Here is a 57,671-nt window from a genome sequence, read left to right on the forward strand (position 1 = left end):
CCGCCGGTTTCGACTGCACGACCTGCTGCCGCGGCTGACGCGCGCGATGGTGCTCTGCAAGCCTTGCCCGGAGCCGATGCTGCGCTTGGCGAGTAATTTTCTTCACTGAGGTTCGACGCTAATCAGGTTACCCCAATCGTGCGCCGTGATCTCAGGCCGCCTCAGGCCGAAGCCGCGCTGGATGATCGCCGTGAAGTGCTATGCATCGCCTGCGCCGGTTCCGGCAAGTCGCAGACGTTGGCATATCGTGCAGCAAGATTGATCGCCGCCGGCGCCGACCCGGAATCGATCGTCGTATTCACTTTCACGGAGAAGGCCGCGGAAAACATCAAAAATAGAACGGCTCAGGTACTGGTGGCGACCGGGCAGAGCGAAAACCTTCTAGGAAAGATGTTTATCGGAACTATTCACGGTTTTTGCCAGAACGTGCTTGGTGATGCCGACGCGCGTTATCGACAATACGACGTACTGGACGGTAATCGGTTCAAACTATATCTGATCTCCAGATACCCGCGGCTCGACATCGGACCTTTGAGGAGGAGGAATAAAGACCGTTACTTCGATACGCTGAAATCCGTGCAAATCGCTTGGAACATTCTGCGCGACGAGGGTGTGTCTATCGGAGATGTGGAGAACACGGACCCGGAGTTGGCCGCTTGTCTGCGGGCTATAGAAACGGAACTGGAGAAGGATCAATTCATTGACTTCTCGTCAATGATCAGGCTTGTCGTCGACAAAGCGGGGAACACCCCCAGAGTGACCGATCGGTTAAGTCGGATACGCCACCTCCTCGTGGACGAGTATCAAGACGTATCTGGATCTCAAGAAGAACTGGTCGCTGCGATCCACCGGCTTGGAAGTTCGATTTTCGTTGTCGGAGACGACGATCAATCGATATACGGTTGGCGGGGTGCTTTGGTTCGTAACATCCTCGAATTCGAACGACGTTATCCCGATGCGGGCAGGCACACGTTGGACGAGAACTTCAGGAGCACGCGCGCGATCGTGCAAGCGTCGGACGGCTTCGCCAGAGCGGAGCTAGGAGCCACTAGGCTGGATAAGGCCCCGACGCATGTTCACGATCTTCGGCCGCGACAGTTCGGTGCGTTCTTCTTCGATCAGCGAGATGACGAGGCCGAGTGGGTGGCCGAGCGAATACAAACGCTGCTCGGGACGACGTTTGTCGAGCGCGACGGTACCGAGCGTGGGCTCACGCCTGCGGACTTCGCCGTTCTCATGCGCTCGACCAAGACCGCGGAACAATCCGGGTTGCCGCGCCACGTCGCGTTCTCCAGCGCCTTGGCCGCACGTGGGATCAAATATACTTTGAGTGCCGGCGGCAACGCCTTTGAGCGGCCTATTCCGGCCGGGTTACGAGAACTGTTTCGGTTGTTTGAGAACGCAAACCCGGGACGCGTTGAGGTTCAAGAACTGCTGAAAACGCAGCTTGCCGCCAGCTTTCCCAACGCTCGCGAAGATCGCTTATTAGAGGTGATGGCGAAGTGGGGGCGCGATATTCACCGCCCGCAGGATGCGGTTCGGGTGCGCCTCTATCCGCAGCAGTTGCTGTTGGATGTCCTTGAGGCCTTGAATCTTGCCGAAACCGCCTTGTCTCCGGACGACATGCGGGACATCGGTTTGTTCAGTCGAATTATGCAAGACGTGGAAAGCGTATTTCTGAGCGTGGACAGCACCGACCGCTTCCGTTCCATCGTCAGATTCCTCGACAACGTTGCGGAGGACGGTTACGACACATCTACAGAAGACGTCGTGGCGAGACCGGACGCCGTCACTATCAGCACGGTGCATCAAGTTAAGGGGTTGGAGTTTCCCGTCGTTTTCGTTGTAGACGTGGTTCCCGGGCGGTTCCCGGGGAGGCGTTCCGGTTATGACGGATGGATACCCGTAGAGTTGATTCAGAACTCCGTTGCGAGCGGTGCCTACACAGGTACGCCGGAAGCCGAGGCGAGGCTCTTTTACACAGCCATGACCCGAGCCGAACGCTATCTGTATGTGTCCGGTTGTGCCTCACTGCCAGGCGGAAAGCGGAAAAACAAGCAATCTGTATTCGCTGCAAGGCTTGATCATGAGGAGATGGTTAAGGATGTTGCGGTGCTTCCCGAGGCGCTGACGCGTTCACCGCTTCGTGCCCGAGTAGACGATAATTTGCTGCCGACGTCATTCAGCGACGTAAAGTACTACTTGCATTGCCCCGCGGACTACCGTTTCAGGAAGGGTTACGGTTTCAGCCCGCCGGTACCGGAATTGTTTGGTTACGGGCGTGTGGTCCACGTTGCGATAGAAAAGCTCCATGAACTTTATCCGGAAAGGGCGCCGGAGCCTCTGCGGGCGGCCGAGGTCGCTGCGGAAAATTTCCATCTCAAGCATGTTGCGCCCAGTCGAGAGCCTGATGTTCGACCGGGTGCCTACGAGAACGCCAAACGACGAGCGCAGGAAATCGCGGCGGAATACGTCGAGAATTACGGCGATGACTTTTCGCATCGGCGTCGAGTTGAAGCCCGCTTCGAACTCACGGCGCAAGGATGCCTAATAACCGGCGCGATCGATCTGCTGGTGCGCTATTCCAAGAGCGGCGAGATCCTCGAGACACAGGTCATCGACTTCAAGACTATGGAAGGAGGTCAAGACGCCCTCAACAATAAGGACCTTGAATGGACTGAACTGGCGCTTCAGGTGCAGTTGTATGCGAAAGCGGCGAGAGACGTTCTCGGTGAGAATGCGGCTACTGGGTCCATTCATTTGTTGAAGGACAACCGGCGGGTGGATATCCCGATCGACGGTGCGGCGGTGGCTAATGCGATTTCGAACGTCGAATGGGCCGTTGCGGGAATACTGGCCGACGATTTTCCGATGCGGCCCGAAAAAAAGAAATGCGAGATCTGCGATTTCAAGCAGGTTTGCGCGCGGCAGCGGCAAGATTTCCGAGTGGGAATGATGCCTCCGCCGATGATTTCGACCCCGGCAGGAGATCTGCCCGTAGCGGCACTGCGTTGAGTTTGAAGTAGGAGGTTTCCGCGATGGACACCGTGTCACCGGAAACCCGAAGTAGGATCATGGCGGCGGTACGCACACGACATACCGCTCCTGAGCGAATTGTCAGATCTCTGATCCACGGATTGGGGTTACGCTTCGTGCTCCATGATCGACGCTTAGTCGGTACTCCGGATATTGTGTTGCCTAGACATCGCGCCGTGATTTTCGTTCACGGATGCTTCTGGCACGGACATGAATGCTCGAGAGGGAAGCTGCCGAACACACGTCGAGAATTCTGGTCGGAAAAGATAGAAGCGAATCGGCGGCGTGATCGCCATGCAGTAAGGCGTTTGCGCCGGGAGGGTTGGCGGGTAATGATGGTTTGGGAATGTGAAACGAAAGAGCCGACCCGGTTAATGCGGCGCCTGAAAAAGTTCTTTGCATAGTCTCGGCCAGCCAAAATAAATCTTAGAGTTACGTCCCGGCGCGCCGCCGTCGGGCTCGCGAGCTACGTCCCCCTGTTTCGCTGTGCAGATCGATCTTCCGCACAGGTCAGGAATCGGACTGAGCGATGTTCCTTTATTTCTACTTTTAGTTGCATTTGGCGAAATAACGGAACATGCTTGGCACTATGTTTCCAGCGACCCAAACCCAGCGTGTCCTCGATCTGGCCAGCCGGCAGGGCCTGCTGCGCGCCAGCGATCTGGACGCCATCCGGGTGCCGCGGGTCGTCCTGACTCGGCTGGTAGCGACGGGCCGGCTGGACAGGGTCGGTCGGGGCCTCTATCGCCTGCCGGACCAGGGCTCGGAGCACGAAAGCCTCGCAGCGGTGGCGACCAAGGTTCCGCAAGCCGTGTTCTGCCTGCTCACCGCGCTGCAGTTCCACGAACTCACCACCCAGCTTCCCCGGCAGGTCTGGATCGCCATGCCCCGCGGCAGCCACGCGCCGCGCATCGACTATCCGCCGGTCAAGATGGTGCAGTTCACGGGTGACGCCTACACGGCGGGGATCGAGACCGTCCAGCGCGACGGCGTACTGCTGCGGGTGTACGGCGTCGCCAAGACCGTGGCCGACTGCTTCAAGCATCGCAACAAGATCGGGCTCGACGTGGCGCTGGAAGCGCTGAAGGAGGTTCGGGCCAGCCACAAGGTCACGATGGACGAGATTTGGCGCTACGCGAGGATTTGCCGCGTGGCCAACGTGATGCGTCCCTACCTGGAGGCCATCGCATGAGGCTAGGTCATTCGACGAACATGGCCGCTTCCGTTCGTGCGCGCCTGCTCAACGTGGCGAAGGCGCAGAGCTCCGATTTCCAGCAGGTATTGGTGCGTTTTGCGCTGGAACGCATCCTCTATCGACTGACTCAGTCGTCGCATGCGGATCGCTTTCTGCTCAAGGGCGCATTGTTGTTCACGCTCTGGTATGACATGCCGCACCGAGCTACGCGCGACGTCGACCTGCTGGGCTTTGGCGCGAGCGACCTCGATTCGGTCGCGCAGGTGTTCCGCGAGGTCGCCGCCATCGCGGGGGACGACGGCATCGTGTTCGATCCCGCTTCGGTCACGGTCGAGTCGATCCGCAAGGAGGCCGGCTACGGTGGTGTTCGCGTCGTTGTCGTGGCCGAACTGGCCCGGGCGCGGTGCAAGACGCAGATCGACGTCGGCTTCGGCGACGCCGTGGTCCCTGGGCCCGTGGATTCGGTCTATCCCGTGTTGCTGGAGGATTTGCCAGCGCCGCGACTGCGAGCCTATCCCACCTACACCGTCGTTGCGGAAAAACTCCACGCCATCGCGCTGCTGGGCATGGCGAACAGCCGCCTCAAGGATTATTTCGACCTGTCGGTGTTGCTGGAGCGCGAGATCCTCGATGCCGACCTGCTTGCCGAGGCGATCCAGGCTACGTTCGAGCGCCGGGGCATGGTCGTGCCGGCGGAGCTACCGGTCGGGCTCACGGACGAATTCGCGCAAGATCCGTCGCGGCAGGCGCTATGGCTGGCGTTCCTGAAGAAGAACGGGTTGGCGCTCGAACCCCTGGGCGACGTCGTAGGTCGCTTGCGGTCAGCCCTGATGCTCGTAATGGACCGCATTGCTCGATGACCTGGGCGGTATCGTTGACTCGAGGGGATGTGCTTGTGGTATGCCGGTTTTATCGTGAGTTGCGGCGTCCATCAAGGGCAGAGCCGGCGAGGGGCTCGTAATAAAGTCTTGCGTCCCGGCGTTCCGCCGCCGGGCTCGCGAGCTGCGCCCCGCGCTCCGTACCGGGTCGCGGCCATCCGGCGCTGATCCCTCACGCCTCCGGCCCTTCGGGCCTGCGCGCTTCGCTTGCACGTGGAAGTGGAGGTGGGTGGTCTGCTGGCCTTTTCACCGTATCACGGCGTTCTCGCCGTCAAGGGCTGCGCGTGTTCCACGCTGGCGGCCTCTGGTCGTCTGCGACCCCTGACGGCTTGCGCTGCGCCGTGACGCCTCCGGTGCCGGGCCATCCCGCCCGAGCTATCGGAGCACGTCATGAACGAGAAATCCCACGTTTCGCTGGAGCAGCATGTCTGCCTGGTCTGTGGCGCAACTTTCGACACCGGCGCGATCCTGCTCGATCGACGCTTGCGCGCGAGCATGGAGCGTCATACGACGACGGGCTGGAGCCTGTGCGCCGAACATCGGAAGCTGTTCGACGACGGTTACGTTGCACTGGTCGAGTGCGATCCACAGCGCAGCGGGTCGCCGGCGGGCGGCGAACGCCTCAAGCCGGAGCAGGCATACCGAACCGGCCGCGTGGCGCATGTGAAGCGCGAAGTGTTCGCCAGGTTGTTCGACGTCGCGATCGCGATCACGCAGGCGTGCGTGTTCGTGGAGCCCGGTGTGATCGAACGGCTGCAGGCGAGGGCGGGGCGGCCGCTAGGCTAATCGCTCAACGGCAACGAGATGCGTCGTTCTGTTGGCGGCAGGGCGGCGCACCTGCTTCTTGCACGTGTCGAAGTAGGAAGACGCCTCCGCCCAGATCGTGTGTGCTGGTGCCTTCTGCGGGCCTGTCGTATCGTCGTTGAAGCGACCTGATGCATACAGGCAAATCTCACAACACGTCGGACACCCCATGCCATACGAGGATGACGAGAAGAACGAGGAAGACGAGTTCGACCTGACGGGGGTATTGAAAGGCCGGATGCTCGATCTTTCGTTCGACTACGTCTTGATCGTGGAGTGGCTTTTCGAGCGGGATGAGCGGACCGGAAGTGCGCTCCGTGATTGGCTGCAGGGCAAGGTGCCTGCGGGCAAGGTCGAATACGCCCAGTGTCGTTCCCGCGCCGAACTGGAGGTGCGGCTGGATCGTGCGCGAAACGAAGTATCCGTACGTGGTGTTCCCATCGTGCACATCGAGGCCCACGGGGAGAAGCCACATGCGGGGCAAGCGCCCGCTGGCTTCGTGGGGCCGGATGGCAACGGTGGCTCTGAATTCTTGGGGTGGGAACGACTCGGGGATGTGCTTCGCCCGCTGAACATCGCCGCGCGTTTCAACCTGCTTGTGGTGGGGGCGGCCTGCTATGGCGAGGGACTGATGTTGGGTGTGCGGGGCGGTGAGCCGATGCCGTTTGTCGCTGTGGTGGGATACACCGACACGGTGTCGTCCTTGTCGTTGCGACATTCGTTGGTGGAGCTCTATCGCGCCTTGCTATTGAATAAGGCCGAACTCGGCGCAGCGGTGGACGATGCGGATCGGCAACGACACTTTCCGGAAGATGCCCTTCTGCGCCCAACGTCGATGACTGTGCTGCTCGCCGAAAGCTTCGTCCAGGGCATAGCAATCAGTATCCGGAAACTGCGCAGACAACTCTCAGCCAAGGCGGGGCATGTTGACGGTTCGCAAGACTTGGATCCGACCCTGCCGCTCGAAGCTAGGCAAATGCTGCGCGCAGAATTGGAGCACGCCTGGTCGATGATGTGGATACAGAAGGAGATCCCGGAGAACGCACGTCGGTTCGCGATCGATGCCGATCGCCTGTTTGAGATGGCGATCGAATACGCTGATGCGTTGTAGCACGCTTGACTGGAGCGGGTACGTGGCTCCGCTTTTAGCGGTTTCGGCCGACCACAGCAATCTCGGTAGAGTGGCGTGGTGATAGCCAATCACTTTCCTGCCACGATGGGCTTCAGCGCCATGTAAACCGTGGCTCACCCTGTAGCGTCGCTTCTGCACCACAGAGGTTCATTGCCTGCGCCAGGAGATGCCAGAACTCCTCGTAGTCCTGGTTGTGCATCTCATCGTCCGCCACACAGAAGAAGGGGACTGGACGATTTGCGTCGCGGTGGGTGTTGGCCACGACGATCTCACGGATGTGCATCAGTCTGAAGCGAAGGAAATCCGAGTAGAGTAGCTTGGTCGTCACGTCCATGATTTCCGGGGACAGATAGCTGGCATAGATCTGAAGCGTCGTCGTGATTTCGTCCACTCCTTCCCTTGCTGCTCGCTCCAGCATGCTGAACCATCGGATTTCCTCGAACGAACCGTCCCCGTAGGGTGATGCCGAATTCAAGTCGAGCGATGCGAGAATCTTGCGGCGATTGGGGTCGAGCAGATCCAGAGGTGACTCCGGGGCATCACATTGCCGACACCAGATGGAGTCATTGGCAATCGGATGGATTGTGTGCTGAAACTCCCTCAGCAACTGACGAATGCCGATGGCAGCTATGCGTTCCTTGGTCTTCTTCCGGGTGGCCTGTTCGCGCTTGTTGCGCGAGGTCACCAGCATCGACGTGATCAAGGCGAGGAAGCCGATCGCCAGCACGACCCAGCCAAATGGCGTGATCTTCGAGAAGCCTGAGGCATCTGGAGACCACTTGGGTGAACCAATGATTGCGGCAACTGCGGCCAGAAATGCCACGATCGGCGGCACGTAATCGAGAATTTGGAAGCGGTAGTTTTTTCGCATGGAGTTGCCGGGCCGGCGCGATGTTCGGTTTCGTAGAGGGGTAAGAATGAACAGTCTTAGTCTCCGGGGTGAAGCGGGCTCCCCTTGGGAATCCACGGTTCCCAGAGAACGTGCCGCCAATCATGTTGGAAGGTGGCCTTGAGCGACGCCATGCCCTGAGCGGTCAACAGCAGGTTGTACTTGCAGAGAATCTCGTCAAGGGTCCGCAGGGCGGCGTCGATCTCGTTGAACCTGGGCAGCCGACGGATCCTGCCTGGCGAATTCCGGTGCGCGATGCGCTTGTTCACGAAACGACGGACACGTTCGCTGCTGTCCTCGATACGGCGCAGATCGGTGCGAATGGCTTGCTGCGGCAGGAATGCGCGTCCTGGTCCCACGACATTGTCGAAGGTGGAATGCCCGTATTCGGCGCCGGGCGCGGGGACGTACATGCGTACGTGGGCGGCGCGTTCGATGATGCCTGGATTTTCCAGGATTTCGTAAAGCATCCGCCAGAGCGAATGCGAACCGTTTGATTGATCCGTAAAACTACGGATGCCGATCGATACGGTCGCCACGTAGTTCGAGCACATCCAGTCGAAGAAGTCGCCCGGCAGAAGTACCTTCGGGTTCTGCTTCGCGACTTCCTGCAGATCCCAGAATATCTCCTGGCTTGCGAGCAGGCTCGTCAGATCGCGACGCATGCCGGGCAACCAGCGTTTCCATCGCAGACGCAGCTTGGGATGGAGTGTGGGGTTCTTTTGAAGCGTGCCAGGTCTTCTGCGGTGAGGTGCGTTCTTTTTCGGCATGGTCGGTGGCGTTGATAAGCGGCCTTGTTGTTCTGACCACCGTAGCACGTCGTTCTCGCCATCAACGCAGGCACGCTGTCGTGCAACCCTGCCGCTGACTTGCTCGCTTGTTGAGGTGTCCGCAGAGCGTCAGATTGTCCGTGCTCCCCGACACTGGAGTTGCGCTGATGTGGGCGAGGTTGGCTGCGCGGTCGGCCGGCGCAAGGGCAAGCCCTCGTCCACTGACGTTTCCGCCTTCCAGCGTCGGCGTGGCCGACGCTTCCCGGTGCTGCCGGCCTTTTCCCGCTTCGCCACCCGGTACCCACGGCGCAATCCCGCGTCGGGGAGAAGGCACATGGGTATCACACGCGACGTGCTCGGGCACTACACGATCGATGGGCCACAGACGGAGGGCGATATTCTCGAAGCCGCCGAAGACATCCTGCGGCGTCGACTGGAACGGCTGGGTAGTCTCGGCAATCCTAGGGATAGCGCGGACTTCCTGCGCATGAGGCTCGGCGCACTCGTTCACGAGGAGTTCCACATGGTCTGGCTCGACAATCGCCACCGCATCCTGGCGGTGGAGAAGCTCTTTCGCGGCACGATCGATGGATCCTCGGTGCATCCGCGCGAGGTGATTCGATCGGCGCTGCAGCACAACGCGGCCGCGTGCATCATGGCTCACAACCATCCGAGTGGCGTGGCCGAACCCAGTGCAGCCGATCGCGCCATCACGAAGGAGTTGAGCGAAGGACTCCAGCACATCGGCGTGCGCGTGCTGGATCATATAGTGGTGTCGGCGGGCGACTGCGTATCGATGGCAACCAGGGGCCTCTTGTGAGGCCCTCATGCCGATAGGTTACCTAGCCGCTTTTCTGGGCGACTTCTTCACGGCCCGTTTCTTGGCGGTCTTCTTTGCCGAGGCATTCTTTGAGACGGCCTGGGTGATCAGCAGCGAATCTGCCGTTACGCCGGATTTCTTCAAGGCTTGCTGGAACCATGCCGGCTTCTTGCCGTGACCAGTCCAAGTTTGGGCGGGATCGGCAGGGTTACGGTACTTGGGTACGCCCGCGCCGGCGCGCTTGCCGCGTTTGCCGGCACGTCCCGCATAAACGTCGGAGAGCTGCAATCCGGAGGCTTTGAGCAGTGCATCGATTTTCGCCTTGACGCGCTGGATGTGCTCCGCACGTGCGGATGCCATTTTCGATTGCGCCTGGGCGATCAGGGCCTGCAGTTCGTTCGGCGAGAGTCCATCGAGTTTGACAGTCATGGAAGATCCTCTGGTGAATGGCATCATGAAAATGAGCAACGAGAAGGGGGGCTTGCGCGTTTCCGTACGGACCGGGAGCTGGCCACTCCATGGTGTAGGTCACCTGACTACCTTTACCGGGATTTCCAGTCGAAGGGCCTTCGATGACGCCTTGGCGTGCTCCATTCTATGCCATCGTCATCCCCTGCATGGCTCGCCGCGTTAAACCGGCTCGACACAACGCGGGCATGGCGTTGCAACCAGTCGGGCCACCAAGCGATCGACCACATTCGCTTCCGGGAATGTAATCCGCATACCGCCTGGATGTGCTCCGATTTCAATAACCGAATGGTTCAGTGCCACATGCATACTGCGAGCGGTGGCGACATGCGGGCAGTTCTGGTACTTCAAGCGACCGTGCAAGGTGATGTGTGAAATTCGGTGGAAAGGTACGGAGCCATCGAATGGCAGAACGAGGGTGTCATCGCGCTTCTCGTGTATCTCAAGCTTGAGCAACTGCTCTGCGGTGACATCGATGGATTCGGCGTTGATAGGGACTTGTGCTCCATCGCGCGTGGCAACGACAAAGTTCGTATCACCGCTTGCTTGGGATAAGACAATTTTGCGCAGTGATATCAGCCCCTGGTCGATTTCAAGGAAGACATGGGCAAAGCCGTCTCCAAGTATTTCCCGAAGCTGCTGTTGCTTTTCAGGGATATAAAGCGAGATCGGATGAATGACTTCGAAGTAGCCGCCCGACGAGGCTGCCGCCATGACGGAATCGGTGCTCAGGTAGTCCTGCGACAACAGGGAAACGGCGTTCAGGGCGTTGAGCAATGCGGCATCCATGTGCTCCCGCGCCGACGACGCTGACGGTTCTGGCAGCACGCACCCTGGACGAAGGAGGAGTCCTTCAATCAGGCCCACGGCACCGGCTCCGATCGCGATGACTTTTCCATACGAAGGCACATCGCACTGAGCAATCTGGCCGTGATAATAATGGCTGACTTCGTCATCAAGCTCCGCACTCAGCACAATGAAACTGACTTCCAGTTGATCCCGCCGCACCCGGTCAGCCACTTCCGCGTGTAGCGAGGCGTTGTAGCGGGTAGCGCCGCCATACGTCTTTGCCCATATGTGCTCCATCACCAGCCGCGCGTGATCGACGCGACCGGAGTAGAGAAAGTGCATTCGGTTGCCGAGATCCCATACCTTTCGCGCCGTGCCGGCGGGCAGGAAACCCGGTACGCCAGGTCGTTGTTCTCGCTCCGTAAGAGGTGTGGTGGGTTTTGCAGAGATAGGATCGTTGCTGCTGATCAGCGAGTCAGCAACGATGATCGGTAAGGTTTCCGCGAATAACACTGCCACGACGGTCATAGGATCGTGCTCGCAAGAATGGTGTTCATAACCGGATTCACCTGGCCAATGCCGATCCCGAACAAGTGGTACGGAGAGCGCGAAGTAAGTTCGGCCACAGACGGGTAACAACGAATATACCGCGGAGCACGGACGTCAAGGCGCTGCGCACGCTGCAACGGCTGCGGCAGGGTTTCTCGGAGGGTGAAAACACGGACGCCGACGAAGTGCCGAAGACCGCGAGCCTGTCCGATCGGCTGGCGCAGCGGTTGAGCGCACATCGCACTGCCGCGCTGCAAATCGAAATCGCCCGGCACCCACACGTCGCACTGGCCGCGCTGGTGCATGGCGTGGTGCAGACCGTCTTGCAGCCCGACGCCTGCGGCGACGGTCTGCCGTTCGGCGTGCGCCTGACCGTGCAAGATCGGCTGGAAAGCATGGCCCCGGACTGGCCCGAATCGCCTGCTGCCGTGGCGTTGCGCACGTTGCAGGAGGTCGCGGGCGAAGCGTTGCCGCAGGACGGCGCCGAACTGTTCGCCGTGCTGTTGGCGACCTCGCAAGACGATCTGGTGCGGCTGCTGGCGGTGTGCGTCGCAGCCACGGTGGACGTGGTGACGCCGCGTGCCACGGCGCGTCAGCCGGGCACTGAACTGGCGCAGGCCGTGGGGCTGGACATGGCGGCATGGTGGAAGCCGACGGCGGAGGGCTATTTCCAACACGTGCCGAAGGCCGCGATTCTGGAAGCCGTCAGCCAGTACGCCCCGGAGCAGGTCACTCGTCTGTCGAAGCTCAAGAAGGCCGGCATTGCCAGCGAGGCCGAGCGGCTGGTCGAGGGCACCGGCTGGATGCCTGCCGTGTTCCAGACGGAACATCACATGGAGCCGGAAGGCGTACCGGGTGTGGCCAGTGACACCGATGCGCCGGAAGTAGTGGCCGATGAGGCACTGGCGCACGCGCTGGCCGCGTGACGATGCGGCATGGCCCGGCGTGGTTTGCGCGGGGCTTTCCTCGAACCGGGCGCGGCAGACCTGCCGCGCCCGGTTTCAACATCCACTGCAAAATCACCTCGTCGCCACCTTCGACCAAGCGGTGACGAGGTGGATGCGTAACGGTCTTGCGCGCAGCACGATCAATTCGCCAAGCTTCTTTGTCAGAAGTTACAGCGAATTGGGCTGTGTGATAGTCGCCATTAACGCTTCCGGGTAGGCAACTTCTTGCTTGACGCGGGTCCACTCGGCTTTGAGCACTTGCTCCGTGAGCGTGGCTGATCGGTCAATGAGGGTCATCATTCTTCCAATCAGTGCCTTCGCATTCGCCTCCGTGCGCGCTCCTTGCGTTTCATTCAGGACAGCCCGGATGTTATCCAAGCAGGCGCGAAGTTCAATGTGCAATGGTTCCTTGGGATTCAGCCTGAATTTGAGGCGAATGTGCCGCTCATGATGTTCGCGGTCGCGTGCCCCGTTCTCTGCGGTAAACGCATCCGCAGCTTCCTGCTCGATCCGGTTGACAACGGCCGGATCGCCGTTGGCCTCCTGGCTGACCTTCAAGGCTGTCCTGTCGCGAAGCGCATCCCATTTCCACACGATTTCCTGTGACAACGCGAGATGGAATGCCATGTCCGTGCGTAATTCATCGATCCACCTTTGGCGCTTGTCAGCAACAAATGATGCGGTAGATCGATGAGATACGAGGCGTTGCATATCCAGCGTGTCTTGGGACTGCCTGGCGGATTGTTGCCGGCTACGCCATGCAATGTAGAGTTGAATCCCTATACCTGCAGCGGAAATTCCGGCCTGTACAACAAAAGGAGTTTCGATTGCCATGTGATCGCTCTTGCTACGGTCTTGAATGACATTGAGAGTGATTTGGTGGGCGCGATGAGTTGACGACCACCGATATCGTATAGCCGATATTTGGGGGACACGCTTGGGAGGTGACGATCCCATGCGTTGGGCGTATCGGCGCCATGCGCCGCCGGGCTTTCGGGCTATGCCCCGTGCCGCTTGTGGCGTCACGGCCAGTCGGCTTCAATCCCTCACGCCTCCGCGCTGGTGGCGCTGCGCGCTGCGCTTGCCAGGATCGCGCGCCCTGCCGCGAAGCCAGGGCACAGGCACTACGCCCGAACTTGCTGCGGCAGGTTGTGCCAAAGCGCGCCGTCCTCGACGCTGACGGTTCGCCGCCTGTATGTCATGAAGGACGGCTCACCGACACGCCGCCCGGCCTCGCCTATGGAGCTCCCACGCCACGCCTCAAGCACGTCACCGCAGGGTTGCGGCAAGGGGTGTTTTCACCTTGTCGTTGGTGGTAGGCCTTGCCCGCGTCATGGCACAAACCGGTGCAGCCGCCTTGCGGGGACGCCGAGTCGGCCCTGTCTCCATTCGGGACAGGCGGCCTGTACGTCCTTGGTTTGTTGTGAATCCTGGCGAGGGCGCGGCTGCGCCTTGGGCTTCATGGCCGCAACCTTCCAGTGCAAACAATTTCCCCGCCGCTGCGCGGCTTCCTCGCGCAGCAAATTCTTTGCGCTTCCAGGTTCTCCACTGCGTTGCGACCGCAAGCGGTGCGGCCCGCCCATCCCCCGCCGGCCGGATCACAACAAGGACGCACTGGCGCGACCTTGTTCAACCCGAAAGGAGAAAACACCATGGCTAACATCGGCACCTTCATCGCAGAGAAAGACGGCTTCACCGGCACGCTCCGCACCCTGACGCTCAACGTCAAGGTCAAGCTGGTTCCCAACCACAAGGGCGACAGCGAGAACGCCCCCGACTTCCGTCTTCAGGCAGCCGGCCACGACATCGGTGCGGCGTGGAAGAAGACCAGCGAGGCCAAGCGGGATTACCTGTCCGTGACCCTCGACGATCCTTCGTTCGCGGCGACGGTCTATGCCCGCCTGATCGAGGGCGAGGACGGCTCGCACGACCTGATCTGGTCACGCAGCAAGCCGCAGGCGGCCTGACGGTCGCCCACGGCGCCCCGTCCCTTGCGGCGGGGCGCCGTGCTGCTGGCGCAGCACGTCACGCACGCGCCTACGGCGCGTCGCGTTCCTTCAACACTGCCTCAAGCTCCTGGCGTACCTGCGCCAGAAGCTGCTCGGCCTTGCGCGTGCTGGTGCCGGCGTAGGCCAGCGTCAGCAGCGTGAGCGGATGCACTTCCATGACCTCGCACAGCTCGGTCATCTTGTGCATGGTCGGGCTTTTCTGGTTGCGCTCCAGCGAACTCATATAGGTACGGCTGGACACGTCAGAGAACGCTTCCTGGCTCAGGCCACGCGCTTTTCTGATCGTCCGTATTGCCGTCGCCAGTGAGTGCTTCGCCGCCACCTAGGGTTCCTTCCGGGAAACCAAGATGACAGCCGATTGATCCCTATAGGGCTACAATCTATAGTGTTCATTTAGTAAGTCGATTTTCCGTATCCGTGCTTTTGTCCTGATCCGCTTGGACGGATCGCCACTGATCCCGGGAGCCGCTTTCGTGGCTTTACTGACTTCCACAAAGTCGCCTCTGCATGTATGCGCTTCGACGGATGTGTGGGGATGCGTAACGGCGCTTTGGCAGCGAGACACGGAACCGATTTGGCGGATGCCCGTATCTGCGCCAAAGCGCATGCGCGCCTCGGCGGTTGTGTGCGATTTCGCAGCGGTGCAGACAGTCACCAAGCCGATACTCCAGTGGAGCGCCCCGTGCAGGGGTGGTGCCTATGAACCCCCTCATCACCGATGACGAACGTGCGCAACTGCTGGTCAACGGCCAGGCCCGCGCTGTTACGCAAGACTTTGATCCGCCGCCCGTCGTCAAGCTGTTCACGCCGGACGCGCACGCGACCTGGTTGTTGGCCGCGCTCGATCCCGCCGATGGCGATATGGCCTGGGGCCTGTGCGATGTCGGTATCGGCATGCCCGAGCTGGGCACGGTGAGGCTGTCGGACTTGGTGTCCATCGTCGGGCCGTTGAATCAGCCGGTCCTGCGCGATCGCTATTTCCAGGCCACGCATTGCCTGTCGGAATACACGCGTTTGGCGAAACGCAACGGTTCGATCCTGGACTGATCGGAGACGGTGTGGCCCCGCCAGCCATCGCCAAACCGGGCGCATTGTGTCCATGTCGGTCTTGCTTGAGACCGGCCCGGCATCAATCGGGATTACCACACCATCAAGGTGTGCGTCAGACCGGAAAAGTCGTTATCGCATGCTCGATTTTATGCACGCTGGCCGATACCGCGAGCGAAACACGGTGCCCGCGACCGTTGCACCGGAACAGGCCACACCATAAGCCGGAGCCTATCGGCTCGATCTTCTCAATGCTTCGCCGATCGGCTTGATGCTTTGACGATCGCACTTCGGTTCGTGGCCGCTCCCGGTTGCCCTGTATGTGACAGGAGCTCGCGCCATGACCGATTCACCTGAAGCCTGGCATGCCAGTGCCGCCTACCTTTACGTGCTGCACCTGGACGGCCCGGCTCTCGCTTGGGAATATCTGCGTCGCAACCCGGACTACTGCAGCGACTGGTGGCGCCATCGCCATCGGGTCGGTGCTGGGGCAGGTGCCGTAGTTGAGCGCTGGGGTCTATACCCGCCGGAAAACCCCGGCCTGGATGCGCGCGACGCACATCCGGCCTGGTCTTCCGAGCCCAACGGCGCGGCGCAGCTCCACCCCGACCTGGCACCAGCGGACGACGCAGTGCCCTTCGACTTGTGGGACATCATCGGCCACAAGCACTTGTTCCATGACGGTCGATACCTGTCACTGATCGCCTGGCTACCGGGGTGCTGGCGGCGCTTTGTACTTGCCCCGACCCTGGAACAGGGCATGCCTTATGTTCATGGGCTCCACGACGGCGATCCACCGCTGCGCATGGAAAGCACGGCTTCGTCGTGGGCCCGCAGCTGGACGCGGCCAAGCCGCGCTGCTCTCCTTGAGCCGCTCACGTTGCAAACGCTGGATGGCACGCTGGCCGGTGCGACCTTGCGCGAGGTAGCCGAGGTGCTGGTTGGGCCGGCCGTCGTCGCGGCCGACTGGCACGCGGACAGCGCGCTGCGCGCCCGCGTGCGTCGGCTCGCGCAGCGCGGCGCGGTGCTGATGCATGGCGGCTACCGCGGCCTGCTCCAGCAGGCGCCGGGCGTACAGGGACGTTTGCACGGCCCTGCCAAACGTCCCTGAGCAAGCCCCCGATCTTTCCCGAGACTGCCTCCATCCGGCTGCGTTGTCGTGGCCGATGCCCTCAACCGATGGAGGCCCATCCCATGCGACCCGCTCCTGTGCGGCCCTATGCCGTCCGCGCCGCTACCCCGCCATCCGCCGCAGCGCCTCCAACTGCTCGCTACTTGACCAACGACGAGGCCGCCGACTATCTGCGGCTATCGCCGCGTACGCTGGAAAAGCAGCGCGTGCTTGGCGGCGGCCCGCGCTTTCGGAAGTTCGGCCGGCGCGTCATGTACGCCGCTGCCGACCTCGATGCCTGGGCCGATGCCCGCAGCTTCGAGGCCACGTCCGACCCCGAGTACGCCGAGCGCCACTCGGTCGACAGCCGTGCGCGCTGACCATCAGCGCACGGGTGGCCATCGCCATGCCCCGGCCGGCACGCGAACAGCTGGCGTTGTTCCGTGCGTTGCCGGGCGACATGGCGCCGCGCGACAGCCAGGACTTGATGGCGTTCCCGTTTTTTTCGTTAGCGAAGTCGCATCGCACAGCGCCGATCGACTTTCGCGCCGGTGGCGTGACCGTGCGCGTGGAAGGAACGGCCGAGTACGGCATCGCCACGATCTGGGATGCCGACATCCTGATCTGGGCCGCGAGCCAGATCGTGGAAGCCCGCGACGCCGGCATCCCGACCTCGCGGCTGATGCAGGCCACGCCTTACGAGATCCTGCGCTTCATCGGCCGCGGCACGTCGCTGCGCGATTACCAGCGCCTGAAGGCCGCACTGGATCGCTTGCAATCGACGACCGTGGCCACCTCGATCCGCGAGATGACCGGGCGACGCCTGCATCGCTTCTCGTGGATCAACGAGTGGAAGGAGCGCGCGAACGCCGAGGGTGTGCCGCTCGGCCTCGAACTGGTCCTTCCCGATTGGTTCTACGCCGGCGTGCTCGACGCCGCCCTGGTGCTGACCATCGACCCGGCGTACTTCCGGCTCACCGGTGGCATCGAACGCTGGCTGTATCGCCTCGTGCGCAAACACGGTGGACGCCAGGCCGGCGGCTGGCAGTTCGACTTCGCGTACCTGTATCGCAAGTCCGGCAGCATGGCCCGGTTCTACGACTTCGCCGCCGACCTGCGTGCACTGGTGGCGAAACAATCATTGCCCGGCTACGTGCTCGGCATCGGATGGGCGCCCGATCGCAAAACAGAGCGGCTGACGTTCCGGCCCGTGCCGCGCGCGGCACGGGGATAACCCGGGGACAAGCGGTGCATGGCCTCGTGCTATCAGGCAACCGAAGTATCGTGCTATCCGGCAACACATCCTCGTGCTATCAGGCAACAAAATCGGCCGCGAACTCAGTCACCGTGCGTACTTGCGCGGCCTCTAACTTACCTAACCCAAAAACATTAACGGGTAGTAGAGCCACGCTGTTGCAGTGGACAAGGGCAAAAACGCAAAAGCAACGGCGGCGCTCAAAACACCAATCACCACATTATCCAGGTCGATCAACAGACCGTTCTCCGTCGCGGAGTATCGTCTCGTGATCGTCGCCCTGCTCAACCAGAAAGGCGGCGTGGGCAAGACCACGCTAGCCACGCACATCGCCGGTGAACTGGCGCTACGTAGCCAGCAGGTCATCCTGCTCGATGCCGATCCACAGGGATCGGCATTGGACTGGACGCAGCGTCGAAGCCAGCAGGGACTCCCGCGGCTCTTCAGTGCCGTCGGACTCGCGCGCGAAACGCTGCACCAGGAAGCGCCCGAACTGGCGCGCCGCAGCGATCACGTCGTCATCGACGGGCCGCCGCGCATCGCCGCACTGGCGCGTTCGGCGCTGCTCGCCGCCGACCGTGTGCTGGTGCCGGTGCAGCCCAGTCCCTACGACCTGTGGGCAAGTGCCGAGATGGTGGCGCTGGTCCGCGACGCACAAGTATTCCGGCCACAGCTCGCTGCCGCCTTCGTCATCAACCGGCGTGTCAGCACTACCGTCATCGGCCGCGAGGCGCGCAGCGCGCTCGCCGAACAACCGCTGCCATCGCTGCAATCGGAAATCCGTCAGCGCATCGTCTTCGCCGACAGTGTGGCGGTCGGCCAACTTGCGCGCGAGCTGGCGCCCGACAGCGCTGCCGCACGCGAGATCACCGCGCTCACCGACGAGCTGCTGCGGTGGTCGTCATGAGCCATGCACGCCGCAAGCGCATTGCCATCGGCGCACGTCCGCCGACGAACCCGCACGCCGAGGCGTGGATTCGCCAGGGCGACGCCGATGCTCTCCAGAAAGGCGATCTCTACACCGCGCGTCTGACGCTCGATATCACCCCTGGGCTGCGCGCGCGCATCAAGGTATCGGCCTTCACGCAAGGCCTGACCGTTGCCGAACTGCTGCGCGCTCTGCTGGAGCGCGAGTTCCCGGAGCACACATCATGAACACCCACGTCACGGCGGCGACGCAGCCACCCGCACCGTCGTTCGTTGCGCTCGCCAGCCAGAGCAGTAGCACATCATTGACGCGCGTTTCGCTCGCCTACTTGGCACACCGGATCAACCTTTACCTGCGCTTCGGCGAGCCGGCGTATCACGTGCAACACGACCGCTGGCGGCGCGTCGCGGCGTTCTGGCCGGCGTCGATCTTCGGCCGTATCCGCTGGGAGGCCAACGACGATGGCGCGACACGCTGGCAACTCATGGTCATGCAAGCATGTACCTCGCTGGATGCGGCGCAGCGCATTCCCGGTGTACAACCCGGCGCGCGCCTGCTGTTGCATGCCGAAGGCGAACGGCAGGTGCGGGCGGTGCTGTCGTGTATCGACGCCATCGAAGCGCTGGGTATCGCACCGGCCGACGTATTGCCCACGTATTGGCGATCGCTGGGCAACCGACTCGCCCTGCGCGGGCCGCTGCCGGTTTACACCGCCGGGCAGCATGCCGCGTGGCGGGTCGGAAAGGTGCTGTCATGACGGCCATTTCCACCATCAACCCCGCGTCGCGTCCTCGCTCGTGCTTGCGCGCTCGTCTCGCACTGGCGGCGCTGTCCACCTGCGGCTTCGCTTCACTGGCCTGGGCGTCATTTGTGTCGCCGCTGCCACGCTTGATCTACAACCCATCCGACAGTGTGGCGGTTGGCTGGTATCGCGTCGATTCGCTCGCACGCCATGCCGGCTCGTTGCCGCCTGCGATGCGCGTCGGCCGCATCGTGCTGGTTCCGTTGCCGGCCCGCGCCGCCGCGCTTGCCGCGCGGCGCGGTTACCTGCCATGGCACATCCCGCTGCTCAAGCCGGTCGCTGCCATGGCACCGCAGCAGGTGTGCATTACCGAGGGCGTCGTGCGCATCGACGGCGTGCCGGCGGCCACTGTGCTGCATGCCGACGGGATGGGCCGGCCGCTGCGTGCATGGGCGCATTGTCGGCGTCTTCGTCCTGGCGAACTGTTCCTGCTCAGCACAACGAATCCAGCGTCGTTCGACAGCCGGTATTTTGGACCCGTCAGTGCATCCGCCGTGCTCGGCGTCGCATATCCGGTGTGGCTGGAGACACGTCGATGACGATCGCCGATTCGCTGCGCGTCATCGTGTCATCCGGCGTGTCGTTCCGGTGTGCCGCGCCGTGTCGTCGCGCATGCCGTGTGGGTGCTTTCGCGCCGCACGTCGCGCGACATCCGGCGCGATCATTCCCCGTGCAGACGACTTGCCCCGGGCGCGCCATGCCCGTGCCATGGCGGGCGCTCGCTGGCGGTCCCGCTGTGCGTCGCGCAGCCCCACCGGGCCGCCGAGGCTTGGAGTGGAAGCGAGAGGCAAAGACGGAGGGCAAGATAAAAGGTCGCGGCACTCCGTGGCGCGAAAAGCGAGTCTGCACGTGGGGGTGGCGCGGCACGCGCCTGGGAGGGCAGCGTGCCGCGAAGGTGCGCACTGCCGTGTCGGTACTGGCGAAATCGCGTGCTTCGTCCGCCGGATTGCGAGGGCCTTGGATGGAGCCGCCGCATGAGCAGCCGTGACGACGACCGTTTCCGCGTCCGGCCTGGTGCGCCGAAACAACGCGGCGACGCCTTCATCAATCAGGTGCTTCGGCAGACCAACAAGGCCGGCGCGAAGGTTGGTAACAAGATAGGAAAGGCCGGTCGGCAACCCGGTGCCAGGCTCGGGCGTGGCCATGTGGCGGCGCGATTCGCCGGGCGATCACTGGCCGCCAACGCCCGGCGCGTGGCGATCAAGGCGCGACTGGTCAATCTGGCAAAGGCCAGCCCACGCTCGATCACCACGCATCTGCGTTACATCGAGCGCGAAGGCGTCGATCGCCTGGGCGGAGCAGGGCGTGCCTACGGGCCGACAACCGACGCAGCCGACCTCGATGCCTTCAAGGAACGCAGTGCCGGTGATCGGCATCAGTTCCGCTTCATCGTCTCGCCGGAGGGCGCCGAGCAGCTCGACGACCTGCGCACCTACACGCGGCACCTGATGGCGCGTATGGAAGGCGACTTGGGAACCCGTCTGGAATGGGTGGCAGTCGATCACTGGAACACGGACAACCCCCACACCCACATCGTTCTGCGCGGCAAGGACGACACCGGCAAGGACCTCATCATCTCCCGCGACTACATCGCCGAGGGAATGCGTGGACGGGCATCGGAACTGGCGACCGAATGGTTGGGGCCGCGCACCGAGCGGGAGATCCAGCGCACGATGCAGCGCGAGGTCGATCAAGAACGGTGGACGGGATTGGATCGCACCCTGCAGCGCGAAACCGGTGACGACGGCCTGGTGCGCATCGAACGTTTTTCCGAGCCCCGGCTGCAGCGCCAACGACAAGTGCTGATCGGGCGCCTGCAACGCTTGCAGCGTATGGGTCTGGCGGTCGAGTCGCAGCCCGGCAAGTGGGTCGTGCATGCCGAGGCCGAAGCCACCTTGCGGGCGATGGGTGAGCGCGGTGACATCATCCGTACCATGCAGAGCGCCATGAACAGCCGGCAGCGTGAGCTGGCGGTGTTCCAGCCAGGCAAGGATAGTCAAGCTATCGTTGGTCGCGTCGTCGGCAAGGGGCTGGCCGGTGAACTGCACGACAAGGGCTATCTGATCGTTGATGGCACGAATGGCAAGGCGCACTACGTGGCGCTGCCGCCGCGCGCGGACCTGGAGCACTATCCGACCGGTGCCGTGGTGGAAGTGAAAGGCTCGGCCGACGTGCGCGCCGCCGACCGTAACGTCGCCGCGCTGGTCGTGGATGGCGTGTACCGCACCGATCATCACTTGGCCGTGGCACAGGGGCAGGCCACACCCGACCGCGATCCGCGTGAAGTGGTGGCTGCGCATGTACGCCGGCTCGAAGCCTTGCGTCGCGCCGGCATCGTGGATCGCGTGGCCGAGGGCGTCTGGCGCGTACCCGACGACCTGATCGAACGTGGTCGCCAGTATGACGCACCGCGCCTCGGTAGCGGAGTGGCAGTGGCGCTGAAATCGCACCTGCCGATCGAACGGCAAACCCGTGTGATTGGCGCCACCTGGCTCGACCAACAATTGCTCGGTGGCGACAAGGGGATGGGCGACCTGGGCTTTGGTGGCGAGGTCAAGTACGCGCTGAGCAAGCGCGCCGACTTCCTGATCGAACAGGGACTGGCGCAGCGGCGCGGACAGCGCGTGGTTCTAGCGCGTAACCTGCTGGCGACACTGCGCGAGCGTGACATCGGGGCCGCGGCACGAAAAATTGCGGAAGAAACCGGGCTGATATATCGCCCCATGGAGAACGCCAAACCCATCAGCGGCGTCTACCGTCGTGACGTGCTGCTAGCCAGCGGGCGGTACGCCATGTTGGACGGCGGTGCCGGATTCAGCCTCGTGCCGTGGAAACCGGTGATCGAGCAAAAGCGGGGGCGACGTGTAACTGCTGTCGTGTGCGGTCAGGGCATTTCTTGGGAATTTGCGCGGCAACGCGGCCCGTCCATCGGTTGAAGCCACCGAACCATGATGCCTGTCTGGCGGGAATTCCCGGTGGCCGGCAGCCTGGCGGCACTTCGAACGCTACCATATAACTACCGCGGACGGCCTGCCGACTCGCGTCAAATCCGGTCCGGTACTTAGTGATATGGGCCTTTTCACATACCGAGGCGGGTATTGAGTACCCAAAACGGCCCTTGCACCACACTATGAGAGTGAAAGAGGCGCCTTTCGTGCGGCGCCCACCACGGATACATTGGGAGCCGATCGTTGCTAGCGTTCATTGCAAGGCAAGCCGTAAGGTATGACCGCCAGACCATGCGGTCGACCGGATGGTGTATGCCATGGTGAAACCCCAGCAGTCTTCGGTGGAAGCGCGCGAGTTTGCCGCTGCGGCCATGCGCAACTACAACGGCGACCTGCATCGGTTCCTGTGTCGACGGGTGCGACACGTGCAGGATATGGACGATGTGATGCAGGAGGTGTATCTGCGTCTGCTTCGCGTGAAAACCATTGAGTTGGTGCGAAACCCGCTGGCGTATATTTACGGTATTGCGTCGCATGTCGTCAGCGAATTCAACCTTGGCAAGCATCGCGGGCGGGTAGTGTTCGATTCGCCGACTGTCGATGCCATGGTGGACAACCCGATACAGACGCATTTGGTTGAAGGAGGGGGACATTTCGAGCGCCAGGTGAGCGAGGCGCTTGCACAGTTGCCGCCCAACCGACTGGCGATATTGTTGCTGGAGCGACGCGACGGCCTGTCACATGAGGAAATCGCTACGAAGCTCGGACTGAGCGTACACACGGTGAAGAAGTACAGCATGGAGTCGCTGGCCCATGTCCGAGCCAGCTTGGAGCGTTGATGAAGGACGACTTGCGTGGACAATCGTAGATCGCAGACATGAGCAGTTATCGCACCTCACAGCAGGAACGAACCGAACGTGCCTCGCGAGAGGCAGCGGACTGGTTGCATGTCATGCAGGGTCATGCTGGTGCCGTCGAGCACGAGGCATTCGCTGCCTGGATCGCATCGTCGCCGTTGCATGTACGCGAGCTGTTGCTAGCCAGCATGCTCGATCGCGAGCTGTCCAAGCCCAGCCTACTCGATAGATTTGATGTCGACGCTATCGTCGCCGAGGCAACGGTGCGTGACAACGTAGTATCACTGCGTGAGCGCACGTTACGTGCGCGAGGCCTTGATCGCAACGCGGCACAGTCCCGAAATGTTGCCCGCTGGATATGTGCCGCCGGGGTGGCAGCCGTCGTGCTGCTGAGCGCGGTGAGCTGGATCGGCGTACGCCAGTATGTGAATTCCGGCGTGGATTACGCGACGGTGGTAGGTGAGCCGCGCTCGATCAGTCTCGCCGACGGAACGATAGTTGCACTGGCACCGGACTCGCGCATCACTGTGACATTCTCACCCGGAGCACGGGATGTCATCCTGCGTAAAGGTGAGGCCCGGTTCGACGTGACTCATAATGCCGCGCGGCCGTTCCGTGTGTATGCGGGTGCGAACCTGATCCAGGATGTCGGGACGCTATTCACAGTGAATCGACTACCTTCAGGGACTCTCGTGTCGGTGACCGAAGGTAGCGTACAGATCACAGCCAATCATCTTGCGGCATTGCAAAGCGGGGTGGGTGAATGGGTGGCATCGTGGCTGCCCGGCGAGGCCACTGCCATCAGGCGTCCCGGCGTAAAGGTCGTGCCGCTGGGTCATGCTGTGGATCTGACCGCCGGTGAGACGGTCCATATCTCGCGCAACGGCAAGGCGCTCACGCAAGGTACTATTGACGAAGATCGCCAGGCACCGGAAAACGCGCGGCGCTTGACCTTCCACGACGATACGCTCGCCGACATCGCTACAGAGTTCAACCGCTACAACACTCGCCAAATCTTTGTCGATGGCGACGCGACGCGGCTGCAACGCTACAGCGGTGTATTCGACGCGAACGATGCCAGCTCGTTTTTGCAGTTCCTCGACTGCTGTTCGACCCTCGCAGTCATCCACGACGGCGATCGCATCCTGATCCAGGCACGCGCCAGCGGTCCATCAGCACGCAAGCAGTAACGTGGCCGAATAATGAATCCCCTCGAGGCTTACGTCAGCGTCGACGCTGACGTATTGCAGCGGCTGCACGCACGATACCCCTTTTCGCTTTAGCGGGCGACGTGCAGAAAAATTAATTATTTCGTAGAAGTACCCTTTTTAGCTTCGACATTACACATGTAGTGACAGGGCAATCGGGCGTTGGCCTCGATGAGGCATTGCATTCATCTTTAGCCGTGCGGATGTCTTCGTGCGGGTCGTTCTTTTGTTCATCAAAAATATTGAGGAACTTCATGAAGTAGCGTCACCGGTTGAATGCAGTTTCGTAGTGAAAACACCTCCGGCGCGATAGTCAATGAAAAACATTGTGTTCCGCCAGACTCACAACCCCAGGCGTCAACGCCTCGATTCCAGGTATCGAAGTCCATGAAGAAAGACAAGCACAATATCTTGGCAGCCGTCGGAACGGTGATGACTGCATGGCTGATGGTCGGACTGAGCACCATCAACAATTTTACCGAGGCAGCGCCGATAACCCCTGCGGAACCGTACTCCGCAAGCAAGGGGAGCCATACGGACACTCCACAGGCGAAAGCCGAACGTATGGCGTTGGAGGCGGCCTCCGTTGCTCCGTTGAAGGGTATCGATTCCACAAAACGCGAATGGTGGGTGTTGATGGATCGGAAGCAGCTCGATTTTGTGAAGGGCGCGCGACGGTATCTGCAGAAGTATGGCCCCAGCCCCGAATCCTACGAACTCATCGTGGCGTCGGGTTTTGAGCCTCCGTATTTCATTAAAGGCTTCAAGCCCGCATTCGATAAAGAGCCCACCGAGACGAACCTCATCGTTGATAAAGTGGCGCGAGCGGCGTTCGTCGACGAGCAGATGAAGCTCAATGCGATGGTAGTGGAATCGCCGGATGCCACGAAGGACGAGCGTGGTGGCGCCTTCGAATGGATGCTGGATGAAGCCAGTAGCAAGGCCGAGGCGGAATCGAAGCCGGTCGACCTTGCCCCTTTCCACTCCATCGTGGAAAGGCTGGTCGCGAAGTATCCGGATTCTCGGGCGCTAGGAGTGGCGACCCAGTACCTTCAAGCCCTGCAAGATCAAAGCGCCGCGTACGAGAAGAAGGCGAACGAGTTCGAAGTAGAGCTGGAATCCACGCCGCTCGCCGCGCCCATGAAAGAAGCGGCGGAAAAACTGCAGGACCAGCGAAACGCTGCAGCCAATGCCGCTAAAGTACGCGCGGCCAGTATCGGCTCGATCAAGTTCAAGGCTCTTGATGGGCGCGCGGTCGATCTTACCAAGATGCGCGGAAAAGTGGTCCTCATCGATTTCTGGGCGACTTGGTGTGGCCCTTGTGTTGCCGAACTACCGAACGTCAAGAGAGTGCTCGCAGCCTACCAGGACAAGGGATTCGTGGTGGTCGGTATCGCTATGGATCGTGAGCAGGACCGGCAGAAGCTGGTGAACTTCGTGAAGAAGTGGCATCTGTCCTGGCCACAGTACTTCGACGGAAAGGGCTTGAATACCAAATTCGCCAAGCAATTCGGAATCCACGCGATTCCCGAAACGTTCCTGCTGGACAAGAAGGGTCGTGTCGTCGCGGCTGACATCCGGGGCGAGAAGCTGGAATTGGAAGTGAAACATTGGCTGGGGTTGTGAGGTCCTTTTGACAAGTGGATCGAGGTCTTGCAGTGCCGAAAGCATCATGGGAAATACGAATTGATCTTCATCAGAGGGGGCTGGTATTTAATGAATGCAGTCAGCAGGTGCGCAGCCAAAACGCTCTCAGCCCGATCGGCCATGAAAGCGTCGTGCACTACCGAGCCTCAATACCAGTCATCAAAGTTCATGACTAAAAGTAAGACGGGGTTCTTGACGTCTATTAGTAAGATGACGGTCTTGCTGCTGATGGTTGGCCTGAGCATTTCAAACCGCGATGCCGGGGCCGTCACGACGGCCCCGGCAAAACCTCATGTCGGCGCCACCGAGAGTCGATACCGGATTGACAGCCAGATCAGCGGTCTGAAAGACGGCATTGAGGTGAAGTTGTTTCTGACAGATGGGTCGCCCGAGAAGAACGGCAAAAGAGAACCTGCGGCAACCACGATATCGGCGCATGGCACATTCAGCCTGAAAGGGCGTGTCGATCAACCCGTGATGGGCTCTCTTTGGATTGGCCCTGACAACTACATTCCCATGATCATCGAGCCTGCCAGATACACAATCAAAGGCAGCGGAGATCACATCATTGCTGTAGGTGGCCGATATAACGACGTGGTGTATGGCTACACCCGGCTGCCAAAATACATCGTGGCAGCGAGGCGCGCTGAAGAGCGCGAGAAACTCGCGAACACCGGTTTGGACGAATCGAACGAGGCGGCAGTCAAGGCATCCAACAAGGCTATCGATGAGGCATGGGTTCCGGTGCGAAAGATCAAGAACGGCTATCAACGCCAGCTTCTCGAGGGTAACGCCGCGGTCTTGGTGAAACTGTTCACGCTTGCAGACAACGACGATCCAAGCTACAGCATGACCCAACGCATGGCTATGCTGGACACCTATGCAGAGAAGGTTGGTCCACGCCCGCAGATCGCACGCATGCGCAGAGAGCTGGCGTTGTCTCAGAAATTGGCGCTGGCGCGGCGGGCGCTCGCGATCGGCAAACCTTACAAGGACATCGTGGCCCGGGATGCGGAAGGCAACCTGCGCCAATTGTCCGATGTCCTGGCGCACAACAAACTGGTGTTGGTCAACTTCTGGGCGTCCTGGTGTGGGCCTTGTCGCGCCGAATTCCCGCGTCTTGCCAAGCTTTATAGACAATTCCACGGTCGAGGCTTCGAGATCTACGCGGTGTCCCTTGACGAGGATCGTGCACAATGGTTAAAAGCTCTTAAGGATGAGAAGACGAAAATCGGCGTCTCATGGGTCAATCTGCGTGATGACCAGGGTGTCGCTGGCATGTCGGCAAGTACCTACGGCATTCGCGGCTTACCGGGCAATATCCTGATCGCCGGTGGCGGCGTCATTGTCGGCCACGATCTCTACGATTGGGACATCGATCACGCTGTGCGCGCGCAGATGAAGAAGATCGTGATAGTTCGCAAGGGCACCTGATCATTTACGACGACACACACGCTTCGACATTGCGGTGGAGTTCGATGGCTGCAACGCATGAAAGATCGTGGTCGATGGTTGTCGGCGCGGCTGCAACGCCACAGCGGCGCATTTGACGCGAACAACATCCGCCGGGCTCCGCCACTCGTGGATTGCCTCCCTGCGTTGACAGTCACCCTCGATAGCGACTGCATCCTGATCCATATGGACGTGTGATGCGGCAATGCGCATTGCGCATGCAGCGCTTTCCCAGCATAGACGGAACTCAGCTGAGCGGCCACCGCCGTGCATGGTCACGGGCGAAGGGACTGCCCTCGGGTGGATTGCTTCGCGACGAAATTTATCAGCGGGAAAAATAATTTCAGTGGCCAGTACTCTTTTGGTCTCGGTAACCCACAGATAAAAAGGGGGCGCTCGTTGCGGCGTTCGGTTTAACAGCCAAACGAAATCATGAGGGGAAAAGCATGGGATCGATTCGAATAGTCCGGCCGATGGTTCTCGCACAGGCGATCCTTGCCGCCTTGGCCTTTTGTGGTAGCGCGACGGCACAGCCGCCACAGCGAGTGAATGCGCGGACCACAGTGGAGGTGGAGGCGCGTGTGGTGACGGTGAAAATTGCTGCGCAGCCGCTCGAATCCGCACTCGACGCTTTTGCCATGCAGACTGGTCTGCAGGTGGTGTACTCCAGCGTCGGACGTATTCGCAACCTGCCATCGCCGGGTTTTGTGGGTACCTTGCGGGTGGATCAAATACTGAAGCGCATGCTTGCGCCCTCGGGCTTGGTTTATGGATTTATCAACAGCCACACAGTGGTTGTGCGTCCACGTACAGTCGCGCCCGCTCCGCCGACCAATGCCGCAGCTGTTGTTCCGCCGCTACCTATCTCGGTAGAAAGCCATGTGGCGCCGGGCGAAGCGAGCAAAGCGGCCGACGCCAAGTCGGCCAAGATGCTGGATACGGTCACGGTCATCGGCACCAATCTGAGAGACATCGCCTCGGCGGCGCCCGTGCAGATCATTGATGCCGAAACGATCAAGAACCGTGGCTACTCCTCGATCGAGGATGTGCTACGCCATTTGCCGATGAACTTCAGCAATACGAGTTCGACCAGTGTTGCGCTGGGCGAAGAGGTATATGGCGAGCGGCTTGGCGCGCATTTGCAGTCCACACTTGGCGCCAGCGCGGTCAACCTGCTCGGCCTGGGTAGTCGCTCGACCCTCGTACTGGTGGATGGTCATCGCCGTACCGGCTCGGCGCAAGCGCAGGGCGAGTTTACTGACATCTCTTCGATCCCACTGTCCCAGATCGAACGCATCGAGGTCTTGGGCGCCGGCGCCAGCGCCATTTATGGCGCCGACGCGGTGGGCGGTGTGATCAACATCGTGCTGAAGAAATCCTACGAAGGAACCGTGATTCATACCCGCCATGAGAATTCCGCCAGCGGTGCCGATGTCAACGAAGTGGATCTGGCGCACACCTTCGGCTGGAAGAATGGTGCGCTGACCGTCTCCGCGCAGTACCGGTCGGCCGATCCGCCCAATATTCGCCGTTACATCCATGTAGGACCAAGCGGCATAGGCGATTTTACCGATATCGGTGGGGCCAATGTGCGCACGTCAAATCTGGGGCAACCGGGTGTGGTCTTCGAATCAATCGACGGGGGTTACCCTGGAGGTCATCTGGAAGGCGCGCCCCTGGGCATCATCCCTGGTGGACAAAGTGGCAGCGCGCTGCAGCCATCCCAGTTGCTTCCCTACAGCATCGCCACTGCGCCCTCGGATTATCCCATCGCCCGGATTGGACCGCAGGTCAAATCCCCTGCCTTCCGCGTGAGCGGCGAGCAGACGTTCGGTGACGAACTCAAGCTTTCCTACGGCGTGGGCTACACCCAGCAGAGGGACGTCGAGCACTGGCATCCAAGTGCAGGTGATTTCAATTTTCTCGAAGGCGGTGGCGCTGAGGCGACCTACATCCCTGCCAGCAATCCGTATAACCACTTTGGCCAAGACGTGTTGGTGGGCTACTCCTACGACCGCGAATTTGCCGGCATGACACTTTCCCAAGATCAGAAGCAGACCAATCGAGACTACAACCTGGGACTATCCGGCAAGCTACCAGTACTGAAGAACTGGACTTTCGATCTGAACTACAACGGCAGCATGGAGAATGGACGAACCGACGCGCTCGGCGATCTAGATGGATCGGGTGGTCCCGATGGGTATGGCCGGACCATGGGGGTACTGGATGGTTTGAATGTCTTTGGTGATGGTAGTGACCCTGCGGTAGTGGCATCCAATCGTGCACTGCTAGAAACGCTGGTGGAACGCTACGCCTTCGGATTCAGATCGTCGGAGGATTCGGTGGATTTGCTGACCCGTGGTGCGCTGTTCGCTCTGCCCGCGGGCAAGGTCGAAGCAGCGATTGGTGCGCAGTACAACTCCCAGCGCTATCACTACCAAAGCACCATCGATGGTTTCTCCGTCTCGGACAGCCATCGCGATGACACTGCAGAGTTCGTCGAACTGGGTGTGCCGTTGCTGAAGGACTTGCCGTTGGCAAAGGAGCTGACGCTCACGCTGGCGGCACGACACGGGTCATTCAATGAGCATGGAAACGGTTCACTGCAGAACTATGCGCCGGACCTGGTCGCGCTCGGTGGTTTCGATCTGCAATCGCTGACGGGCACCGTACCGAGTACAGCCCAGTTTGGCCAGACTGTGAACCCGCAAGGTGTGGTGACTCGCTACAGCAATACCAGCGATCAGTTTGGCCTGGTGTGGAAGCCCGTTGAATCGCTGCGCCTGCGCACCACGTGGGGGAAGTCGTTCCTGACACCATCGGTGCAACAGTTGTTCGGACCGATAACCAGCTCTGATGCCACCTTCTTGGTGAACTACGACGGTGCTCAACTGCCAGCGGGTTACACCCAACTGGTGGAGCTGGATGGCCCCAATCCCAACCTCAAGCCGCAGATCGCCACCGTCAAGACCATCGGATTTGACTACTCGCCGGCTTTTGCTACGGGGGGGTTAACCGTGTCGAGCACGTACAACGAGACGGACTTCAAGAATTATATTGGCGCACCACTCGCCGACTTGACCTACGCGCAGCTTTTTGCCGACATCGACGAACTACCTCCTGGCGTCTTCGTCAAGGGCAAGAATGGCGTGCTGTTGTTTGACGGACGCGAGGTGAATTTCATCGGGCGCAAATCGCGCAGCATCGACACCAACGTCAGCGATTACTTCACCAATCGCCTGGGCGTCTGGAACGTGCAGTTGGATGCCGTACGTACACTAGGCTTGGTAGTCCAGCCTCTCCCAGGTATACCGGCCACGGTCATCTCCGACAGTGAGTTCGGACCCAGCAAATGGGTGGCGGATATGTCCCTCACTTGGGACGAGGGTAACTACAACGGCACCGACTACTTCGCGTCAGCTGGCGCGCACTACTCCTCGGCACATCGGGTGCTGCAACCGTTGTCTAGCTACCCCAGCAGCTTCAATAACTACATCCCCAATCCTGATCCACGTCGGCGCTCCCCGTCCTACACCACCGTTGACTTCCAGGTTGGCGTCCGCTGGGCCAACCCTCATAGCTGGTTGAGCGGAAGCACCATCCGATTGGGGGTGCAGGATGCGTTTGATCGCGCTTTTCCGTTCGTCGACAACAACGTCGGATTCATTTCCAACCGGGTGGACGTAAGGGGGCGTGTCATCTACTTGGACCTGAAGAAAGAGTTTTGATACGCGCTGTAAGGCTGCGCGATCCATGACCTAGTGCGCGGTCGCAGGTGTGGGCCCACACCGTCGCCGCAACATCGAATCCGCGTGAGGTAAGCCCTAATGAGCAAGTTTCGTTCCACGGTTCCCGTTCGGAGCCTGCCGGGTAATTGCCTGGCGTCCAGTAACAACGTCGTCGGCTTCGACAGACACGAGTGGTATCTCAAGAGACCGGTACAACAGGGACGGATGAACAAACTGGAGGACAGCTATGGCGCGTAAGCCATTGCACGTTTTTTGGATTGCGTTGGTTATATGGCTGGCTACGGTGTTACCAGCTACCGCGGAGGCTCAATCACCGGTTGACGTGTCGTTGGTGTCGATACAGCGCTCGGTGCAACCGGGCAAGCCGATCACCGTGGCACTTCGCGTGCAGCACCGGCCGCATTGGCACACATTCTGGAAAAATCCCGGAACGGGCCTGCCCACTGAGTTGCAATGGGATCTTCCCTCTGGTTGGGTCGTCGGTTCGATTCAGTGGCCCACACCAGTCCTTGTGTTGGACGCGCAGGGCAATATCTCCGGCCATGGGTACGTCGGCCTGCTCTATTTGCCGATGACGATGACGCCGCCGGTCGACGCAAGACCCGGCAGCCAGGTGGTGCTGAAGGCCACTGCGCACTGGCTGATGTGCGACACGGTGTGCGTTCCGGGCGAGCAGGACGTATCGCTAACCTTGCCGGTGTCGGCTGACCCACCTGTGCTGGATGAGGCGGTGCGTGCGGCCATCGCGAAAATGCCGATGCCGCGAGCGGCCACCGATTGGAAGCTCGCCGCCAGCGAGGATAGCCATGCTGTCACCTTGCACGTGGTCGCCCCCGGCGAAGTCAGTAACCTGCATTTCTTCCCGGAAGACCAGTTCATCGCGTACAAGCAGCCACAAACGGTCGCAAGCCGTGGTGATCGCGCGCTGCTGAAGATGGCGCTGGATGCCGACGAACCCATGCCGGCCGGTGCGCGGCTGCGCGGTGTGCTGGCGTATACCGATGTGCAGGGCGGTTACAACGGGGTGGACGTGAACCTGCCGTTTGTCTCCGATACCGCGGCCGCGGCCGCCACCGCGGTGCAAGTCAGTGCGGTCGGTCCCACTGTCACCGATTCAACGCGGGCCGGCAACATCAACAATACGGGTACAGCCGGCGGCCTGTCGGTCGGCGCGCTGCTGTTCGCACTGCTCGGCGGTCTGATACTGAACCTGATGCCGTGCGTGTTTCCTGTGCTCGGTATCAAGGTGATGGGCTTCATCGATCAGGCCGGTAAGGACCGGCGCACGGTCGCTGCACATGCCTGGGGCTTCACCGCGGGTGTCATGCTGTCGTTCTGGGCGTTGGCGGGTGCGCTTGCGTTGTTGCGTGCAGGTGGCCAGCAACTTGGATGGGGTTTCCAGTTGCAATCTGCGCCGTTCGTGTTCGGTTTGGCAGTGGTGATGCTGATGTTCGCGCTGAACCTCAGCGGCGTGTTCGAGATCGGCGTACGAGCTACTTCCATCGGCTCCAGGCTGCAGGCGCGCCGAGGTATAGCCGGTTCGTTCTTCGCTGGTGTCCTGGCTACCGTAGTGGCTACACCTTGCAGTGCGCCGTTCCTGGCGCCGGCTCTTGGCGCGGCACTTGCACTACCGGTCGCACAATCGTTTTTGGTGTTCACCTTCATCGCGCTTGGTCTCTCGCTGCCCTACCTGCTGCTGTCAGTGTTTCCGGGCTTGATCCAATGGCTGCCGCGGCCAGGTGCATGGATGGAAACCTTCAAGCAGGCGATGGCGTTTCCGCTGTTTGCCACGGTGGGTTATCTGGTTTGGGTACTGGCCGGGCAGGCCAGTGAATATGGCCTACTGAATGCGTTGTTTGCGCTGGCCGTAGTGGCGTTTGCACTTTGGGTCTACGGGCGCTTTAGCAGACCGGGCACCGGTGTGGGGTGTCGGCGCTTCGCACTGATCGGTGGTTTGCTGTTGTTCGTGCTGGCGCTTGGCCTGGGCTGGCCACGGCGGGCACCCGCAGCCCAGCTGAAGTGGGAAACCTGGAGCCCCGAGCGCGTGACGCAATTGCGTCAGCAGGGGCGCGGCATCTATGTCGACTTCACCGCGCGCTGGTGCGCCACCTGCCAAGTCAATAAGAAGGTGGTGTTCGGTTCCCCTGCGGTGCAGGCGTATTTCCGCGAGCAGCACATCGCGATGCTGGAGGCTGACTGGACCAACAGCGATCCGCGGATCACCGCTGCGCTCGCCAAGTGGGGACGCAGTGCTGTGCCATTCAACCTTGTCTATCCCCCTGGGGGCGATTCAAGCGCGCCATTGGTCATGCCCTCGTTGCTGACACCCAAGATCGTTTTGAACGCCTTTCGCAAGCCCGCCGGTGTGCGTCCCTGACGCCGGCTCCATTTCATACCAAGGAAGCATCGACGATGAAGTTGAACAAACTCAAGCCTCTGACCTGCAGCATCCTCCTTGGCATGGGGTTGCTGGCGGGTGTAACCCTCGCCCAAGCCGCGCCGACCACCGACGCTGGCCAGCAGCACGTGCTGCGCGCCACGCTGAAGAATGGCCTGCGCGTGGTGATCGTGCATGACGCGCTGGCGCCGGTGGTGACCACGCAAATTAACTATCTGGTCGGCGGCTACGAGACGCCGAAGGGCTTCCCCGGCACCGCGCACGCGCTCGAACACATGATGTTTCGCGACAGCGCCGGTATGACCGGTGCACAGTTGAACGAGATGACCGGCAAGATGGGGGGCGCGAACAATGCTTTCACCACCAATGACGTGACGCAGTATTACTTCGAGGCACCATCGCAGTATCTGGACATCTTGTTGCACATCGAAGCCACCCGGATGAGCGGCCTATTGTTGAATGCCCAGGACTGGGCACTGGAGAGGGGCGCGATCGAGCAGGAGGTCTCGCGTGACATTTCCGATCCGGGCCAACTGGCATACGAAAAGGCCCAGGCTGCGCTGTACGCCGGCACCGGCTACGCGGCCGATGCGTTGGGCACACGGCCCTCGTTCGACAAGACCACGCCCAGCATCCTACGAAAGTTCCATAACGAGTGGTACGGGCCGAACAACGCGATCTTCGTGATCGCCGGCGACATCGACCCGCAGGCCACGCTGGCCAAGGTCAAGCAGTTGTTCGGCGCCATCCCCGCGCGCGCCACGCCGAAGCGTGCGCCGGTGGTGTTGCAGCCGCTGAAGCCGCAGACCATCGTTAGCACCACGCCGCAGGGAACCGGGTCGGTGTCGTTCATGTTTCGCATGCCGGGGCAGCAGACCAAGGACTATGCAGCAATGCAGGTGCTGTTCGACGTGTTATCCAACGCGCGCAGCTCGCTGTCCGAACTGGCCGTGCAAGGGAAGGTCCTCAGTGCCTCCGCACTACCGGAGTCGTTTACCCGTGGCGGCATCGGCGTGATCGAAGCCGACTTCCCCAAGGGGGGCGATGTGGCCAAGACAAAGGCTCAGGTTGAAGACGTAATCGCACGGTTGCTGAAGAATGGCATTCCGGCAGATCTGGTCGACGCCGCGAAGCGCTCCGAACTGAACAAAGCGGAGTTCAACAAGAACAGTTCGACGCAGTTGGCAAACGCATGGTCGCTGGCACTGGCCTGGCAAGGGCTGGACTCACCCGAGCAAGCCGAAGACCTGATCCGCAAAGTGACGGTGGACGATGTTAATCGTGTCGCACGCACCTACCTGAAACCGGACGAACGCGTCACCATGGTGCTCACGCCCAGCCAGGACGGCAAACGTCCGCCGGACAGCGCGGGTTTCGGTGGTACCGAATCCTTTGCCGGCAACGATAACCTCGATGTGCCACTGCCGGCATGGGCGGCCCAGCCGCTGAGCAAGCTGACGATGCCACACTGGACGCTGGCCCCGGTATCGATGACGCTGGACAATGGGCTTCACCTGGTCGTACAGCCGGAAACCATCAGCAAGACGGTCACCGTGATGGGTTACATTGATCACGATGATGGCCTGCAGGAACCCAAGGGAAAGGAGGGTGTCGGTAAATTGTTGTCCTCGCTATTCGACTACGGCACCGCCGATCTGGATCGTGCTGCGTTCCACCAGGCTCTGGACGCCATCTCAGCCGAGGAAAGTGGCGGCACCGATCCCTTAATTCTTGCGCCCAGCGAGCACTTCGAACGTGCCATGCAACTGCTGGCCGACAACGAATTGCATCCGGCGCTGCCGCAAGCGGGCTTCGACGTGCAGCGCGACGCGCTGGCCCGCACGCTTGCCGGCGAGATGCAGTCTCCGGACTACAAGGTACATCGCGCGATCATGCGCGGCCTGCTACCTGCCGACGACCCGGAACTACGTGAGGCCACTCCAACCACGGTCAACAATTTGAGCCTGGAGGATGTGAAAGCTTATTTTGCGACGACCTACCGCCCGGACCTCACCACGATAGTGGTGGTGGGTGATGTCACCCCCGCGCAGGCTAAGGCTGTCGTCGAGAAGTATTTTGGGAGCTGGAAGGCCAGTGGCCCGAAACCGGATGTGTTACCCCGACCGGTGCCACTCAACCCGTCCGGTTACACCCTCGTCAACGATCCCTACGCCGCGCAGGACCGGGTGTCGTTCGGCCAGGTACTCGACCTCAACCTGCAGAATCCGGATCGTTATGCGCTCACGCTTGGCAACGACGTGCTCGGCGGCAACGCCTTCGCCTCACGCTTGATGGTGGATGTGCGCGTCAAGCACGGCTACGCCTACGGCGTCGGCTCGGCTTTGCAGATCGAGCGCACGCGATCGTTCTTTAAAGTGGGTTATGGCAGTGATCCGGACAAGGTAGCGAGTGTGGATGCCCTGATCAGCAAGAATCTGGCTGCCATGCAGGACACCCCGGTAGAGGCGGACGAGTTGACCAACGCCAAGCAGGGCGAGATTCGCTCCATTGCGTCGGAGGTGTCCAGTGTTGGCCGCATCGCCGTTTCGCTGTTGCACTGGAGTTATCAAGGCCTGCCATTGGACGAACCAATGGTGGCCGCGAAGCACTACATTGCGCTTACCGCCCCGCAGGTGCAGGCGGCGTTCAAGAAATATCTGAAGCCACAGCACTTGGTTCAGGTTGTTCAAGGGCCTCCGCCGTTGAAGCGGGCTGTCACTCGGAACGCTGAGGCCAATGCTGCACGCGATGGCCTCAAAAAAACTGAGCGATGATCCAACTTCGTTCGTACGGGGGCCGTAGTCCCGAACACATCACTGAGAATCAATGTCGCGGGTGCCGTGGATGTCCGCACTGCGTCGTCGCTTCATGTGGACGCGGCGACGCATCGTGGATATCACCATTGTGTGACATGACTCGGCTGAGATTGCGAACCAGGCGGGAAAACTACTTGAACAAGTATTTACTTGACTTCGTTCTTTCCATTTTGAATGGAAAATGGCGCACGGTTCGTGATGTCGCTATGGATGGCGAAGCATGAATTTTCGTCATTTGCGTTTTTTTATTGTAGTGGCAGAAGAGCTTCACTTTGCACGTGCCGCAGAACGGTTGCATGTTGAGCAGTCACCGTTGTCGCGCGCGATCAAGGCACTCGAATGCGACTTGGGCGTGCAGTTGTTCGAGCGCACCACGCGCAATACGCGCCTGACTTGGGCTGGGCAGGTATTTCTTGACGAGGCGCGGCGGATCTTGGCAGGCGTGGAGCAGGCCAAGGCAAGCGTAATAGCGGCAGCTACCGGAAGTCAGGGACGATTGCGCCTCGCGTTGTCGGATGGTATCGCGCCGCTGCGACTTGCCGCCGTGTTGGCGCAATGCCGCGAAGAGGAGCCGGAGGTGGAGATCCGAGTATTCGAGATGCCCTTCGCCCAGCAAATTAGGGGCCTGCGAAGCGACCTGCTGGATGTCGGACTGGCGTTGGCCGGCGATGTTGGCGACGGTATAGTCGCTACGCCAGTTTGGGCCGATCCGATGGCAGTGGTGGTGCCGGCACGTCACCCTCTGCTGGTGCATAAACGCATTCCGCTCGGTGAAGCACTTAAATATCCGCTAATTCTTTGTCACCCTGAAGCTGGTTCGGGTTGTTACTCGCAAATCGTCGCTATCCTTCGCACCGTGGAAGCCGAACCGACGGTCATTGAACACGCGACAAGCCTGGAAATCCTGCTGACGCTGGTTGGAGCGGGCTACGGGGTTGGCTTCGCCATTGCCTCGCAAATCGCATCGATCCAGCGAGCTGACGTCATCGCGCGTCCATTGGCGGGGCGCTCTCCTTTGTTGAAAACCTTCCTGTTACGAGACAACCATGAGCCGCCCGACGTTGTGAAACGCTTCATTGAACGACTGCTTTCGGCGGAAGGTGCGTTACTGTGCAACGGTGGAGGGCCGGTCTGCCCATCGGAAGTTGACGCACGATGAAAAATGATTGATGGGTTGATAATGAGGTGGCCATGAAGGGCATGGACATGTCCGGCAGCACGCCATTCTGGCCCCCACCAAGGCGTCGCCGGCGTATGCTGCCGGTGATCATTCGCACTCGTAACGGAGGAGCCGCATCGGCATGACTTGCTTTCGGCTTCCACGGGTTGCCCCGCGTCGTTGGTGCCTGCGCGACCTTCGTCGCGCTCGTCTGACGCGCGGGCTGCTGCTGGTCGGCGTGCTGTTCATGCTGGGCCTGCAGACAGCGCTCGCTGCCTACGCCTGTGCCATGCCGCCAACGATGATAGGGCCGGTCATGGCGATGGGTGCGGGCACAGGGGATGCCGCCATGCGCGGTACCCGCCCGGAGATGCGGCACGCCACGGCCGACCGTATCTTGTGCACCCAGCATTGTGCCTCGCAGGCGTCTGCGCCCAGCGACGCCCGGCCCATGACGGTACCGCCCAGCCTGCTCGTGGCCTTGCCGCCCGTCTTGCCGCTCATCGTTTCGCAGACACCGATATCTTTCGTCCCCGAACGTTACTACCGGCTGCGTGCGCCACCACCACCGGCCTCCCTGTTGTTCTGCTCCCTGCTGATCTAGCACTTCCCGGCCATCGCCGAGGTGCCGTCGTGCCCGCGTGGCGCGACGCCTGTTCGATCACGGGAGTAAATCACTATGTCGTTTCCATCTTCATGTTCGGCCCATCGGTGCGCGTGGGTTCTGCTCATCATTCTGGGCGGATCGATGGCGATCACAGCCCAAGCTGCCGATACTCCAGCAGTGACGCTCGATGCCGCTGTTCGGCAGGGCGTGACCCGTGCGCCGCTGCTCGCCGCACGTAGCGCCGACCTCGATGCGCGGCGCGATGAAGCCGTGCGGGCAGGGCGCCTGCCCGACCCGTCGCTGACCTTCGGCGTCTCCAACTTCCCGGTCACCGCTCCGGGCGGCTTCAGCCTGCGCTCGGACGCGATGACCATGCGCACAGTCGGCGTGATGCAGGCGATTCCCTCGCGTGCCGCGCGTACGGCCGAGCGTTCGCTGGCCGCTGCGCAGGTCGATGTCGCCGAGGCCGACCGCACCGCCACCGTGCAGGGCCTGCGCGAGCGCATCGCCGATGCCTGGATCGGCGTGTGGGCAGCCACGCAGCAGCGCAGCTTGCTGGAAACCTTGCGTGATGAAAGCACGCTCGCGGTGCAGGTCGCCAAGGCGCGGCTGCGCGGTGGCACCGGCAGCGCCGCGGACGTGCTGGCTGCGCAAGCGGAGACGCTGGCGTTGGCCAACCGGATCGATGCGGCCGACGCCGGCCTGCAGGCGGCGCACGCGTCCTTGCAGCGCTGGTTGGGTGATGCGCCGGCCGTGTTGGCGGACGCCCCGGATTTCGGCCAATTGCCGGTGGCGCCCGCCCAACTGGAGCTGCACACCGACCGGCAGGCACCGATGCAGGCGTGGCAGGCGCGCGAACAAGTGGCCGATGCCGCGCTGGCGCAGGCGCGCGCCGCGAAGCATCCGGACTGGAGCGTGGACGTCACCTACGGTCACCGCGCGCCGTATCTGTCGGACATGGTGATGGTGCAGGTTGGCGTGAGCCTGCCGTTGTTCACGCGCAACCGGCAGGACCGCGACATCAGCGCGAAGCAGGCCCGGCGCGATGCGGTCGAGTCGGCGCGCGAGGATGCCCGTCGCGCGCAACGCGAAATCGTCGCGCGCGACATCGCCGCTTGGCAGGGTTGGGGCCGGCAGATTGCACGCGATCGCGAAGCGCTGTTGCCGCTGGCCAGCGACCGCAGCCGGGTGGCGCTGGCCGCCTACCGTGGTGGCGGCACGTTGCAGTCGTGGCTGGACGCCCGTCGCGCTGAGATCGCGCTGCGTTTGGACTATGCCGATGCGCTGGCGGCTCGCGCCCGCGCCTGGGCGGCGCTCGCCTACCTGTTGCCCGAGTCCGCCTCGTCGTCGGAGAACCTGCCATGAAACGGATCGGTATCGTGATCGGTGCGCTGGCGTGTGCCGCTGTGCTGCTGGCGCTGGGGTATGTCGGCGGTCGCCATGTCGGCGCCGCGTCGACGCCGGCCAGCGCGTCCTCGAGCACGCAACGCAAGGTGCTGTACTGGTACGACACGATGGTGCCCGACCAGCACTTCGACCATCCCGGCCTGTCGCCGATGGGCATGCAAATGGTGCCCAAGTACGCCGACGAAGCGGGCGGCGACAAAGCCGTGGTGCGCATCGACCCGGCCACCGTGCAGAACCTGGGCGTGCGCACCGTGGCCGTGGTGCGCCGGGTATTGCCGGCCCGGCTCCAGGTGCCCGGCACCGTGAGCTGGAACCTGCGCGATGCCGTCGCCGTGAGCGCGCGCGTCGACGCGGTGGTGGAGCGGCTCGATGTGCGTGCGCCTTACACGGTCGTCAAGGCCGGGCAACCGCTGGCCGAACTGCTGGCGCCGCAGTGGAGCAGCGCGATCGCCGAGTACCGCGCATTGCAGCACGCGCAGTCCGCCGACGCGCAGGCGTTGCGCTCAGCCGCACGGCAGCGGCTGCAGGTGCTTGGCCTGACGTCGCAGGACATCGCCTCGGAGCGGGACGGTCGCATCACCCTGCACGCGCCGCAGGACGGCGTGGTCACGACGCTGGGTGTGCGCGAAGGCCAGCAGGTCGGCGCCGGGCAGACCCTGATGACGCTCGACGGCCTGTCCACGGTATGGGTGGAGGCGGCGCTGCCGCAGGCCGCGGTAGGAACCGTGCGCGCCGGCACGCCGGTGAGCGTGCGTGCGACGGCCTTGCCCGGCCGGGTGTTCCACGGCCAGGTGGAAACCCTGCTGCCGGACATCGACGCCACGACCCGTACCCAGCGCGCACGCATCGTGCTGGCCAATCCGGAGCACGCGCTGAGTCCCGGCATGTTCGTCAGCGTGGAGCTGCAGCCGGCGTCGGGTTCGCCCGAGCCGGTGGTGCCGGACGGCGCCGTGATCGCCACCGGCAGCGCCGCGCCGCGGGTGCTCGTGGCCGAGGGTGATGGCCGCTTCCGGCCGGTGGCGGTGCGCCTGGGTCGTTCGGCGGGCGGTTATACCGAAGTTCTCGCAGGACTTTCCGGTGGCGAGCGGGTGGTGGTGTCCGGCCAGTTCCTGATCGACTCCGAAGCGAACCTGTCCGGCGCATTGCAACGGATGCAAACAAGCGAGTCCGTGCCCGCGCCGGCGGCCAGCACCGCCATGCCGGGCATGCCGATGGGAGACGAACGATGATCGCCGCGCTGATCCGCGTTTCGATCCGGTATCGCCTCTTCGTGCTGCTGGCCGCGCTGGCGTTGGCAGCAGTCGGTGCGTTCTCGGCGTGGCATACGTCCATCGACGCGCTACCGGATCTCTCCGACACCCAGGTGATCATCCGCACCAGCTACCCCGGCCAGTCGCCGCAGGTGGTGGAGGATCAGGTGACCTATCCGCTGGCCACCACCATGCTGTCGGTGCCCGGCGCGACCACGGTGCGCGCCTATTCGTTCTTCGGCGATTCCTACGTGGACGTGCTGTTCAGCGACAGCACCGACCTCTACTGGGCGCGCTCGCGCGTGCTGGAGTACCTGAGCCAGGCGCGCAGTCAACTTCCGGCGGGCGTCGATCCCACGCTCGGCCCGGATGCCACCGGCTTGGGCTGGATCTACGAATATGCCCTGGTCGACCGCAGCGGCCGGCACGACCTCGGCCAGCTCACCGCGCTGCAGAACTGGACCTTGCGTTTCCAGTTGAAGACCGTGCCGGGCGTGGCCGAGGTGGCCACGCTGGGCGGCATGGATCGCGCCTGGCAGATCGTGCCCGATCCGCAGGCGTTGGCCGCGCGTGGCCTCACCGTGGCGCAACTGGTCGATGCCGTGCGCGCCGCCAACGGTGCCAACGGCGGCTCGGTGATCGAGCAGGGCGAGGCCGAGCTGATGGTGCGCAGCGAAGGCTATCTGAAGACTCGCACCGACTTCGAGAACGTGCCCATCGTCGCCAACGCGAACGGCGTGCCAGTGCGGCTGCGCGATGTGGCCAGCGTGCGTCGCGGCCCGGTCTTCCGGCGCGGCATCGCCGAGCTGGACGGCCAGGGCGAAGTGGTCGGCGGCATCATCGTGATGCGCTCGGGCGCGAACGCCAGGGCCACCATCGCGGCGGTGAAGGCGCGGCTGGCGCAGATCCGGCGCAGCCTGCCGGCGGGCGTCGAGATCGTGCCCACCTATGACCGTTCGCGGTTGATCGACGCCGCGGTGGAGAACCTGTGGGGCAAGCTGCTGGAGGAGTTCCTGATCGTCGCACTGGTCTGCGCGATGTTCCTCGGCCACCTGCGCTCGGCACTGGTCGCGGTGGTCACGCTGCCGCTGGGCGTGCTCGCCGCCTTCATCGTGATGAACCTGCAAGGCGTCACCGCCAACCTGATGTCGCTGGGCGGCATCGCCATCGCGATCGGCGCGATGGTGGATGCGGCGATCGTGATGATCGAGAACACCCACCGGCACCTGGAGCACTGGCGCGATGCGCACGCCAGCGCGGAACCGCAGGGCGCGGCGCGCTGGGCGCTGATTGCCGAGGCTACCGTGGAGGTGGGGCCGGCGTTGTTCGTGAGCCTGCTGGTGATCGCGTTGTCGTTTGTACCGGTGTTCGCGCTGCAAGGCCAGGAAGGCAAGCTGTTCAAGCCGCTGGCTTTCACCAAGACCTATGTGATGGCGGCCGCCGCAGGACTGGCGGTGACCCTGGTGCCGGTGCTGATGGGTTACCTGGTGCGCGGGCGCATCCGTGCCGAGCGCGACAACCCGATTAACCGGGGCCTCACCGCGCTGTATGCACCGGTCCTCGACAGCGTGCTGCGCTGGCCGAAGACCACGCTGGCGCTGGCCGGTTTGCTGCTGCTCACCGCGCTGTTGCCGCTCAGCCGGCTCGGCAGCGAGTTCATGCCCGCGATGGACGAGGGCACGCTGCTGTACATGCCGACGGCATTGCCGGGCTTGTCGGCGGGCAAGGTGGCGCAACTGCTGCAGCTCACCGATCGCATGCTCAAGACCGTGCCGGAAGTCGCGCACGTGTTCGGCAAGGCGGGCCGTGCCGATACCGCTACCGATCCCGCGCCGCTGGAGATGTTCGAAACCACCATCACGTTCAAGCCGAAGGATCAGTGGCGTCCAGGCATGACGATGGACAAGATCAAGGCAGAACTGGACAAGGCGGTACACGTACCAGGGCTGACGAACCTGTTCGTGCCGCCGATCCGCAACCGCATCGACATGCTCTCCACCGGCATCAAGAGCCCGATCGGCATCAAGGTGCTGGGTAGCGATCTGGCCGCGTTGCAAGTGGTGGCCGACCATATCGAAGCAGTGGCGCGGACCGTGCCCGGTGTGCGTTCGGCAGTGGCCGAACGCCCGACCAGCGGCCGCTACGTCGACGTGCATATCCGCCGTGACGAGGCAGCGCGCTACGGACTGACGCAGGCACAGGTGCAGCAGTTGATCGCCACCGTGGTCGGCGGCGATCCCATCGGGCAAAGCATCGAAGGGCGCGAACGCTTTCCCATCGTGGTGCGTTACCCGCGCGTGGATCGCGATTCGGTGCAGGCGCTGCGGCAACTGCCGATCGTGGCCGCCAGCGGTGCCCAACTCACACTGGGCCAGATCGCCGACATCCGTGTCGAAGCGGGGCCGTCGATGCTGAAGAGCGAGGACGGCCAGCTGGCGACCTACGTCTACGTCGATACCGACAGCGGCAACCTCGGCGGCGTGGTGGCTCGGCTGCAACATGCCGTGGCCAAGCAGGTCGCGTTGCCGGCGGGCGTCACGCTGGACTGGTCGGGCCAGTTCCAGTACCTGGCCAGCGCCGCGCAGCGGCTCAGACTGGTGGTGCCGGTAGCACTGCTGATCATCTTCGCGCTGATCTACGCCGTGTTCCGGCGCGCCAGCGAGGCGGGGCTGATCATGGCCAGCGTGCCGCTGGCGCTGGTTGGCGGCCTGTGGCTGGTCTGGCTGCTCGGCCAGGCGGTGTCGGTGGCGACGGTGATCGGTTTCATCGCCCTGGCCGGCGTTGCCGCCGAGTTCGGCGTGGTGATGCTGCTGTACCTGCGGCAAGCGTGGGATCGGCAACTTGCACGCGATCCGCAGGCCGGTTTCGACGCGCTGGACGAGGCGATCCGCCAGGGCGCCGCGCAGCGCGTGCGGCCGAAAACGATGACCGTAGCCGTCATCCTGGCCAGCCTGCTGCCGATTCTGCTCGGCCACGGTGCGGGCTCCGAAGTCATGCAGCGCATTGCCGCGCCGATGATCGGCGGCATGCTCACCGCACCTCTGTTGTCCATGCTGGTGCTGCCGGCGGCGTTCCGCTTGCTGATGCGGTACCGGCTGCGCAAGGCAGCGCAATCAATCTCAACGTCCCACCTACCCCGGGAGATCCAACCATGAAGAAGCACGTTTTCACCCTTGTATGCGCCGGTGCGCTGGTCTTGGCCTCCACAGCCTCCTTCGGTCAACAGATGGACTCGAACATGCCCGGTATGCAAGCGACGAAACCCACACAGGTGCAAGGCGTGGGGATCGTCAAGGCCATCGATACCACCAAGGGAACCATCACGTTGCAGCACCAGGCCATCACCGCTATTGGGTGGCCGGCGATGACCATGACCTTCAAGGCCGACCCATCAGATCTTCTGCAGAACGTGAAAGTGGGTGAGCAAGTGCGATTCACCCTGCATCTGGCCGGCATGGGCAGCACGGTGACGGCGATTGCGCCGGTTCAGCCCTGAGGCATGGCGAGAGAGTAGGGTGGCCATGGTATGCCGCTCGGTTTCGGTGAAGCGGATCAAATCTGATCTCGATCCTGCTCTGACGACGAAGCGTGAGCTTTCGCCCGCTGACGGCATTTCGTTGCAAGAGGTTAGGCCATGAACAAATCCGTTCTCGTTGTAATGATCTGTATGCTCGCTGCATGCAGCAAGGCCGCACCCACTGATACGGTGGACTCTCTGGTTGCGCATTCCGACCGGTTGCGCAAGGTTGAGAAACAGTGTGCGGATGATTACGCGAAGATGGGGGCTGCCGAATGCAATGCTGCATCCGAAGCAAGGCGCCGTTTGTTCATGGGCAGCGGCCCGCAGTACACCCCGCCCAAAAAGCCGCCGAAATTCTGACTCGTATGTCGGTCGGGCGACCTTGTTGCTGGCTACGCCATCGTGCGCGGGGAAACTCTGTAATTCGCTGCGCATTGCTTCCGCTGGAAATCTTGCGTTTTCGATCTTCACCATCGCTATAACGGTCTTTGACCAGCACTAAGCGTGGCACCGATGCTCCTGGCTATGCGGTACGTTTGCGCCGCATGAAGCGAGAGAACGTCGGAGATCGGCATGAACGGGACTAGTGTGCTGTTCGGCCAGGTGTTGGTGGTGTTCGGCATCGTGGTCGCGGGAATTTGGGTTGCCACCCAATGGACGGCCGCGCACCTGGGTTACCAACTACGCCTCGGTTCGCCATGGTTCGACTGCCTGGGCATTCCCGTCTATCGCCCCTGGCAACTGTTCCAGTGGTGGTACTGGTACGACGCCTATGCGCCACGCCTGTTCCTCAAGGGCGGCACCATCGCTGCATCGAGCGGTGTTGCGGCTGCAGCGATTGCCATCGGCATGTCAGTCTGGCGCGCGCGGCAGTCGCGTCTCGTCACCACCTACGGGTCTGCGCGATGGGCGGATGCTCGCGATATCCGCAAAGCTGGGCTAAACCATCCTGCTGGCATTTTCCTTGGCCTGCATGACGGCCGGTATCTGCGACACGAAGGCCCCGAACACGTCCTGACGTTCGCGCCCACGCGCTCGGGCAAGGGGGTGGGCCTGGTGATTCCGACCTTGCTGACATGGCCGGCTTCGGCTGTCATCCACGACATCAAGGGCGAGAACTGGCAGATCACTGCAGGTTGGCGTGCGCGCTTCTCGCACTGCCTGTTGTTCAATCCCACCGATGCGCGCTCGGCTGCGTATAACCCACTGCTGGAAGTACGGCGCGGCGTGCATGAAGTGCGTGACGTGCAGAACATCGCCGACATTTTGGTCGATCCCGAAGGCGCGCTGGAGCGCCGCAACCACTGGGAGAAGACGTCGCACGCGTTGCTGGTCGGCGCCATTCTTCACGTGCTGTATGCGAGTGCGGACAAGACGCTGCGAGGTGTCGCCAACTTCCTGTCCGATCCGGCGTGCCCGTTTGAGCTGACGCTGCACCGGATGATGACGACGAAGCACTTGGGTGAGGCGCCGCATCCGGTCGTCGCATCCGCCGCGCGCGAAGTGTTGAACAAGAGCGACAACGAGCGTTCGGGCGTGCTGTCCACCGCCATGTCGTTTCTGGGTCTCTACCGCGATCCCACGGTGGCCGAAGTCACCGCGTGTTGCGACTGGCGCATCGCCGACCTGATTTCTGCCGAACATCCGGTGTCGCTGTACCTGGTCGTGCCGCCATCCGACATCAGCCGCACCAAGCCGCTGATCCGGCTGATCCTCAACCAGATCGGCCGACGGCTGACCGAATCACTCGATGGCTCCGACGGTATCGCACGCAAGCACCGTTTGTTGCTGATGCTCGACGAGTTCCCGGCGCTCGGCCGGCTCGACTTCTTCGAGTCCGCGTTGGCCTTCATGGCCGGCTACGGTATCCGCAGCTTCCTTATCGCGCAGTCGCTCAACCAGATCGACAAAGCCTACGGCCAAAACCACTCGATCCTGGACAACTGCCATGTGCGCGTGACGTTCGCCACCAACGACGAGCGCACCGCCAAGCGCATCTCCGAAACGCTAGGCACCGCGACCGAACTGCGCGCGCAACGCAACTATGCCGGTCATCGGTTGGCGCCGTGGCTCGGGCACCTGATGGTGTCGCGCCAGGAAACGGCCCGCCCGCTGCTTACACCCGGCGAGGTGATGCAGCTCCCACCCGACGATGCCGTGGTGATGGTTTCGGGCCGCGCACCAATCCGCGCGAAAAAGCTGCGCTACTACGCCGATGCCAACTTTAAGCGCCGTGTGCTCGCACCGCCGGTATTGGTGCGTGGCCCCTACGTCGATACGCCGGGACGGAGGCCCGACGATTGGAGCGCGCTGCCGATCCCCAAGACGCTGGGTGCGACTGCTTCGGCCAGTGTGTTGCCCGAAGAAAGCGCGGCCGACGACGGTGGCTGGCGTCGCCAGCCTGAACTGGCCGACGAGATGACCTATGCCCCGGCACCCGAAAAGGTGGCCGACGACCTGGCGGTGCTCGATGACGACGAGGTGCCGTTGCCCATGCCTGCGCCGCTCGATCCGCGCCTGCAACGTAATGCACGACTGGCCGCCCTCGACCCTGACGACGGAATCGCACTGTGAGCCAGTACCGCCTCAACCTGTTCATCCCGCCGGAGCACGTCCGACGGCTCGATGAGCTGGCCATCAAGAAAGGCGTCTCGAAGTCGTCCATCGTTGCGGCGGCGCTGGCCTCCTGGTTGTCGCACGATGCCGGCGATCAGCGCGAGGCCGCGATCGCTAAGCGACTGGACCGGCTCACACGCCAGTTCGAGCGCCTGGAGCGCGACCAGTCCATCCAGATCGAAACGCTGGCGCTGTTCATCCGCTACTTCCTGACCGTAAGTGCCCCAGTGCCGGAGGTACATCAGGATGCGGCGCGCGCCCAGGGCAAGGCGCGCTTCGCGCAGTTCGTCGAGCAGTTGGGCCGCCACCTGCTGCGCGGGCACAGCCTCGTGCGCGAGCTGGTGGAGGAGATCCAGCCCGACACGGTACGGCGTGCCGTCGGCGCTGATGTGCAGGCACCGGCGCCGGGAGAGGCGCCATGAGCGCGCAGCCGCACGACATGCTGACGCCGGCAGCCCGTTCGCTGGACCGGCGTGTGCGCATGTTGCGTACGGCGATGGGGCCGCTGATTGCTGCCGCGCTGGACGATCCGGACGTGGTGGAGATCCTGCTCAATCCCGACGGCTCGTTGTGGATCGACCGCCTGTCCAGCGGGCGCGCACCCACGAACGTACAGCTTTCCGCGGCCGATGGTGAGCGCATCATCCGGCTGGTCGCTGCTCATGTGCGCGCCGAAGTGCATGCCGGCAAGCCGCTGCTGTCCGCGGAGTTGCCGGAGACCGGTGAGCGCTTCGAGGGCATCCTGCCGCCGGCGGCGCCAGGGCCGGCCTTCGCGTTGCGCAAGCGCGCGGTCGGTGTGATCCCGCTCGAACGCTACGTCACCGACAGGATGATGTCGGCCGCGCAAGCAGGTTTCCTTGTTCGTGCCGTGCGCGAGCGCCAGAACATCCTGATCGCCGGTGGCACGAGCAGCGGCAAGACCACGCTCGCCAATGCCTTGCTCGCGGAGATCGCTGCGACCGGTGACCGCGTGCTGGTCCTCGAAGATACCGTAGAGATGCAGTGCGCGGCGCGCGACCACGTGCCGTTGCGCACGCTGCCCGGTGTCGTCTCTATGACGGAACTCGTGCGCGCCACGATGCGGTTGCGTCCCGACCGAGTGATCGTCGGCGAGGTACGCGGCGGCGAGGCCCTCGATCTGGTCAAGGTGTGGGGTACCGGTCATCCGGGCGGCATTGCCACCGTCCATGCCGGCTCGGCGCACGGCGCGCTGCTGCGCCTGGAGCAACTGATTCTCGAAGTCGCCGTGACCCCGCCGCGCGCGCTGATCGCCGAGGCGATCAATGTCGTCGTCTTCATCGCCGGACGCGGCCGTATGCGACGCATTCAGGACATCGCCCACGTCGTCGGTTTCGACGAGCGCGGTTATCGGCTCGATCCCGTACTGGGTGCGTCGCCTTCTTCCCTGGCTTCCTCGTCAGTCACATCAGGAGTCCCGTCATGACGCGAATCCGCCTTTACGACGATCCGCTTTTCCGTAAAGCCTTGCCTTGGCTGCTCCTGCTGATGTGCCTGGCGGCAACGGTTGCGCACGCGGCCGGCTCGAACATGCCGTGGGAAGCGCCCTTGCAATCCATCCTCGATTCGATCCAGGGGCCGGTCGCCAAGATCATTGCGGTCATCATCATAATCGTGACGGGCCTCACGCTCGCGTTCGGCGACACCAGCGGCGGCTTTCGGCGACTGATCCAGATCGTGTTCGGACTGTCGATTGCCTTCGCGGCATCGAGCTTCTTTCTGTCGTTCTTCTCGTTCTCCGGCGGCGCGGTGGTGGCATGAATGAGTCCACCGCCACCGGCTTCGAGGTGCCGCTGCATCGGTCGCTGACCGAACCGATCCTGATGGGCGGCGCGCCGCGCACCGTGGCCATCGCCAACGGTACGCTGGCCGCCGCCGTGGGGCTGGGGCTGCAACTGTGGGTTCCGGGTATCGCACTGTGGCTGATCGGCCATTCGCTCGCCGTGTGGGGCGCGCGTATCGATCCGCAGTTCATGTCCGTCTTCGCGCGGCACCTGAAGCATCGACCCCTGCTGGACGTGTGAGGCCGATGCCATGTTGCACCTTGCCGAATACCGCCAACGTCCCGCGCTACTCGCGGACTGGCTGCCGTGGGCAGGCCTGGTCGCGCCGGGCATGGTGCTCAACAAGGACGGCGCGTTCCAGCGCACGGCGCGTTTTCGCGGACCGGATCTGGACAGTGCGACGCAAAGCGAACTGATCGCCACGACCGCGCGCCTGAACAATGCACTGCGCCGGCTGGGATCAGGCTGGGCGCTGTTCATCGAGGCCGAACGCCGGCCGGCCGCGGACTACCCGCACTCGGATTTTCCCGAACCGCTGTCCTGGCTGGTGGACGAAGAGCGTCGCGCCGCCTTCGAGGAAGCCGGCAGCCATTTCGAGAGCGCCTATCACCTGACGCTGCTGTACCTGCCGCCCGAAGAATCGCGGGCGCGGGCCGGCAGGTTGCTCTACGAGAACACGCCGACCCGCGCGGTGGACTGGCACGAACGGCTGTCCGCTTTCGACGCCGAAACCGATCGCGTATTTGATCTGCTCGACGGGGTGATGCCGGAGATTGCCTGGCTGGACGACAGCGAGACGTTGACCTACCTACACGGCTGCATTTCGACGCGTCGCCATGCCGTCGGCGTCCCTGAGGTGCCGTTCCATCTGGACGCGCTGCTGGCCGACACCGCACTGGTGGGAGGGTTGGCACCGATGCTGGGCGACCAGCATGTGCGTGTGGTGACGGTGCGAGGCTTTCCGACGACGACCTGGCCGGGGATGCTCGATGACCTCAACCGCCTCGGTTTCACCTACCGCTGGTCCGCGCGCTTCCTGTGCCTGGACAAGGCTGAGGCCGAGAAAGAGTTGGGCCGGTTGCGCCGGCAGTGGTTCGCCAAGCGCAAGAACGTCGTCGCGCTCTTGCGCGAGACGATCTTCCAGCAGGAATCGCCGCTGGTCGATACCGACGCCAGCAACAAGGCGAGCGACGCCGACGCCGCCCTGCAGGAGCTGGGCAGTGACCAGGTGGCCTTCGGTTACATGACCACGACCGTCACCGTCATGGATGCCGACGCGGCAGTCGCCGACGAAAAGCTGCGCATGGTCGAGCGAGTCATCCAGGGGCGCGGCTTCGTGACGATTCCCGAAACGCTCAATGCGGTGGAAGCGTGGCTGTCTTCGATTCCGGGCCATGCCTATGCCAACGTGCGTCAGCCGATCATCTCGACCTTGAACCTCGCGCACCTGATGCCGGTGTCGGCCGTGTGGGCAGGACAAGAGAAGAACACCCATCTCGATGGGCCGCCACTGATCGTCACGCGCACCGATGGCGCCACGCCGTTTCGCCTCGTGACGCACATCGGTGACGTGGGCCATATGCTGGTGGTCGGCCCCACCGGCATGGGTAAGTCCGTGCTGCTGGCCGTGTTGGCGATGCAGTTCCGGCGCTATCGCGGCGCGCGCATTTTCGCGTTCGACATGGGCCGCTCGATGCGGGCCACGATCTTAGGGTTGGGCGGCGAGCACTACGACCTGGGCACGGATGGCGCGATCGCGTTCCAGCCGCTCGCGCGCATCGACCAGGAGGGCTATCGCAGCTGGGCCAGCGAGTGGATCGAAGGCCGCCTATCGCACGAGGGCGTGGTCATTGGCCCCGACGAGAAGGCGGCCATCTGGTCGGCGCTGGGAAGTCTCGCTGGCGCGCCGATGGAACAACGCACGATGACCGGCCTGTCGGTGCTGCTGCAATCGAACGCGCTGCGCCAGGCAGTCGCGCCCTATGTGCTGGGCGGCGCGCACGGCAAGCTGCTCGATGCCGATCACGACCGCTTGGGCCGTGCCGACGTGCAGGGCTTCGAGATGGAGGAGTTGATGCACAGCAAGGCCAAGGTGCTGGCCGTGCTGCATTACCTCTTTGCGCGCTTCGATGAGCGGTTCGACGGCGCGCCGACGCTGCTGATCCTCGACGAGTCGTGGTTGTTCCTCGATGACCCGGTGTTTGCCGCGCGTATCCGCCAGTGGTTGAAGACGCTGCGCAAGAAGAACGTCAGCGTCATCTTCGCTACGCAGTCGCTGGCCGACATCAAGGAGTCGAGCATCGCGCCCGCGATCATCGAGAGCTGTGCGAGCCGCATCTTCCTGCCGAACCCGCAGGCGACCGAGCCGCAGATCCGCACGATCTACGAGGGCTTTGGCCTGAACAGCCGGCAGATCGAGATCGTCGCCACCGCAGAGCCCAAGCGCGACTACTACTACCAGTCGCGGCTGGGTAATCGCCTGTTCGACCTCGACCTTGGGCCTGTCGCGCTGGCCTTCGCCGGCGCTTCGACGCCCCAGGACCAGCACGCCATCGACCGCGTGATGCTCGATGTCGGTGCGCCGGGGTTCACGGGCGCTTGGCTACGCCACACCGGCCTCGATTGGGCCGCCGACCTCATTCCCTCGCTTCCCACCTCATCGGAGATTCGGCCATGAAGAAGACCTGGCTGGCCGCCGCTGCGGCCGTGTTGTTCACGTGTTCGTCCACGAGCTTCGCGCAGTGGGCGGTGTTCGACGTCGCGAACTATTCGCAGAACCTGCTCACCGCCGCGCGCGAGCTGCAGCAGATCGACAACCAGATCCAGCAGTTGCAGAACGAAGCGACGATGCTGGACAACCAGGGCCGCAATCTCACCAGCCTCAACTACAACGCGCTGTCGCAGTTGCTCGCCACGCTGGCGAGCACCAATCGGTTGATCGCGCAGGCGCAGGGATTGACGTTCAACGTCGCGCAGTCACAGGCGGCGTTCAACCGGCTGTATCTGTCGTCCTACGGCGCCGGCACAAGTAACGCGCAGATGGTGCAGGACGCGCAAGCGCGCTGGCAGACCTCGGTGCAGGCGTTGCGGACCGCGACGCAGATGCAGTCGCAGGCCGCGCAGAACCTGCTGTCGGACCAGAGCGTTTTGAGCGGGCTGGTCACGCAGAGCCAGGGTGCGGTCGGTGGTTTGCAGGCCAGTCAGGCGACCAACCAGTTGTTGGCACTGATCGCGCGCCAGGCGATCCAGGCGCAACAGCTCACCGTGTCGCAGGATCGCGCGTCGGCGCTGGATCAGGCCCGCGCGGCAGCCGACGAAGCGCAGGCCGAGCAGGTGCGGTTGCGCTTCATCGGCCATGGCCCGCAATACACCCCGCGACACGTGGACTTCTACGGGAACTGAGGCCATGACGCGCGCATTTTTCCTGTCCGTCGTCGTGGTGCTGGCCGCCTGTGGCCGGCATGCACCTGCATTGACGGTGGAGGCGCTGGCCCACGATCCGCAGCGGTTGAGGCCATTGCATCATCGGTGCGCGGTGGCTCGCGCGCAGGTCGGTGAAGCGGCCTGCCGGATCGTGGATGCGGCATATGCGCGGCGTTTCTTCCTCGGCCTCGGTGGCCCCGGTGAATACCGGACGCTGGCCTCGTTGCCGCCGATTCCGGCGAGCTTCGACCAGTCCGATAACGGAACACGGCCATGAACGATCTTTCCGTCATCGACCAGTTCCTGGCCGTCTTCTCGCAGTACATCGACTCAGGCTTCGGCCTGCTGCACGGTGAAGTCGCGTATCTCTCGGCCACGCTGATCGTCATCGACATGACGCTGGCGGGCCTGTTCTGGGCGATGGGCGGCGAGGACGTGCTGGCCAAGCTCATTCGCAAGACGCTCTATGTCGGCGCCTTCGCCTACATCATCGGCAACTTCAACACGCTCGCCGGCATCGTGTTCCGCTCGTTTGCGGGTCTCGGGCTACTCGCCGCTGGTTCGACCGTCAGCATCGGCGACTTCCTGCAACCGGGACGGTTGGCGCAGATCGGCGTCCAAGCCGGCCAACCGATCCTGCAACAACTCGGCACGATGTCCCACGGGTTCACGGCCGTCTTCAGCAACCTGGACATGATCGCGGTGCTGCTGCTCGCGTGGATCATCGTGGTCATCAGCTTCTTCTTCCTGGCGGTGCAGCTTTTTGTCACGCTGATCGAGTTCAAGCTGACCACGCTGGCCGGCTTCGTGCTGGTGCCGTTCGCGCTGTGGAACAAGACCGCGTTCCTCGCCGAAAAGGTGCTTGGCAACGTGGTGTCCTCAGGCGTCAAGGTGTTGGTGCTGGCCGTGATCGTCGGCATCGGTTCGACGATCTTCGGACAGTTCCAGACACCCGCCGGCGCCGATCCATCGCTGAACCACGTACTCGCCATCATGCTGGCGTCGCTCACGATGCTGGGCCTGGGGATCTTCGGGCCGGGTATCGCCACGGGGTTGGTATCCGGTGCCCCACAGCTCGGTGCCGGGGCGGCGGCCGGCACGGCGCTCGGTGCCGCGGGTCTGGCCGTTGCCGGTGGTGCAGCTGTTGCGACAGGCGGTGCCGCTGTCGCCGCCGGCTCACGCCTGGCCGCGCGCGGGGTCGTGGGCACGGCGCGTGCGGCTAGCGGCGCCGCCTCGGCATATCGCGCTGGCACGGCGGCGTCGGGCGCGACCGGGGCGCGAGCCTTCGGCGCCGGCATGGCCAACGTCGCGCGCAGCGGCGCACAAGCCGCTGGGCAGCGCATGGCGACTCGCGCTCGTGCCGCGCGGAATCGTGTCGCCTCGGCAGTCGGTGCCACGCCTGCTTCAAGCGCACCCGCTGGTGGTGCATCCGGTACATCGGCCGCCGCCGCATCGCCCACCGACAGGGCGCCTGACTGGGCGCAGCGGCTGCAACGCCGCCAGCGCGTCGCGCACGGCACCTCGACCGCCGCGCACGTCGTCCGTTCGGCCGATCACGGCGGCGGTGGCGCAGCGCCCGAACTGCACGATTCCTCGAACGAGTAGGGGAGGCGAACGATGCGCTTCAAACGACCCGGCGTGCGCTACAGCGAATCACCTGTGCCCGCGACGCCGTATCAAGCTGCTGCACAGGTGTGGGATGAACGGCTCGGCAGCGCCCGTGTGCAGGCAAAGAACTGGCGGTTGATGGCCTGCGGATGCTTGGGGCTCGCCGTGTTGATGGCGGCTGGCTTGGTGTGGCAGTCTGGCCAGTCGCGCGTCACGCCCTACGTGGTGGAAGTCGATCATACGGGCGAAGTCCGCGCGGTCGGCGCGGCGACGACGCCGTACAAACCGGCCGATGCGCAGATCGCCTATCACCTGGCACGCTTCATCACCGACGTGCGCTCGCTGTCGATCGACCCGGTAGTAGTACGGCAGCACTGGCTCGAAGCCTACGGCTACACCACCGACCGCGGTGCGGCGGTCTTGAACGACTACGCGCGCGCCCACGATCCCTTCGCCCACGTCGGCCAGGATTCCGTCTCCGTGGACGTGACCAGCGTGGTGCGCGTCAGCGATGCCTCGTTCCAGGTGCGCTGGATCGAGCAGCACTACCACCAGGGCTCGCCTACGGGCATCGAGCATTGGACCGCCATGCTGACGCTGGTCATGCAGACGCCGCGTACCGAGCAGCAGGTGCGCCGCAACCCCCTCGGTATCTACGTCAACGGCCTGTCCTGGAGTCGTGATCTGGACGCGCCGGAAGGAGCGAAGAAGCCATGAAACACGCCATCACCGTCACTGCCTGCCTCGCCCTGCTGGGCGGACTTGCTGGCTGCGCTACCCAGGGCAAGCCTCCGCCCACGATCTCACTGGATGAATCCGTCAAGGCGCTACCGCTACCCGAGCCACCCAAGCCGATCGCCGTGGTGACGGTGCCCAAGCCCTTGCCGCTGCCGGATCAGATGAAGCCTCTGCCGACGGCCGCCGACGCCACGCCGGCACCCCAGCCGGCCGATGCGAAGGCCCGCGTCGAACAAGCGAATGCCGAGGCGAGCGTGGCACCCACGCGCGAGGGCTACATCAACGCGATCCAGGTCTGGCCGTTCTCCGACGGGGCGCTCTATCAGGTCTATACGAGTCCGGGCCGAGTGACGGTCATTTCGTTGCAGGCGGGCGAGCAGCTGGTCACGGTCGCGGCTGGCGATACGGTGCAATGGATCGTGGGTGATACGACCAGCGGCAGCGGTGCGAGCCGGCACGTGGCCGTGATGGTCAAGCCGGTGCGTGCGGGGATCAATACCAACCTCGTCATCACGACGAGCCGGCGCACTTATTTACTGGAACTCACCTCCACACCGAAAGCGTGGATGGCCTCAGTGTCGTGGCAGTACCCGAAGGACCAGATGCTGGCCTTGCAGGCCCAGGCGCAAGCGGCCGATGCGCAGACACCGGCCGCCTCGGGCCTTTCGCTGGATCAGTTGCACTTCCGTTATGCGATCACGGGGGATAACCCACCGTGGAAGCCGGTACGTGCGTTCGACGATGGGCAGCACGTCTACATCCAGTTTCCGGCTGGCATTGCGCAAGGTGAGCTGCCCCCGCTATTCGTTGTCGGGCCGGACGGCAAGGGTGAGTTGGTGAACTACCGTTTCCACGCGCCTTACGACATCGTGGATCGCCTGTTCGGCGCGGCCGAGCTGCGGTTGGGGGGAGACAAGGCGGCCGTGGTGCGTATCGAGCGCACCGATGGTGTGGGCGCGGGAGCGGATCATGGACACCGCTGATCGCGAACCACAGCCCGCGCCGAAAGTGGCGCCCGAGGGCGTCGCGCTGCGAGCGGCACCGCGTCCGGTGACGCGATTGAATCGCCGCACGCTGGCGATCTCCGCCACGGCGCTGGCGGTCGCCGTCGCCGGAGCGTCGATGTGGGCGCTGCAATCGAAGGGTCGGCGAGGTTCCGTCGATCAAACCGAGCTGTACAACGTCGATCGCGTGGCGAAGGCGGACGACCTGGATCAATTGCCGGCAGACTACTCGAAGCTGCCCGCGAAGCCCGCCCCAGTGTCGGCGGCCAGCGTGCCGCAGCTCGGGCCGCCGCTACCGGGTGATTGGGGCGCCGCGTCGGCCAGATCATCGTTGCCGAACGGCGGGGCCTATCCGGGATCATCGGCCAAGAGTATCGACCGGCAGCGCCAGGCGGAGGAAGTCGCCCGTTCATCGGTCTTCTTCCGCACCAGCAACCCCACGGGCAAAACGGACGCGGCCACGACGACCGCCCAGATACCGGCCATACCGAATGCGTCGGCCGGGCCGTTCAATCCGATGGGTATCGGGCCGGCATCCACCGCGGCGCAGCCCAACGACCCGACGGCGATCCAGAACCGGCAGAACCAGAAGGAGGTGTTCCTGACCAAAGGCGGCGATGCCGCCACCAGGAACACCGGCGCCTTGCAGGCGCCGGCTTCGCCGTACACGGTGATGGCCGGCACGGTGATCCCGGCCGCGCTGGTGACGGGCATCAATTCCGACCTGCCGGGACAGATCATCGCCGAGGTCACGCAGCCGGTGTATGACACCGCCACGGGTCACTATCTGCTGATCCCACAGGGTTCGCGCCTGATCGGCCGCTACGACAGCCAGGTGGCCTTCGGCCAGCGGCGGGTGCTGCTGGTCTGGCTGCGCCTGGTGTTGCCGGATACCTCGTCCATCGCGCTGGACAAGCTGCCTGGCATCGACCCGGCCGGCTACACCGGGCTGGAGGATGGTGTGGACTGGCACTGGAGCCGCCTCCTGTCAGGCGCGGCCCTGTCCACGCTGCTCGGCGTCAGCTCGGAACTGGCTGTCTCGAACGAGGGCAACGTCAACGGCAACGCGGTCATCGCCCTGCGCGACAGCGCGCAGGACACCACCAACCAGGTCGGCCAAGAGATCACGCGACGCAACTTGAGCATTCAGCCGACGCTGACCGTGCGGCCAGGATTCCAGGTCAACGTGATGGTGGACAAGGATCTGGTGCTGCGACCGTATCAGCCGATGTTCTTTCAGCGAGGACCGATGCCATGAGTCCATCTCCGAAGAAACTGCGGCTCGGGCCGCTGCCGGACACGCAGAGCGTCAAGCTGACCTTTGTGTGCCCCGCTCGCCTCAAGGCCGATCTCGACCGATATGCCGCACTGCATGCACAAACCTACGGCGACGTGGTCGATGCGGTAACGCTGATTCCGCTCATGCTCGAAGCGTTCATGACTGGAGATCGAGGATTCAGGCGGAGGAGGGCAGCATATGGCTCGCAACGTGACGGTTGAACCATCGCCCTCGGAAGTCCATTCGATTACGCTGCCCATGCCCTGTCCGCTGCCAGCCACCGGCTATCTGCGGTTGCACCAGATCATCGGTCGACCGGCGCGACAGGGGCAACCGGCGATTCCGCCGCTGATCCCCGTGTCGCGCTCGACGTGGTGGGCGGGCGTGAAGTCCGGCCGCTACCCGCAACCGACGCGCTCCCTTGGTGAGCGGATCACCGCGTGGCGCATCGAGGATATTCGCAGACTCCTCGACATTGGGCGCGCGCCCAGGATGGACGATGACGCATCGGGTGGAACGACGCGCGCCGCGTAGGGGAAGGAGCCGCGTGTTCTGCTGCCGCGGTGGCTTCAGCGTCCGGCAGCGTCGCGGTGTGTTGGTGCGGATCGATGCGAGCTCTGAACGCGACCTTCGGCCGGTGTACGTCCCCGGTGTGCGGAGGGCTGCTTGGCGCGAGCCGAATGCGGGTCGGTGGTGGGTCGCGCAGCCGTGGCGCCTGGCGCGTTCGAGGCGACGTGTGTGCGGTGCTGATCCA

Annotated in this window: 53 protein-coding genes (1 of these 53 running past the window's edge); 46 read left to right on the forward strand and 7 right to left on the reverse strand. The window is 62.9% G+C overall.

Annotation, left to right across the window (positions count from 1 at the left end):
* Positions 1-138 precede the first annotated feature (138 nt).
* From ACFPPB_RS07555 to ACFPPB_RS07580, 6 genes are all read left to right on the forward strand, one after another.
* Positions 139-3,015, forward strand: coding sequence for an ATP-dependent DNA helicase (locus tag ACFPPB_RS07555; RefSeq protein ID WP_377325953.1), 2,877 nt, complete (start codon positions 139-141; stop codon positions 3,013-3,015).
* Positions 3,016-3,038: 23 nt separating this feature from the next.
* On the forward strand, positions 3,039-3,440 hold the full coding sequence (locus tag ACFPPB_RS07560; protein WP_377325955.1) for a very short patch repair endonuclease: 402 nt from the start codon (positions 3,039-3,041) through the stop codon (positions 3,438-3,440).
* Between the two features lie 185 nt (positions 3,441-3,625).
* Positions 3,626-4,228: a type IV toxin-antitoxin system AbiEi family antitoxin domain-containing protein gene (locus ACFPPB_RS07565; RefSeq protein ID WP_377325956.1), complete on the forward strand. Its 603-nt coding sequence runs from the start codon at positions 3,626-3,628 to the stop codon at positions 4,226-4,228.
* Positions 4,229-4,281: 53 nt separating this feature from the next.
* Positions 4,282-5,091, forward strand: a complete 810-nt coding sequence (locus tag ACFPPB_RS07570) for a nucleotidyl transferase AbiEii/AbiGii toxin family protein (RefSeq protein WP_377325958.1) — start codon at positions 4,282-4,284, stop codon at positions 5,089-5,091.
* Positions 5,092-5,499: 408 nt separating this feature from the next.
* Complete coding sequence (locus ACFPPB_RS07575) at positions 5,500-5,895, forward strand: ATPase (protein WP_377325960.1); 396 nt, start codon at positions 5,500-5,502, stop codon at positions 5,893-5,895.
* 187 nt (positions 5,896-6,082) lie between these two features.
* The gene (locus tag ACFPPB_RS07580; protein WP_377325962.1) at positions 6,083-7,024 is read left to right on the forward strand and encodes a hypothetical protein; all 942 of its coding nucleotides are present in this window, start codon (positions 6,083-6,085) and stop codon (positions 7,022-7,024) included.
* A gap of 112 nt (positions 7,025-7,136) precedes the next feature.
* On the opposite strand, the gene ACFPPB_RS07585 is transcribed toward ACFPPB_RS07580, so the two are convergent.
* Both ACFPPB_RS07585 and ACFPPB_RS07590 read right to left on the reverse strand, forming a co-directional pair.
* Entirely contained in the window at positions 7,137-7,916 is a 780-nt protein-coding gene (locus tag ACFPPB_RS07585; protein WP_377325964.1) for a hypothetical protein, read from the reverse strand.
* A gap of 56 nt (positions 7,917-7,972) precedes the next feature.
* Entirely contained in the window at positions 7,973-8,599 is a 627-nt protein-coding gene (locus ACFPPB_RS07590; protein ID WP_377325966.1) for a hypothetical protein, read from the reverse strand.
* 439 nt (positions 8,600-9,038) lie between these two features.
* On the opposite strand from ACFPPB_RS07590, the gene ACFPPB_RS07595 reads away from it, so the two are divergent.
* On the forward strand, positions 9,039-9,524 hold the full coding sequence (locus ACFPPB_RS07595) for a JAB domain-containing protein (protein ID WP_377325968.1): 486 nt from the start codon (positions 9,039-9,041) through the stop codon (positions 9,522-9,524).
* Positions 9,525-9,542: 18 nt separating this feature from the next.
* On the opposite strand, the gene ACFPPB_RS07600 is transcribed toward ACFPPB_RS07595, so the two are convergent.
* Positions 9,543-9,953 carry an H-NS histone family protein gene (locus ACFPPB_RS07600; protein ID WP_377325969.1) on the reverse strand — a complete coding sequence of 137 codons (411 nt, stop codon included), beginning with the start codon at positions 9,951-9,953 and terminating at the stop codon, positions 9,543-9,545.
* Positions 9,954-10,154: 201 nt separating this feature from the next.
* A complete protein-coding gene (locus ACFPPB_RS07605) occupies positions 10,155-11,309 on the reverse strand; it encodes a hypothetical protein (protein ID WP_377325971.1) in 1,155 nt (384 codons plus the stop codon).
* Positions 11,310-11,515: 206 nt separating this feature from the next.
* Between ACFPPB_RS07605 and ACFPPB_RS07610 the strand changes: the two genes are divergently transcribed.
* Positions 11,516-12,256, forward strand: a complete 741-nt coding sequence (locus ACFPPB_RS07610) for a hypothetical protein (RefSeq protein WP_465269353.1) — start codon at positions 11,516-11,518, stop codon at positions 12,254-12,256.
* Between the two features lie 189 nt (positions 12,257-12,445).
* Here the strand turns inward: ACFPPB_RS07610 and ACFPPB_RS07615 are convergent, their stop codons facing one another.
* Positions 12,446-13,111: a hypothetical protein gene (locus tag ACFPPB_RS07615; RefSeq protein ID WP_377325973.1), complete on the reverse strand. Its 666-nt coding sequence runs from the start codon at positions 13,109-13,111 to the stop codon at positions 12,446-12,448.
* Positions 13,112-13,929: 818 nt separating this feature from the next.
* Here ACFPPB_RS07615 and ACFPPB_RS07620 point away from each other — a divergent pair.
* The gene (locus tag ACFPPB_RS07620; RefSeq protein ID WP_377325975.1) at positions 13,930-14,244 is read left to right on the forward strand and encodes a DUF736 domain-containing protein; all 315 of its coding nucleotides are present in this window, start codon (positions 13,930-13,932) and stop codon (positions 14,242-14,244) included.
* Positions 14,245-14,314: 70 nt separating this feature from the next.
* Here the strand turns inward: ACFPPB_RS07620 and ACFPPB_RS07625 are convergent, their stop codons facing one another.
* Entirely contained in the window at positions 14,315-14,608 is a 294-nt protein-coding gene (locus tag ACFPPB_RS07625; protein WP_377325977.1) for a helix-turn-helix domain-containing protein, read from the reverse strand.
* 377 nt (positions 14,609-14,985) lie between these two features.
* Here ACFPPB_RS07625 and ACFPPB_RS07630 point away from each other — a divergent pair, with 377 nt between their 5' ends.
* The 37 genes from ACFPPB_RS07630 (at position 14,986) to ACFPPB_RS07810 (ending at position 57,451) form a co-directional block, all read left to right on the forward strand.
* A complete protein-coding gene (locus ACFPPB_RS07630; RefSeq protein ID WP_377325979.1) occupies positions 14,986-15,333 on the forward strand; it encodes a DUF2958 domain-containing protein in 348 nt (115 codons plus the stop codon).
* A gap of 340 nt (positions 15,334-15,673) precedes the next feature.
* A complete protein-coding gene (locus tag ACFPPB_RS07635; RefSeq protein ID WP_377325981.1) occupies positions 15,674-16,444 on the forward strand; it encodes a DUF2285 domain-containing protein in 771 nt (256 codons plus the stop codon).
* A gap of 164 nt (positions 16,445-16,608) precedes the next feature.
* Positions 16,609-16,824, forward strand: coding sequence for a helix-turn-helix domain-containing protein (locus tag ACFPPB_RS07640; protein WP_465269354.1), 216 nt, complete (start codon positions 16,609-16,611; stop codon positions 16,822-16,824).
* Positions 16,825-16,850: 26 nt separating this feature from the next.
* Positions 16,851-17,678, forward strand: coding sequence for a replication initiator protein A (locus ACFPPB_RS07645; protein ID WP_377325985.1), 828 nt, complete (start codon positions 16,851-16,853; stop codon positions 17,676-17,678).
* 289 nt (positions 17,679-17,967) lie between these two features.
* Positions 17,968-18,606, forward strand: coding sequence for a ParA family partition ATPase (gene parA, locus ACFPPB_RS07650; RefSeq protein WP_377326302.1), 639 nt, complete (start codon positions 17,968-17,970; stop codon positions 18,604-18,606).
* Complete coding sequence (locus ACFPPB_RS07655) at positions 18,603-18,854, forward strand: chromosome partitioning protein ParB (RefSeq protein WP_377325987.1); 252 nt, start codon at positions 18,603-18,605, stop codon at positions 18,852-18,854. The genes parA and ACFPPB_RS07655 overlap by 4 nt, the downstream gene beginning before the upstream one ends.
* A complete protein-coding gene (locus ACFPPB_RS07660; protein WP_377325989.1) occupies positions 18,851-19,384 on the forward strand; it encodes a DUF2840 domain-containing protein in 534 nt (177 codons plus the stop codon). The genes ACFPPB_RS07655 and ACFPPB_RS07660 overlap by 4 nt, the downstream gene beginning before the upstream one ends.
* On the forward strand, positions 19,381-19,968 hold the full coding sequence (locus tag ACFPPB_RS07665) for a S26 family signal peptidase (protein ID WP_377325991.1): 588 nt from the start codon (positions 19,381-19,383) through the stop codon (positions 19,966-19,968). The genes ACFPPB_RS07660 and ACFPPB_RS07665 overlap by 4 nt, the downstream gene beginning before the upstream one ends.
* A gap of 435 nt (positions 19,969-20,403) precedes the next feature.
* Positions 20,404-22,365 carry a DUF3363 domain-containing protein gene (locus tag ACFPPB_RS07670; protein WP_377325993.1) on the forward strand — a complete coding sequence of 654 codons (1,962 nt, stop codon included), beginning with the start codon at positions 20,404-20,406 and terminating at the stop codon, positions 22,363-22,365.
* Positions 22,366-22,694: 329 nt separating this feature from the next.
* Entirely contained in the window at positions 22,695-23,216 is a 522-nt protein-coding gene (locus tag ACFPPB_RS07675; RefSeq protein ID WP_377325995.1) for an RNA polymerase sigma factor, read from the forward strand.
* Between the two features lie 38 nt (positions 23,217-23,254).
* A complete protein-coding gene (locus tag ACFPPB_RS07680; RefSeq protein ID WP_377325997.1) occupies positions 23,255-24,424 on the forward strand; it encodes a FecR family protein in 1,170 nt (389 codons plus the stop codon).
* Positions 24,425-24,829: 405 nt separating this feature from the next.
* The gene (locus ACFPPB_RS07685) at positions 24,830-26,068 is read left to right on the forward strand and encodes a TlpA disulfide reductase family protein (protein WP_377325999.1); all 1,239 of its coding nucleotides are present in this window, start codon (positions 24,830-24,832) and stop codon (positions 26,066-26,068) included.
* A gap of 189 nt (positions 26,069-26,257) precedes the next feature.
* A complete protein-coding gene (locus tag ACFPPB_RS07690; RefSeq protein WP_377326000.1) occupies positions 26,258-27,523 on the forward strand; it encodes a redoxin domain-containing protein in 1,266 nt (421 codons plus the stop codon).
* A gap of 599 nt (positions 27,524-28,122) precedes the next feature.
* The gene (locus tag ACFPPB_RS07695) at positions 28,123-31,269 is read left to right on the forward strand and encodes a TonB-dependent receptor domain-containing protein (protein ID WP_377326002.1); all 3,147 of its coding nucleotides are present in this window, start codon (positions 28,123-28,125) and stop codon (positions 31,267-31,269) included.
* Between the two features lie 247 nt (positions 31,270-31,516).
* Positions 31,517-33,667 (forward strand): protein-disulfide reductase DsbD family protein, encoded by a 2,151-nt coding sequence (locus ACFPPB_RS07700; protein WP_377326004.1) that lies wholly within the window; start codon positions 31,517-31,519, stop codon positions 33,665-33,667.
* 35 nt (positions 33,668-33,702) lie between these two features.
* Positions 33,703-36,462, forward strand: coding sequence for a M16 family metallopeptidase (locus ACFPPB_RS07705; protein ID WP_377326006.1), 2,760 nt, complete (start codon positions 33,703-33,705; stop codon positions 36,460-36,462).
* A gap of 262 nt (positions 36,463-36,724) precedes the next feature.
* Positions 36,725-37,663, forward strand: coding sequence for a LysR family transcriptional regulator (locus ACFPPB_RS07710; RefSeq protein ID WP_377326008.1), 939 nt, complete (start codon positions 36,725-36,727; stop codon positions 37,661-37,663).
* Between the two features lie 142 nt (positions 37,664-37,805).
* On the forward strand, positions 37,806-38,267 hold the full coding sequence (locus ACFPPB_RS07715) for a hypothetical protein (RefSeq protein ID WP_377326010.1): 462 nt from the start codon (positions 37,806-37,808) through the stop codon (positions 38,265-38,267).
* Between the two features lie 144 nt (positions 38,268-38,411).
* Positions 38,412-39,635 carry a TolC family protein gene (locus ACFPPB_RS07720; RefSeq protein WP_377326012.1) on the forward strand — a complete coding sequence of 408 codons (1,224 nt, stop codon included), beginning with the start codon at positions 38,412-38,414 and terminating at the stop codon, positions 39,633-39,635.
* The gene (locus tag ACFPPB_RS07725; protein ID WP_377326014.1) at positions 39,632-40,906 is read left to right on the forward strand and encodes an efflux RND transporter periplasmic adaptor subunit; all 1,275 of its coding nucleotides are present in this window, start codon (positions 39,632-39,634) and stop codon (positions 40,904-40,906) included. Before ACFPPB_RS07720 ends, ACFPPB_RS07725 begins: the two co-directional genes overlap by 4 nt.
* Positions 40,903-44,082: an efflux RND transporter permease subunit gene (locus ACFPPB_RS07730; protein ID WP_377326016.1), complete on the forward strand. Its 3,180-nt coding sequence runs from the start codon at positions 40,903-40,905 to the stop codon at positions 44,080-44,082. Before ACFPPB_RS07725 ends, ACFPPB_RS07730 begins: the two co-directional genes overlap by 4 nt.
* A complete protein-coding gene (locus tag ACFPPB_RS07735; protein WP_377326018.1) occupies positions 44,079-44,423 on the forward strand; it encodes a copper-binding protein in 345 nt (114 codons plus the stop codon). The genes ACFPPB_RS07730 and ACFPPB_RS07735 overlap by 4 nt, the downstream gene beginning before the upstream one ends.
* Positions 44,424-44,561: 138 nt before the next feature.
* Positions 44,562-44,807 (forward strand): EexN family lipoprotein, encoded by a 246-nt coding sequence (locus tag ACFPPB_RS07740; RefSeq protein ID WP_377326020.1) that lies wholly within the window; start codon positions 44,562-44,564, stop codon positions 44,805-44,807.
* 213 nt (positions 44,808-45,020) lie between these two features.
* Positions 45,021-47,021, forward strand: a complete 2,001-nt coding sequence (locus ACFPPB_RS07745; protein WP_377326022.1) for a conjugal transfer protein TraG — start codon at positions 45,021-45,023, stop codon at positions 47,019-47,021.
* Entirely contained in the window at positions 47,018-47,485 is a 468-nt protein-coding gene (locus tag ACFPPB_RS07750) for a CopG family transcriptional regulator (protein WP_377326024.1), read from the forward strand. Before ACFPPB_RS07745 ends, ACFPPB_RS07750 begins: the two co-directional genes overlap by 4 nt.
* A gap of 59 nt (positions 47,486-47,544) precedes the next feature.
* A complete protein-coding gene (gene trbB / locus ACFPPB_RS07755; protein WP_465269355.1) occupies positions 47,545-48,507 on the forward strand; it encodes a P-type conjugative transfer ATPase TrbB in 963 nt (320 codons plus the stop codon).
* Entirely contained in the window at positions 48,504-48,842 is a 339-nt protein-coding gene (locus ACFPPB_RS07760) for a TrbC/VirB2 family type IV secretion system protein (protein ID WP_377326028.1), read from the forward strand. Before trbB ends, ACFPPB_RS07760 begins: the two co-directional genes overlap by 4 nt.
* Entirely contained in the window at positions 48,839-49,105 is a 267-nt protein-coding gene (locus ACFPPB_RS07765; protein WP_377326030.1) for a VirB3 family type IV secretion system protein, read from the forward strand. The genes ACFPPB_RS07760 and ACFPPB_RS07765 overlap by 4 nt, the downstream gene beginning before the upstream one ends.
* 10 nt (positions 49,106-49,115) lie before the next feature.
* A complete protein-coding gene (gene trbE, locus ACFPPB_RS07770) occupies positions 49,116-51,542 on the forward strand; it encodes a conjugal transfer protein TrbE (protein WP_377326032.1) in 2,427 nt (808 codons plus the stop codon).
* Positions 51,539-52,267 carry a P-type conjugative transfer protein TrbJ gene (gene trbJ / locus ACFPPB_RS07775; RefSeq protein ID WP_377326034.1) on the forward strand — a complete coding sequence of 243 codons (729 nt, stop codon included), beginning with the start codon at positions 51,539-51,541 and terminating at the stop codon, positions 52,265-52,267. The genes trbE and trbJ overlap by 4 nt, the downstream gene beginning before the upstream one ends.
* 4 nt (positions 52,268-52,271) lie before the next feature.
* Complete coding sequence (locus ACFPPB_RS07780; RefSeq protein WP_377326036.1) at positions 52,272-52,565, forward strand: hypothetical protein; 294 nt, start codon at positions 52,272-52,274, stop codon at positions 52,563-52,565.
* Entirely contained in the window at positions 52,562-53,893 is a 1,332-nt protein-coding gene (gene trbL, locus ACFPPB_RS07785; protein WP_377326038.1) for a P-type conjugative transfer protein TrbL, read from the forward strand. The genes ACFPPB_RS07780 and trbL overlap by 4 nt, the downstream gene beginning before the upstream one ends.
* A gap of 12 nt (positions 53,894-53,905) precedes the next feature.
* The gene (gene trbF, locus ACFPPB_RS07790; protein ID WP_377326040.1) at positions 53,906-54,613 is read left to right on the forward strand and encodes a conjugal transfer protein TrbF; all 708 of its coding nucleotides are present in this window, start codon (positions 53,906-53,908) and stop codon (positions 54,611-54,613) included.
* On the forward strand, positions 54,610-55,617 hold the full coding sequence (trbG, locus tag ACFPPB_RS07795) for a P-type conjugative transfer protein TrbG (RefSeq protein ID WP_377326042.1): 1,008 nt from the start codon (positions 54,610-54,612) through the stop codon (positions 55,615-55,617). Before trbF ends, trbG begins: the two co-directional genes overlap by 4 nt.
* The gene (locus ACFPPB_RS07800; protein WP_377326044.1) at positions 55,604-56,896 is read left to right on the forward strand and encodes a TraB/TrbI/VirB10 family type IV secretion system protein; all 1,293 of its coding nucleotides are present in this window, start codon (positions 55,604-55,606) and stop codon (positions 56,894-56,896) included. The genes trbG and ACFPPB_RS07800 overlap by 14 nt, the downstream gene beginning before the upstream one ends.
* Positions 56,893-57,138 (forward strand): DUF2274 domain-containing protein, encoded by a 246-nt coding sequence (locus tag ACFPPB_RS07805; RefSeq protein WP_377326046.1) that lies wholly within the window; start codon positions 56,893-56,895, stop codon positions 57,136-57,138. Before ACFPPB_RS07800 ends, ACFPPB_RS07805 begins: the two co-directional genes overlap by 4 nt.
* Positions 57,116-57,451, forward strand: coding sequence for a helix-turn-helix transcriptional regulator (locus ACFPPB_RS07810; protein WP_377326048.1), 336 nt, complete (start codon positions 57,116-57,118; stop codon positions 57,449-57,451). Before ACFPPB_RS07805 ends, ACFPPB_RS07810 begins: the two co-directional genes overlap by 23 nt.
* Before the next feature lie 35 nt (positions 57,452-57,486).
* On the opposite strand, the gene ACFPPB_RS07815 is transcribed toward ACFPPB_RS07810, so the two are convergent.
* Positions 57,487-57,671 carry the 3' end of a tyrosine-type recombinase/integrase gene (locus tag ACFPPB_RS07815; RefSeq protein ID WP_377326050.1) on the reverse strand. 1,243 nt of this gene lie beyond the right edge of the window, so the window shows 185 of its 1,428 coding nt (coding positions 1,244-1,428); its start codon lies beyond the right edge, outside the window; it ends in the stop codon at positions 57,487-57,489.

The organism is Rhodanobacter terrae (genome assembly GCF_042657005.1).
Taxonomy (GTDB): Bacteria; Pseudomonadota; Gammaproteobacteria; order Xanthomonadales; family Rhodanobacteraceae; genus Rhodanobacter; species Rhodanobacter terrae.

Coding starts and splice junctions, on each gene's coding strand:
- ACFPPB_RS07560 (WP_377325955.1), top strand. CDS start 3,039: ATGGACACCGTGTCACCGGAAACCCGAAGTAGGATCATGGCGGCGGTA.
- ACFPPB_RS07565 (WP_377325956.1), top strand. CDS start 3,626: ATGTTTCCAGCGACCCAAACCCAGCGTGTCCTCGATCTGGCCAGCCGG.
- ACFPPB_RS07575 (WP_377325960.1), top strand. CDS start 5,500: ATGAACGAGAAATCCCACGTTTCGCTGGAGCAGCATGTCTGCCTGGTC.
- ACFPPB_RS07580 (WP_377325962.1), top strand. CDS start 6,083: ATGCCATACGAGGATGACGAGAAGAACGAGGAAGACGAGTTCGACCTG.
- ACFPPB_RS07585 (WP_377325964.1), bottom strand. CDS start 7,916: ATGCGAAAAAACTACCGCTTCCAAATTCTCGATTACGTGCCGCCGATC.
- ACFPPB_RS07590 (WP_377325966.1), bottom strand. CDS start 8,599: ATGCGTCGCGATCTGACGAGCCTGCTCGCAAGCCAGGAGATATTCTGG.
- ACFPPB_RS07595 (WP_377325968.1), top strand. CDS start 9,039: ATGGGTATCACACGCGACGTGCTCGGGCACTACACGATCGATGGGCCA.
- ACFPPB_RS07600 (WP_377325969.1), bottom strand. CDS start 9,953: ATGACTGTCAAACTCGATGGACTCTCGCCGAACGAACTGCAGGCCCTG.
- ACFPPB_RS07605 (WP_377325971.1), bottom strand. CDS start 11,309: ATGACCGTCGTGGCAGTGTTATTCGCGGAAACCTTACCGATCATCGTT.
- ACFPPB_RS07615 (WP_377325973.1), bottom strand. CDS start 13,111: ATGGCAATCGAAACTCCTTTTGTTGTACAGGCCGGAATTTCCGCTGCA.
- ACFPPB_RS07620 (WP_377325975.1), top strand. CDS start 13,930: ATGGCTAACATCGGCACCTTCATCGCAGAGAAAGACGGCTTCACCGGC.
- ACFPPB_RS07630 (WP_377325979.1), top strand. CDS start 14,986: ATGAACCCCCTCATCACCGATGACGAACGTGCGCAACTGCTGGTCAAC.
- ACFPPB_RS07635 (WP_377325981.1), top strand. CDS start 15,674: ATGACCGATTCACCTGAAGCCTGGCATGCCAGTGCCGCCTACCTTTAC.
- ACFPPB_RS07645 (WP_377325985.1), top strand. CDS start 16,851: ATGCCCCGGCCGGCACGCGAACAGCTGGCGTTGTTCCGTGCGTTGCCG.
- ACFPPB_RS07655 (WP_377325987.1), top strand. CDS start 18,603: ATGAGCCATGCACGCCGCAAGCGCATTGCCATCGGCGCACGTCCGCCG.
- ACFPPB_RS07660 (WP_377325989.1), top strand. CDS start 18,851: ATGAACACCCACGTCACGGCGGCGACGCAGCCACCCGCACCGTCGTTC.
- ACFPPB_RS07665 (WP_377325991.1), top strand. CDS start 19,381: ATGACGGCCATTTCCACCATCAACCCCGCGTCGCGTCCTCGCTCGTGC.
- ACFPPB_RS07670 (WP_377325993.1), top strand. CDS start 20,404: ATGAGCAGCCGTGACGACGACCGTTTCCGCGTCCGGCCTGGTGCGCCG.
- ACFPPB_RS07675 (WP_377325995.1), top strand. CDS start 22,695: ATGGTGAAACCCCAGCAGTCTTCGGTGGAAGCGCGCGAGTTTGCCGCT.
- ACFPPB_RS07680 (WP_377325997.1), top strand. CDS start 23,255: ATGAGCAGTTATCGCACCTCACAGCAGGAACGAACCGAACGTGCCTCG.
- ACFPPB_RS07685 (WP_377325999.1), top strand. CDS start 24,830: ATGAAGAAAGACAAGCACAATATCTTGGCAGCCGTCGGAACGGTGATG.
- ACFPPB_RS07690 (WP_377326000.1), top strand. CDS start 26,258: ATGACTAAAAGTAAGACGGGGTTCTTGACGTCTATTAGTAAGATGACG.
- ACFPPB_RS07700 (WP_377326004.1), top strand. CDS start 31,517: ATGGCGCGTAAGCCATTGCACGTTTTTTGGATTGCGTTGGTTATATGG.
- ACFPPB_RS07705 (WP_377326006.1), top strand. CDS start 33,703: ATGAAGTTGAACAAACTCAAGCCTCTGACCTGCAGCATCCTCCTTGGC.
- ACFPPB_RS07710 (WP_377326008.1), top strand. CDS start 36,725: ATGAATTTTCGTCATTTGCGTTTTTTTATTGTAGTGGCAGAAGAGCTT.
- ACFPPB_RS07715 (WP_377326010.1), top strand. CDS start 37,806: ATGACTTGCTTTCGGCTTCCACGGGTTGCCCCGCGTCGTTGGTGCCTG.
- ACFPPB_RS07720 (WP_377326012.1), top strand. CDS start 38,412: ATGGCGATCACAGCCCAAGCTGCCGATACTCCAGCAGTGACGCTCGAT.
- ACFPPB_RS07725 (WP_377326014.1), top strand. CDS start 39,632: ATGAAACGGATCGGTATCGTGATCGGTGCGCTGGCGTGTGCCGCTGTG.
- ACFPPB_RS07730 (WP_377326016.1), top strand. CDS start 40,903: ATGATCGCCGCGCTGATCCGCGTTTCGATCCGGTATCGCCTCTTCGTG.
- ACFPPB_RS07735 (WP_377326018.1), top strand. CDS start 44,079: ATGAAGAAGCACGTTTTCACCCTTGTATGCGCCGGTGCGCTGGTCTTG.
- ACFPPB_RS07740 (WP_377326020.1), top strand. CDS start 44,562: ATGAACAAATCCGTTCTCGTTGTAATGATCTGTATGCTCGCTGCATGC.
- ACFPPB_RS07745 (WP_377326022.1), top strand. CDS start 45,021: ATGAACGGGACTAGTGTGCTGTTCGGCCAGGTGTTGGTGGTGTTCGGC.
- trbB (WP_465269355.1), top strand. CDS start 47,545: ATGTTGCGTACGGCGATGGGGCCGCTGATTGCTGCCGCGCTGGACGAT.
- ACFPPB_RS07760 (WP_377326028.1), top strand. CDS start 48,504: ATGACGCGAATCCGCCTTTACGACGATCCGCTTTTCCGTAAAGCCTTG.
- ACFPPB_RS07765 (WP_377326030.1), top strand. CDS start 48,839: ATGAATGAGTCCACCGCCACCGGCTTCGAGGTGCCGCTGCATCGGTCG.
- trbE (WP_377326032.1), top strand. CDS start 49,116: ATGTTGCACCTTGCCGAATACCGCCAACGTCCCGCGCTACTCGCGGAC.
- trbJ (WP_377326034.1), top strand. CDS start 51,539: ATGAAGAAGACCTGGCTGGCCGCCGCTGCGGCCGTGTTGTTCACGTGT.
- ACFPPB_RS07780 (WP_377326036.1), top strand. CDS start 52,272: ATGACGCGCGCATTTTTCCTGTCCGTCGTCGTGGTGCTGGCCGCCTGT.
- trbL (WP_377326038.1), top strand. CDS start 52,562: ATGAACGATCTTTCCGTCATCGACCAGTTCCTGGCCGTCTTCTCGCAG.
- trbF (WP_377326040.1), top strand. CDS start 53,906: ATGCGCTTCAAACGACCCGGCGTGCGCTACAGCGAATCACCTGTGCCC.
- trbG (WP_377326042.1), top strand. CDS start 54,610: ATGAAACACGCCATCACCGTCACTGCCTGCCTCGCCCTGCTGGGCGGA.
- ACFPPB_RS07800 (WP_377326044.1), top strand. CDS start 55,604: ATGGACACCGCTGATCGCGAACCACAGCCCGCGCCGAAAGTGGCGCCC.
- ACFPPB_RS07805 (WP_377326046.1), top strand. CDS start 56,893: ATGAGTCCATCTCCGAAGAAACTGCGGCTCGGGCCGCTGCCGGACACG.
- ACFPPB_RS07810 (WP_377326048.1), top strand. CDS start 57,116: ATGGCTCGCAACGTGACGGTTGAACCATCGCCCTCGGAAGTCCATTCG.